Genomic DNA, 41,737 nt, shown 5'->3' on the forward strand with positions numbered 1-41,737 from the left:
TCGGTAAGATCCCGGAAGGCGAAGCCTGAGGAAGCTTACCCCATGCCCACGGAAAGCGGAATCGTCCCCCGCAGGACCTAATTCTAACAAAAGTCTCGAAACTGAGTCTTCCAGTAATGGGAGCTTTTCTTTAACATGCAGCCCGGAGATTTAACAGAACCTATTCAATAAATTTAAGGAGGGATTTTTATGAGTACTCAGAAGACATGGTCAGAAGTTGATGACTATTTTAATAGCAAGCTAATCCCGGAACAGGATGCTATGAACGCAGTATTAGAATCTAATTCAGAAGCAGGTCTTCCTTCCATTGATGTTTCACCCGCTCAAGGGAAGATGCTTCATGTGCTGGCTAAAATCAGAGGAGCTAAGCGGATTCTCGAGGTTGGAACTCTAGGTGGATACAGCAGCATATGGCTTGCAAGTGCTCTTCCGGAAAATGGCCGACTTATAACATTAGAAGCCAGTGAGAAGCATGCTCAAGCAGCAAAAGGGAATATTGAAAATGCTGGACTTAAGGACAAAGTTGAAATCCTGGTAGGTCCCGCAAATGAAACATTCCCTTCACTTGCAGAAAGCGACACTACCCCTTTTGACTTTGTATTCATTGATGCAGATAAAAGAAACAATCCTTCCTATATCAAGTGGGCCATAGATCTGTCTGCGTCAGGCACCTGTATTGTAGTAGATAATGTGGTTCGCAATGGGGAAGTAGTGGTGAAGGATAGCGAAGACCCAGATATAGAGGGTATTCGTGACATGTTTGATATCTTATCGAATGAACCAAATATTGATTCAACAGCGATTCAAACAGTAGGAAGCAAAGGGTATGATGGATTCCTGCTGGCGGTTGTAAAGTAATTCAGCCAGGAATAGACTTCTAGGTCAATCAAAGTCTATTCCTGGCTGTCATATATGGATTCCCCTTCCTGAAATCACTTATGGCATGAGGAAATGAACGAATCAACCACATTGTTAAATCGGTCCGGTTCTTCTAGAAATGGACAATGACAGCTGGACTCAAACACTTCCAGCTTCGAATCTAGGATCTCATTTTTAAGGTGCTCTCCTGCAGCTAAAGGTATTAATTTTTCCTCTCGACCAAAGCATAATAAAGTTGGGATAGTAATCGAAGACAAATAAGGGCGACAGTCAATGACGGATTGGTCAAAAAGAATAGCACTCGCTATAGAAGCTGGAACTTTAGTTGTTTCTTCTATCATCCAGTCTAAGTCTTCCTCCCCTACTTCTTCCTGGAACATTAATGGAATAAATCCTCTCAGCAACTTTTCCTGATTCGTTTGGATCTCACGCATCATTCCTGTCAGTGCAGGGAGGTCAAAAGCTCCTATCTCAAAATCATCCCATTTAAAATCAGAAGCCAGTTCATCCACAATTACACTGGCATTCACCTTCTCCTCACCAAATTGATGAAGATATTCCCAAATGACAAATGCTCCCATCGACCATCCAAGTAAGGTAACATCCTCAAGCTTCAGTAAGTCTATAACTTCAGCTGTATCTTTCGCATATTGGGCTACTGTATGACCTGATTCTGTTTTAGATAATGACCATGACCTCGAAGATCCAAGTTTATGACTCTGTACTTTTGTTTTAAAAAAGGAACCTGTTCCTTAAAGAAACGGCTGCTCATCCAAACTCCATGAATCATTATTATCGGCTTGCCAGACCCCTCATCCTGATAATACAACTCCGTTCCATCCTTAAGCTGCAAAAATGGCATTTATTGTCCTCCCAACTATTTTTTCTATTTCAGTTTATGTTGTAATGTATCATTCAGAATTAGAGGAGTTAAAAGTAAGATGTACAGCTGTCCTGTCGTCAATCGATATCGACAGGTTCCTAAGTTCTTTTGTCAGCTCGTTGATATAGGGGGTTAAACCGATTTCTTTTATCTGCTTATAGGAATTAATAAGGTCGTATTCAGGGTGGAATAACCCATCTGTAACGAGAAGTACATCATTTAGATCCTCACTGGGTATCCTTCCTTTTTGAAGATACAGATTCGTTTCTTTCATTCCATTTGCCACCGTATAACCCTCAAGCTGATTCGCCATCGAACGATTATAGCGCAGTTGATTTAATTTATTTTCATAGTACCTTTCATCCAACACATCGATTCCATTAGCACGGTCAGTTTCTCGTTTTAATATGGCTCTTGAACTAATCCCTTTAACGGTATCCTTCGTGAGTAATTCAGCTGACTTGTCTTTATACCCTGCCACGATCATCGAATCGCCTAATTGTACGTAATTGATATGCGTTTCCTCTAACTGGACAATCGCTACACAGGTAGACCAGCGTTTGTAGCCTTTAGACACATCCACCCCATAGGCGAGCATTTGATGGTATAACTTTAAATTAGCCTCTCTGACTTCTTCAGTGAGATCAGTTCCAGCTCCAAGACTTTCAAAGTGTTCTTTAAATATTTGAGCAGCTAAATAAGCTCCGTTATGACCTTTTTCATCTTTAAATTCCTCTAATGGAGTTGCTCCATCAAGGACTCCGTAAATGTCTGCTTCCTGGTTTATAATCCAGGCATCTTCACTTTCTTTTTTGTCAGGGCTTGTATAATTTACATGCTCGACGTTCAGCTTACGCCCTCCCATTGATATCACCTCAAATTTAACAAGTAAGGGATTTAATGATTTATATCAGGCATCCATTCTTTCGCAAGCATTCCATAGATTACGTGGTTGACATAGCTCCCGTACATGTTCGCAGCACCCCTGACCACACCTTCTTGAACAAACCCTAATCGTTCAGGTATGGCCCGGCTTTTCAAATTTTCTTCTGCGGCCCTTATTTCAATCCGATTCAGCCCGAGGTCTTCAAAAGCATAGGTGAACAAGTGACGGCAGGCTTTGGTCAGCAAGCCGCGACCCGTGTATTCAGCCCCCATCCAGTAGCCGATACTTGTTTTTTTATGATTCCAATTTATTTCATGCAAATCAACGACTCCAGCGATTTTCCCTTCTGAAAGAATACATACCGTCAATCCATTGTTACGAGCATACCTTTCCAGGCTAGCCTGGATGAATTTTTTAGTATCTTCGGCTGAATGGGTAAAGTCAATCCAGGGAAGCCATACGCGGAGGTGGTCTCTGGACAGATCTGATAGGGCAAAAAGTTCCTCAGCATCTTTATGTTCGATTAACTTTAACGAAACTTCTTCATCGACTTTATATGTAAACATTAAACAGCTCCTCTTAATAAACACTAATTTTCTTATCTGGACTGATGTTTCCATTTCGATCTTTATCTACAAAAATCCTTCATGGCCATACTTTCTTTTTCAAAAGGGTAGGTTCGATTAACAACGGCCATGTCGTGCAGCAATAAGTCTTACACAATCAGGAGCTTATTTTCTTACGTCAGCGTGTATATTTAACGGATCCTTTTCATTTAAAACCCCGCAGGAGATGATCTCCAGCGGGGTTATTTACAAGTATTTTCTTAAGGTTTTAGTACGAGCTTACCTTTCGTTTTTCTAGCTTGGAGAATCTCGTGGACATGTGCGGCTTCATCAAGGTCGTAAATTCCTCCAACCGTCAGCTTCAATTCTCCTGTATTCACAAGTTTTAATAATTCTTTCAGACTGTTTTCAAATAAGACAGGTTTATTCATAATTTGAGGGAGAAAAAAACCAATAACGGAAAGATTTCTGTTCATTAATCCGGATGGATACATTTGAGCAGGGTTTCCGCTTGCCACTCCATAAACAACTAAGCGTCCAAACGATCTCATACACTTAACGGTTTCATGAAAAATATCTCCGCCAGCCATCTCGAGTGCAATATCAACGCCTCTTCCACCTGTCGCTTCCATAACCTCATCCCGCCAGTTCGGATTGGTATAGTTCACCGCATGATCGGCCCCTAGTTCTTTGGCGAGGTTCAGCTTTTCCTCAGAGCTGGCCGTTGCAACGACTTCAGCTCCATAGTGTTTCGCCAGCTGGACCGCGAGAGAGCCAACTCCTCCGGCTGCGGCGTGGACAAGTACCGTTTCTCCTTTTTCCAACCGACCCATAGTTGTTAACAAATGATAAGCTGTCAGTCCCTGAAGCGGTATCGCTACAGCATTTTCATCATCAAGGTCTTTAGGTACGGGGATAAGGTTACTTTCCTTCGTTACTACATATTCCGCATAGCCTCCTGAACCTATCAGGGTTACAACGCGGTCTCCCTTTTGGAAATGGTCCGCACCTTTCCCGGTTTGTTCCACGATACCGGCTACTTCAGCGCCTGGAATAAAAGGCAAAGGTGTTGGAACTACATAAGCTCCTTCTCTACGGGCCGTATCGGCATAGTTAACACCAATAGCGGTGACTTTTATTTTTACATCGCCTTCCCCTAATTCGGGCTCTTCCACTTGAACGGATTCCAACACTTCCGGTCCACCGTACTCTTTAAATTGAATAGCTTTCATAAATGCTGCCTCCTATCGGCCAGTAAAAGCTGGCTTTCGTTTATCTTTAAATGCCTGTACTCCTTCTTTATGATCCTCGGTTGTCACCATCATCGTCTGAGTAATGCGTTCCTGTTCAAGAACAGCAGCCAAGTCCTGGTTTTCAGCTTGATCCACCATCTTTTTCATCATGCCCATGGCACGTCCTGGACCTTTAGCAAGACGCAGAGCGTACTCCATCGCCGACTCCTCTAATTCTGCTAAAGGGTAGACACGATTGACCAGTCCCCATTCTGAAGCCGTTTCAACTGGAATCGGTTCTGCGCGGAACAATAGCTCTTTTGTACGGTATGGTCCTAAAATTTTGGCTAAGAAATAGTGGCCGCCTCCATCTGATACTAATCCGACCTGTGCGAAACTAAGAACGAATTTACTTTCTTCCCCAGCTAAAATCTGGTCACAGGCAAGAACTAAATTGAACCCGGCTCCTGCCGCGTATCCATGTACAACTGCAATCACTGGTTTAGAAAGGTCTTTTATCATAAGAATCAGCTCATTAAGCTTTCCGATATGATCGTAAACTTCCTGGGAAGAACCGGAGCCCATACTCTTAACATCGCCGCCTGCCGAGAAAGACCTGCCGGCTCCTGATAAAACGACAACTTTAATGTCCTCATTCTGTTCAGCTTCTTTGATTGCTTCTTTTAACCCGGATATCATATCGTCTGAAAAAGCATTCAAAGCATCAGGACGATTTAAAACACATGAAAGCACCGGTCCATTAAGATCCACACTCAAATGATCATTACCTAAGTTCATACGATCCATCTCCCTTTTATGAAATGTATTGTTTTTCTTCCATCATCACTTCAGCAATCGCGCGATTACGGTCCACCGAGTCTTCCCATAAATATTCACTTAAAAGAACGGAGACATTTCTAATAGTCCTTATTCGTTCTTCTCCTGTCATCAAGTTCGAAAATAGGAAGTTACAGGCATGCTGTATTTCTTGGGCGGATTGCTCTACTACTGTGTAAGCAAGCTTCGTTTTGAGCTCGGCTTCCTGATCAGAGCTGCGGATAGCTTTCAATGTCCTAAGCACAGCTGATTCGCTTGAATATAAAGCGATCGCTACATTAGCAAGTTTCATCATGATTTCCTGTTCATGCTGAATCGTTTCACCGTGGACTTTAAATGCCGTGCCCGCAGCAACGATATATAGATTCCGAAACAACGCTACCGCTTCCTGAAGTTTATCTAAAGGACCTTCCACTTGCTTAAACAGATTGTTTTTCAGAGAATGCTCGGCTTTCTCCAATACAGTACGAGCATCAAACTCCCCTTTGCCCAGCTTTTTGAAAAAGACTCCCGGAATTAGCAGCCGATTAATTTCATTAGTTCCTTCGAAGATACGATTGATACGTGAATCCCGGTAAGCTTGCTCGATTGCGTATTCTTTAATAAAGCCGGCTCCACCGTGAAGCTGCAGGGATTCATCCGCGATTTCATCTAATGTCTCAGAACCCTTAATCTTACATATAGCAGATTCAAGCGCATGCTCATTCATCGCCTTGGCCACAGCTTTAGGATTTTCACTATCATAATAATCAGCAAGAGCTGATTCTACATGACCCGCGGTTCTGTAAAGGAGAGATTCCGTTTCATAAATACGAGCAGCCATTCGGGCTATTTTTTCTTTAGTAGCACTGAAATCGGCAATAAAACGACCGAATTGCTTTCTCTCTGTTGTATGGTCCAAAGCTAATTTAAAACAATGTTTAGCTGCCCCATTTGTGGCAAACCCTAGATTAAATCGTCCCAGGTTTAAAACATTCAATGCAATCAAATGGCCCTTTCCTACTTCTCCAAGTCTGTTCTCCACCGGTACCTTGCAATCTTCCATAATAACTGAACATGTGGAAGACCCTTTAATTCCCATTTTATTTTCCTCAGGTCCGATCGACAGCCCTTCAAAGTCTTTCTCTACAATAAAGGCTGTAAAATCCTCCCCGTCCACTTTTGCATAAACGATAAACGTATGGGAAAAAGCTGCATTCGTTATATAGATCTTCGTTCCATTCAGCAAATAGTGGGTACCTTCTTCGTTCATTACGGCTGTCGTCTTGGCAGAAAGAGCATCCGATCCTGCGTCAGGCTCCGTGAGACAATAAGCTCCTATATACTCACCAGAGGCCAATTTAGGCAGATACTTACTCCTCTGTTCCTCTGTGCCAAAATAGGTAATAGGCAGTGTCGCAATACATGTATGATTCGAATGCGCAACACTATATCCGCCCCCGCTTCCGAGAGCTTCGCCTACAATTCCTTTGCTGATTTTATCAAGTCCGAGCCCACCGTATTTTTGTGGAATACTGTGACTCAAGAGCCCCAGGTCCCCTGCAATTTTCATCTTTTCTGAAACAAATTTATAATTCTCTGCTTCCAGCTCTTTTCGGTTCGGGTGTATTTCCCGGGAAATAAATTGTCGAGCCGTGGAAGCAATCATTTTATGTTCCTCGCTGCGGTCTTCAGGTGTGAAAACTGCCTCCGGACGGCTCTCTGTAATTAAAAATTCTCCCCCACGGATGTAATGTTTAACGGGATTCATGGTCCCCCTCCTTTAATTGCCCTGAGATCGGGTCATAAGTTGGTATGGTATGAAATAATCCTTCACTCGCAGCGAACTCAATCTCTTTACGATCCAGTCCTGCTTTAAGGAGAATCCGGCCAATTTTCGACTCACTTAGCAGACCCGATTGGCTTAGATGATTTCCTTTATAAAACAGCCAAGCGGTTAAAGCTGCATCTGATAAATTCCACTGCCCCTGTTCCTGTAAGTAATGAATGAGACTTCCAGCTCCATAGAAATCTTCCAATGTATAATGTCCGCTTGAGCCTGAACATACAAGCATAATCGTTTCGTTCCCGTGGCGATGGGATAAAAAAGTAGCCATCGCTGGATTGTTAAGTAATGAAGAAGCGTACAAATGATCAGCCTGACTGGAACGCTGTAAGGCCACCGTTCCGTTAGTGGTGCTTAATATGACGTGCTTCCCTTTGACAATCGGTTGCAAATGAGTCCGTAAAGGATGATGAAATCCTTCGATAACCTGCCCCTGATCTTCTCCAGCTAGAAGGTAAGGTTCAGAAAAGCTTTTCGCTCTCTCTTCAGCGTGAGCGGCATCATAGACTGGAATGACCGAAGAAGCTCCATCCGCAAGAGCCGCTGTAATCGTCGTAGTTGCGAATAAAACGTCAAATACAACCGCTACTTTTCCAACCATAAGGTCTTCTTGAATATCTTCTTTTTTGAAAATGACGTGAATATCTCCCATCCTCAAATACCAGCCGTCTCTTCTGCATGCTTAATGAGGTTGTTTACAAAAACATTCATATTCGCAAATCTAGGATCATTCGTCTGTCCCTGCTTATACCTGTAATAAATCTGCTGAATGATTCCAGCCAGTTTAAAGTAGGCAAATGTGAGATACACATGAATATCATCTAAACTCCGCCCGCTTTTTTCAGCATATCTTTCAATAAATTCTTGCCTCGTATAAAATCCTTCCGTTACTGTAACCGGCGGCTTTCCTAACCCTGTTTTCAATAGTTCAGGATCGTCAGCTTCGATCCAGTAACTGAGAGCAGCCCCCACATCGGCCAGAGGATCTCCAACTGTGGTCATTTCCCAGTCAAAAAGGCCAACCATTTTTGCGGGGTCCTCCGGATCAAACATTGCATTATTTAACTTATAGTCATAGTGAATAACAGCGGCTTCATTAGAATTCGGAATATGGGCTATCAACCACTTTTTCAATCGCTCTCCACTTACAACATCATCTGTTTCAGCTTTTTCATATCGCTTGATCCACCCATGGATCTGCCGCTCCATAAATCCCTCTGGCTTTACCATCTCCTTTAACGCGGTCTCCTTATAATCAATAGAATGAAGTTCCACGAGACGGTCTACCATGGATTCCGATATTCTACGCCCCAGTTCTGGGCTAGGCTCTACTTCCTTAGGAAACTCTTTATCAAGTACCAAACCGTCTCTTCGTTCCATAATGAAAAAAGGGGCCCCCAATACTTCTCCCGAGTCAAACAGATAAGGTTTCGGTGCCAATGGAAATACGGGATGTAAAGCCTCTAAAATTTTATATTCACGCTCCATGTCATGAGCTTTCGGAGCCACAGGGCCAAGCGGCGGCCTGCGCAGTACAGCTCGCCAATTATCCACTACAAGCTCGTAGGTTAAATTAGAATGGCCGGCGCCGAACTGACGGACCTGCAAATCGCCCTCCGGAATGGATAGGTTTCTACGTAAGAATTGGTCAATTGCTTGAACATCAATCTCTTCACCCTGGCGCACGGTTCTTGTATCATTTGTATCCTGCATTCTGGAGCTCCTTTCTAATTCGCTGTTAACTGATAAGAAGAAAGCTTAGTTTTCATATCCTCCGATAATGGAGAGCTCTTATGATTTTTGAAATCAAACTGCACGATTACCGAGTAGCCCCTGGCTGTCACCTCGCCGCTCTCTTTCTCATATAAACCCTGCTCTAAGTGAAAGCTTGAATTCCCTATTTTTGTGACACTGGTTTTTATAGTTAGCGCTTGATTGAAATAAACCTGCTTTAAGAAATTACATTTGATCGACGCGAGGATGAAATTCCAGTCTTCTCCTACAAGTCCCAGATCCTCGAAAAACCTGATCCGTGAATCTTCCATATACACAAAAAAATTATTGTTGTTTACGTGCCCTAGTAAGTCCGTTTCACAGAACCGCACCGTAATTTCATGCTCATGCACCTGCTTTTCCCCCTTAGCTCCTGACTTTGTTATCGTACGTATAAAATCCTTTTCCAGTCTTGCGGCCAAGCTCCCCAGCTTCTACTTTTTCAATTAACGTTTTTGATGGCTTGTCTTTTGGATCTTTTGTTTCTTCATACTGTTGCTGCATGACGTAATAGCCGACATCAATACCAGATAAATCCATCAACTCAAAAGGACCGATGGGATGATGCAGCGCTTTTTTAGTGATTTTATCGATGTCCTTAAAGTCTGCGTATCCACCTTCATAAAGACTCATTGCTTCTTTTTGAATAGCAAAGAGAATCCGATTCGCAATAAAACCTGAGATTTCCTTCTGCAGCAGTACGGCCGTCCGGTTCATACGTTCACAAACCTCCATAGCTATAGCTGCCGTTTCTTCTGATGTATGATCCCCTTTAACGACTTCCACACAATCCATAACCAGAGGCGGAAAGAAGAAATGCATATTGCATACGTTTTCAGGCCTTGAAGTTGCGTCTGCTATCAGTGAGCTTACAATGGTCGATGAATTCGTTGCCAGGATCGAATGGGATGGAACGATCTCATCAAGCTTGCTGAACACTTCCCGCTTCACGGCAAGTTTCTCCACCACTGCTTCAATAACAAGATCAGCTTCGCTTGCTGCCTCTCTTAAATCAGTCGTAAAAGTAAGACGGCTGAAGGCTTCATTTCGATCAGCTTCTGTAATTTTTTCTTTCGTCACCCATTTGTCCATAATGTCACCCAGTTTATCTTTTGCCTGGGCTAACGAGTCGTTACTAATGTCTTGTAAATTTGTCCGGAATCCCGCTAATGCACCCAGCATAGCGATCTGATGCCCCATGGATCCTGACCCAATAACAGCTATCTGTTCTACTTTCATATTGATTCCTCCTTAATTATTAAGATCGTGCGTTACACTCCGGGTCGTCTTTTTAATCTAGCACGAGGCATGCATTCCTCCGTCCACCACTAAAACGTCACCGGTGACATAGTCAGAAGCTTTAGAAGCTAAAAATAGAGCTGCTCCCTTTAAATCTTCATCTGTTCCAAATCTCCCCATAGGGGTACGATCGAGGATAAGATCGCCGCCCTGATCAAGTAAGCCTTGAGACATTTTAGTAGGGAAAAATCCTGGAGCCAGAGCATTTACCTGAATATTATTTGCTCCCCACTTTACAGCCAAATCTTTTGTAAAAGTGATAACGGCCCCTTTACTTGCGTTATAGCCGATGGTTTCCATAAACCGTGGATCTGCTCCGCCAAGTCCTGCGACTGAAGCGATATTAATGATTTTTCCGGACTGCTGTTTAACCATGACCTCTCCCACTTTTTGTGCCATTAAAAAAGTGCCGGTAACATTTACATTCATGACCTTCTGAAATGCCTCAAGCGGCATTTCCAGGGTTGGTGCTCCCCACGTTGCTCCGCTATTGTTAACGAGAATGTCGATTTGGCCAAAGCGTTCAAGGGTCTGACCTACGACATTCTCAATGTGAGATGGATTGGTAACATCACATTCTAAAGCAAGGGCATCTACACCAAGCTCGCTTTCTAATTTGGATGCCATCTGCTCGCAGGCTTCTACTTTTCTTGAACATAAAACAACATTTGCTCCTGCTTCTGCTAACCCCTCAGCAATCTGTGCACCCAAACCTCGACCGCCCCCAGTTATAATGGCTGTCTTGCCGGTCAGGTTAAATAATTCGTTTACATGCATCTATCTCACTCCTCATATTTGGATAATTCCAGTTTAGCGATTTGTCTACGGTGCACCTCATCAGGTCCATCAGCAAGCCGCAGCGTACGCGCGCCGGCCCACTGAGCAGCAAGCGTAAAGTCCTCACTTACCCCTGCCGCCCCATGAGCCTGAATGGCTCTGTCAATGACTCTAAGCGCCATATTCGGAGCGACAACTTTAATCATGGCAATTTCCGTTTTAGCTTGTTTATTTCCAACGGTATCCATCATATGGGCAGCTTTTAATGTAAGCAGCCGGGCTTGTTCCAGTTCAATCCTGGAATCTGCAATCCACTCCCGGATCACTCCCTGCTCAGCAAGCGGCCGATGAAAAGCTGTTCTATTCTGGACACGCTTACATAATTCTTCAAGCGCACGCTCAGCCGCACCAATCAGTCTCATGCAGTGATGGATTCTTCCCGGTCCCAGGCGCCCCTGGGCAATTGCAAAGCCTTTTCCTTCTCCCCAGATTATGTTGCTGGACGGAACACGTACGTTTTCGAAAGTAATTTCCGCATGCCCATGAGGCGCGTGGTCATATCCAAACACAGGCAGCATCCGTTCAATTTTGACCTCTTCTGAGTCCAAAGGAACTAGAATCATAGACTGTTGATCATATTTGGGGGCATTTGGATCGGTTTTCCCCATAAATATAGCAATTTTACAACGGGGATCTCCGGCTCCAGAAGACCACCATTTTCGACCGTTTATGACGTATTCGTCTCCATCTCGTTCAATCCGCGCTTCAATATTTGCAGCATCTGAAGACGCCACGTCTGGTTCTGTCATAGAAAAACAAGACCTTATTTCCCCATCTAATAAAGGCTCAAGCCATTCTTTCTTTTGATCTTCACTTCCGTAACGTGCAAGAACCTCCATGTTACCGGTGTCCGGCGCGTTACAGTTAAATACTTCAGGCCCTATAAGAGATCGTCCCATCATTTCACAAAGTGGAGCATATTCCAGGTTTGAAAGTCCTGCTCCATATGTAGAATCCGGTAAAAATAAATTCCACAGCCCCGCCTCTTTTGCTTTTAATTTTAAGTCCTCCATTACTGGCGGTACGGATGACCACCGTGTCTCTTGCTGGTTCAGCTGCTCTTCATATACATGTTCATTTGGATACACTTCATCTTCCATAAAGCTCCGGATCTGCTGCTGATATCTTTTTACGTTCTCCGAGTAATCAAAATTCAACGATTTGCCCCTTCCCCGGATGCATACTGTCCGGTTAGTATATAATATCCATTTTATACCGATAATTCTGAAAATTCAACAGAAATGAGTGAGTATTCATTTTTATCTGTCATAATTTCCGTCTTTACCCATAGGTATGAGATGTAGGACATTTTACAGGAGGGATGCAAACATGCGTGACCATCACAATGAGAACTCCACAAATGATAGAAAGTCCTCAAACGAGCAGAAAGACGGTTTGATTAAGAATGTGAGTAAAGAAGCCAATCAAGTCGTTCACAACACGGTAGATACCTCAGGGAAAATTATTAAGTCGATCACAGGTGAAGGAGGCCTTCTCGGTAAAACGATTGATTCTTCCGGGAATATTATTAAAAAAGTAGCTGATAAGGGTAATGAAGCTATTGATAAGACCACCGATACTTCTTCTAAAGCCTGGAAAACTATAAAAGATAAAACCGTTAATCGAAAAAAATAAGACCAATGAAAAAAGCTGTCAGATTTTACTGGCAGCTTTTTTCATTGGTCTTATTAGATATTGACCTAACAGTAAAGCTCCCGTTTCTTTAAGACTCAGTTTCGAGATAACTCGGGTCCATTGCCAGAAAAAGGAGGGGGCGGCTACGGAAACAACTCGCTTTCCAGCGGGGGAACTGGCAAGCCTCCTCAGTCGTTAACACTCCTTGTGGGGTCTCGCCTCGCTCCTTCTCCCGCGGGAATCTCGTCGTTTCCTCCGCCACCCCAACGATATCTAATGAATGGACCCTGCTATAGAAGACAGGAGCCAAGCTTTATCTGCCTCAAATGCTTCTATAACAGGATTTCTATACGTAAAAAATCAAGGTGGATTATAGATGATCCTGGTTCATGGGATGGTGTTTATGCAGAGAATTTTGAGCTCTCAATGATCGCAAAGGGGCGGAAGGGAACGGCGAAGACTCCTGCGGGATGAACATGATCGGTGAGATCCCGGAAGGCGAAGCCTGAGGAAGCTCACCACATGCCCGCGGAAAGCGAGTCGTTCCCTGGAGCCCCTTTATCCATATAATATCTCGAAACTGAGTCTTAAAGTAAACGGCCCTATTATTTAACAAGCATAAAAAAGCTGAGTCTTATTTATGGCGGATAATAGGTGCAAGACTCTATTTTAACTAACTGTGACCTTTCTCAGTTTCAATTAACGCAAGTTTATGTATTACTCTCTTCAATTTCTAAGGAATAAAAAAAGACGCAAGTGTACGGCTTGCGTCTAAACGTAGGGAAAATATCATAGTGTGGTAAACCATGAATCTATAACCATTGTTTATAGATATCTCATTATATGATCCCTTTTTCCCTTTGGTCTTGGTAAATGCCCTATATAATATAGAAACTTTAAAATTTTGTTGATCTTATAGAAAATAGACAGATGTACAGGCGCAAATCTTTCTCTTACATAGAATGATAAGGAATGATCAATATGAAAAGGAGAGATATTTTAATGTCATATCATTCAAACAAAGGGAACTGCGTACGCGACATTCTTAAGAAAATTCTAGCTGCTCAAGCAGAGGTGGCTATGGCTGACGAATGTGACGTTAGCTGTGAACGGTCCATTCGTGATCTAGTAGGTCCTGCTACAGGCGGGAACGGGGATACCACAATTCCTTTCATTCTTTACTGTGAAGATTGCAAACCTTTCTTTGCCAGCGGTGTTAAAAAGATTAACGACACGTTCTACTGCGTAGAGACTCCTATCTTCAAAGCTATTAAATTCACAGACGAAAAGAAAAACTGTATCAAACTTGAGCTGCTTAAACCTCACAACAATAGCATGAGCTTAAACAGCCATTGCAGCAAAAGAGATGTATGTGACTTGGTAAACGGGGTTACGGAATTCAAATCTACAGGAATCTGTATGACGTTTGACCTTAACTGCATCTGCGGAATCACTTGTCTTGATACAACTACCCCAGTCCCTGTAACAGAAGCTGACTTTGCTCCTATGCATGTACGCGAAGATTAATAGGAATAAGCCAGGGAAGGATCCCTGGTTTATTTTCAAATAATAAGTGGACAACCTGTTCTTAAACCAGCTTTAGCAGAAAATATATCCGGTCCGCAAAGTCTCTTAACCTCTAACCACCGGTGAAAGACTCCAAGTGCCGAATCGTTTGCGTATATGAACGACCTGACCGATATGATAGGCATTGTGGATAAAAAGGTGAGACAGGGTAGCCCCCCATTTCTCTAGCTTTTCGTCACTGCATCGCTTAATTTCTTTACGAAATTCGGATAAAACGACGCTGTTGCTGGCAGCTACCTGTCTCCATGACAGAGTGCCATGATCCTGAAACGTATCGTAGTATCTGGGAAGTTCATCTATTTCCTCTCCCCTGAAGCGGCATAAATAACGGTAGTTGTAAAAGTAGAGATGATTGAGGAGTTCTGCAATAGAGTGGGTTTGTTCGTCATCCGGGCTTTCGTGAACTTGGTAATCTTCTAAATCCTGAATAGACATTTCATAGCAGACAAACCAGTTGTTTTCGTCATAAATGGCGGCTAGTTGCTCTAATAATACTTCTCTCATTGTCATGCTTTTCGCCTCCACATCTTAAATTAATATTATATTCGACATATCTTTTACAAACCCTCTTTCTTTTATAAGAATTATAACTAAATTTACCGATAATTCTCCATTCACTTTTGAAATGTATTATAATGGCTCCATAAGGTTTCCTTGTTTTTCCACACAAGAGAAAAGATGACAGCTTAGCGGTATGAGAGGAGTAATAGGATGCAAAGAAATAGAGAACTGCACGATTTTTTGTTGCATAAAGCCGAAGATTTAACTGAACAATGGTACGAGTCCCTGGATAAAAGCGACCCTAGAGGGGTTTACGCCTCTAAAGATCCTAAGGTGATTGAAACTCTAAAAGGGCAAAATTTTGAATTCCATCAGCATTTATGCAAGGTTTTTATTCAGCCAATGGATCAGTTCCTTGAAGAATTTGACGATTGGGTTATAAAAATAGCCAGTGACCCGGAACATTTGAGTACACCTACCTATCTTATTATGAGAGAATTCTTACGGGTTCGTGATCAATATTTGTATTTTATCAAGGAGTTTATTGCCGTTTCCGAGCAGTCTTTTACCCAGGAACAGATCGATAGATGGAAAGAAGTCGTTATTAAAGCTTTTGATATCGTAACTATGCGTGTAGTAGAAGAAAAATCCAATCAACTTGATACTCGTATAGACAAACAGCAAAAAACGATAAATGAACTTAGCTCCCCCCTCATTGACCTTTCGAATGGACGGGCCTTGCTTCCCCTGGTTGGAGACATTGATTCTTCTCGGGCCAGTGCCATTATGGATAATACTTTAAAAGGATGCACGGATAAAGGAATTGATCAGCTATTTATTGATCTATCAGGCGTCTACTTAGTTGATACTATGGTAGCTCATCAAATCTTTCAACTGATCAGCGGGCTGCAGCTGATCGGAGTTTCTACCACCCTTTCAGGTATTCGTCCTGAAATCGCTCACACCGCTGTTCAGCTAGGCATTGACTTCGGTCAAATATCGATAACCCCCACTCTTGCTCAAGCTATTGACCGTGATCCCATCTATTCTTCTAAACCCTCTTCTTAATAGAGGGTTTTTATATTATTTAGTATAAATCCTGAGTTGACTAGCTTATCTCCATGAAAAACATGTCCTTATAATCAGTTCTTCTCCACCCCATTTCAATCAAAAAAGGAACCCCTGCCAGGGGTTCCTTTCTCACCTTACATTTCGTTTTCATCTAATTTGACCCGAGCCTTTCATGAGGAACTTCACAGTTGTAAGGGCTGGAAGTCCCATTGGACCGCGGGCATGTAATTTTTGTGTGGAAATTCCGATCTCTGCTCCGAATCCGAGAGCACCTCCATCGGTAAAGCGAGTGGAAGCATTGTGGTAGATCGCTGCTGCGTCTACAATAGCCAAGAATTTATCAGCGGCTTCCTGATTTTCTGTGACAATCGCTTCGGAGTGTTTCGTACCGTAAGTCTCAATGTGTGAGATAGCATCTATTACATCATCGACCGCTTTTACAGCGATATCTGTGCTTAGATATTCGTTCTTCCAGTCATCTTCGCCAGCTGGCACCGCGTCTGGAATAAGATCAACGATATACTCATCACCATGGACATTAATATTTTCCTTTTTCAAGGCAGCAATTAAATCATCGCTATATTGCGCAAGCCATTCTTTGTGCACAATCAGTGTTTCAGCTGCATTACAGACTGCTGGACGATCTGTTTTTGCATTCACAAGAATGCTGATCGCTTTTTCCACATCGGCATCTTTATCAATATAAATGTGGCAGTTTCCTACCCCTGTTTCAAGCACTGGCACCGTTGCATTTTCCACAACTGCCTGAATCAACTTGCCTCCTCCGCGCGGAATGAGCACATCAACATGTTCTTTCATGGTGAATAGCTGGTTCGTGGCAGCACGGTCTGTGGACGCTATAAACTGCACGGCTTCTTGAGGTATTTTTGTTTCCGCAAGTGCTTTGTGGATGACTTCTACGATGGCCTGGTTCGAATTAATAGCTGAAGATCCGCCTTTTAACACGATCGCATTACCGGACTTAAGAGCAAGACCAGTTGCATCTACGGTCACGTTTGGACGAGCTTCATAGATCATGCCAATTACACCAAGAGGCACGGTAACCTTTTCAACTTGCAGTCCGTTTTCAAGCGTCCAGTCTGAGAGCTTCTTACCAGTTGGATCTTCAAGTTCAGCTACATCGCGTAAGCCTTGTGCAAAGTCACGAATTCGCTCTTGTGATAAAGAAAGTCGATCCATAAATGCTTCCGTAAAACCTTGTTCTCTTCCGTTTCGTAAATCTTTCTCATTTGCTGCAAGAATCGTTTCGAAATCACGTTCCAGAACATCTGCGATATGGTGAAGAGCATCATTTTTTTCCTTATCTGAAAGAATCATTAAACTCTTGGATGCTTTCTTCGCTTCAATCGCTTGTGCTTCAACGTTCACATTATCTTTTGTTAGTGTCATCAAAGACCTCCTTGATTATTTTAAACGCCTGCAGGCAGGGCTACGTCTAAATGGCAGACAAAATCTTTACGTTCAATCGCTGCTTTTTCATAAGATTCAAGTTCAGGTTCTGTTAGAGTAATCATTTCTTTCATTTGCTCTGAAGAGTAATTAACTACTCCAAGACCGATTTCTTCGCCTTCTAAATCATGAATACGCACAACAGCACCTTTTTTGAAACGTCCATTTACGTGGTGCAAATTCATAGGAAGCAAGCTTCTCTTCATTTCTACAATGGATTCTTTAGCGCGATGGTCAATAACGACTTCGCCTTCAGGACCGGAGTTAAAAGCAATCCACTGTTTCTTTTGGTCAAGATTTTCCGTTTCCGGTGCGGTTTCGAAATAGGTCCCTCTTGCATTGTGGTAGACAGCATCATAAACAACGTTGTCAGTACCTGCTTTTCCTAAGAAGGATGATATTCCGGATGCCATAGAAATCTTAAAGGCATCTATCTTCGATTTCATGCCACCTGTACCGACGGCGCTTCCGGGGTCGCCAGCTGCTGCTTCAATCTCTGGGGTAATTTCGTGGACTTTATTGAGAAGTTCAGCATCCTCATTTTTTCTTGGATCTGCATCATATAAACCATCGATATCCGATAAGATTACTAATTGATCTGCATCGACAAGTCCAGCTACTTTAGCGGACAAAGTATCGTTATCACCGAATTTCAGTCGGTCGATGGTGATTGTGTCATTTTCGTTTACGATAGGGATAATTCCGCGTTCAAGCAATACGTTAATGGTATTACGAGCGTTGTTGTAACGATCTTCATCAGAAAAATCACTGCGTGTAATTAATATTTGGGATCCAATATACCCATTAGAAAGGAAAAGATCGGAATAGGATTCCATCAATAATCCCTGACCAATGGATGCTGCGGCTTGTTTTTCAGGTAATGTGCTTGGGCGTTCCAGACAGCCGAGTTTGCGGTAGCCTGCCGCGACAGCACCAGAGGAGACAAGAAGTACTTCGTGGCCATCGTCCTTCAAACGGACAACTTCATCTACTAGTTTTTCAAGTTTGCGACGGCTGATTTCACCGTGCAGACTGGTTAATGAACTGCTTCCTATTTTAATAACTACCCTTTTTTTATCTTTAGTCAACATATCACTCCTATTTAACGTATTGCGTCGAGTTGTTTTATTTACTGCCTACTAACAGGCCTTCTATTTCTTTACTGAGTTCTTTTGAGCGTCCGGCTGCACCTTTAATTGCTGCTGAGATCGCTTCTCCGCCGCCGCTTTGTTCTAGTGCGTCAAGACCAGCCGCTGTCGTTCCGTTTGGAGAGGTAACGTTTTTACGAAGCTCCGCTGGGGTTTCTTCACGTTCAAGCATCATTTTTGCTGCACCGAGTAAGGTCTGGGCTCCTATTTCCCTTAGAGTTTTAGGGTCCATGCCTTCAGCGCGGCCAGTTTCTTCGATGTGCTCCATTAAATAGTAGAAATAAGCAGGACCGCTTCCGGCAATCCCGGTAAAGACATCCATTTTATCCTCTGGAATAATGAAGACTTCGCCGATAGACTGCAATAGAGCTTTAGCTACCAGCACATTTTCCATATCTGTATATTGTCCTGGGCACATCGCTGTTGCCGATTCACGAAGCATACTGGATGTGTTTGGCATTACTCGAATTACTTCCTGACCATCATTGAGACGGTCTTCCATATAAGAAGTAGAAATTCCAGCGAGCACGGATACAAGTACTTGATTAGGTTCTAATTTATAACGTAAATCTTCAAGTACAGCATCAATATCTTTTGGTTTCATAGCCAAAATGAACTGATCCACTTCTGTGAAATCTAAATCGTCTTTTAATATTGTACGTACACCGTATTTATTATTAATCTCATTTAATCGATCTTGATTACTTCGATTGGTTACAATGATCTGATCTGCTGAAATGTTCCCGGATTCAACCATACCTGAAATCATAGCTTCAGCCATAGAGCCTGCACCTAGAAAAGCAATCGTTTGTTTGATCATTTGAGTTAATCTCTCCCGTTCGTATTTTTTGTTCGCTTTCTTTATGACGTTTTTCATCATAACACTGGCAAAAATTGAATCAAGGGGTATTTACCAAATGATGTCTATAAGAGCCAATTAGTTAGTGTAAACGGTTTCAGCGCGAGATATTTTCGTCTCATCGCTTCTCATCGCAAATAATGGCTTCTCACAGCTGTATTTGCGATCTGATTTTTTAAGAATTCCCATATAAAACCCAATAATATGAATTCATGAAATATTCTAAAAACTTATCATGGCAAGGGTTATAGCTTTTCCAATAACTCGGTTAAATCTCCTTATTGCTTGTTCCAGATAAGCTCCCATTACTTGAAGACTCAGTTTCGAGATAAATGAGGACCGTTACTATATTAGGAAGAGGGCTGGTGGGGAAATAACTCGCTTTCCTATGGGGGAACGGTGAGCTTCCTCGCTCATTTCACTCCCTGCGGGATCTCACCTAGTTCCTTCTCCCATGTGAGTCTCGCCATTTCCCCACCACCCAGCCACAGGAGAATAACGGACCCTGCCAGAAGAGAGTGTGCTTTTTTTCTTAACTGGTCTTAAATGCTTCTATGACAGGCTATTCCTCATCTTTATAGCATGAAAAAGCCTCACGCTCCCATGCTCATTTTGTGCATCAAGAAGATATCTTAAGTGGTTTCGAGTTTCTGATCTGGCAAGGGCCGGAGGGGGACCTTCCTCATAACCCATAGCTCGAAACTGAGTCTTACTAACCGGCCCTTTAGTGGAATAACTCGCGCATGAAAATCCACAACAACTTTTAATAAAGCTTTTCAAAGGGGCATACCTCCCTATCTTCCTAAGTCCAAGACAACGATACTTTGAACCACATAAAAAAACTCACGAGCTTTTTTAGCGATCGTGAGTTCTTGTTTCCTATTTAATTTTCATTAATAAAATGATTATACTTCACAAGCTGCTGATTCAGTTCTCCAAGTGGTACAAAGCGTGCCTTTCTGAACAATTCCTTTCCTTCAGAGAAAACAAGGACCGCTGGCACAGAAAAGACAGAAAACTGTCCCGCTGCTTCGGGTACTTCGCTTGCATCTACGTGAATAGAGGATATGCCAGGGTATTCCTCCAGCAGCTCCTCCACCTGGGGTTTTAACGAGTGGCAGACAGAACAATTCGGCTGCGATATATAAACAAGAGACAATCGCTCACGGTCAATAAACGATTGAATTGATTCTAATGAATGTAATGAATTCAAATAACTCACCTCTAATTAAACTTGTGTCTATTATATCAAGATTCAACCAGAGTTTCTTATATTCTGCCTATGTGATATCACCGACTCACTGCAGGCGGTCTGGAATATCTGCCTGATTCTTTTTCGTTTCCACTTCTTGAAAAATGTTCGCTGATTGTGTTGTCTGAGGAGCTTGATAAGCCTTGTTTGAACCTAACATGTTTTTTAAAGCGATTAATTCCTTCCTCACATTTTCTACATCCTGTTTGGTAGCTGGTTTATAATCTTCCTTCAGTTCTAAACCGAGTTGACCATTAGGCTCAAGAGTCGCGGATTTTACGTCTTGAATCGAGGTAACGCTTTGCTGTCTCAATTTCATTTCTAACTGATCAACGGTCAGCCGCATTTTCTTTAAGTTCTGCTCATTTAATTGACCATTCACGATAACTGGCTTAGATTTTCCTGTTAGAAATTTTTCCATAAAGTCGAATTTCACTTGCATAACTTCCATAGCAATTAATGTTAGTACAAGCACTCCACCTACACCGAAGGTAACCCACACATTTTTCCCGGCCACCGGCTGAATCAACAGAGAGCCGATTGCAATCATAATGACGGTCTGGGACAGCGTCATTTGAGATATCGATTTGCGTCCTGCAATTCTAAGGATGATCGTGCCTACGATGATAATCAATATGGCTTTCCATATCCAGTCCATAACACACACCTCATTTCCCTGATATTTTTCCCATGCCATCCATTGTTATTCCATAATTATCTTGCAAATCAATCCTCCATCCGCTATACTTTTCTAAAATTATTTAAATTCCAGGAAAAAAGAGAGTAGCTTATGTGAGAGGTCAAGCGATTCAGGGATGGTGCGAGCCTGAACCTAGCTCCGTAAGTGAACCGGACTTTTGAGAAGCCTGCCTGAATGAAGTAGGGATGGGCCGGGGCCGCCCCCCGTTAACAACATCGAGTGGCTGTATAGCTATAAGAGTGGTACCGCGAGTTTATACCTCGTCTCTTTCAGGAGACGAGGTTTTTTTAATTGAAGGAGGAATTATCAATGGAAAAACACATTTTTGCTTTACAAGTATCCCACCTTCTCGGTGAACAGTTTTCGAGAGCGTGGGTGTACGACAAAATTGAAATACCCAAAAAGCCCCATCTAGGCGATTTAGCTTTTCCCTGTTTTTCACTGGCACCTTTCCTTAGAAAAAAACCCGAGGAGATCGCTTCTCAGCTGGCAACGCAGCTCAAACATGACTTATTCGCAAAAGTTCAAACAGCAGGCGGGTATATTAACATTTTTCTAGACCAGGCTTTTGTGACAGAGCAAACCATTAAGCAAGTACTTACCGATCTATCCTCTTATGGAAGCCACTCCTTCGGCACAGGGAAGACAATCGTACTGGATATGTCTGCACCAAATATCGCCAAACCTTTTTCTATGGGACACCTTCGTTCCACGGTTATTGGAAATGCTCTCTCGAATCTCGCTGAAAAATGCGGCTATACAACCGTTAAAATTAATTACATAGGTGACTATGGGACACAGTTTGGGAAGCTTCTTGCTGCGTATCAGCATTGGGGAAGTGAAGAAAAGGTAAGAGAGGATCCTTTAAAGGAACTCACGAAAATTTATGTTCAGTTTCATCACGCTTCAAAGGACGATCCATCCTTAATTGATGAAGGACGTGAATGGTTTAAAAAATTGGAGAATCAGGACGAGGAAGCGCTAAAGCTCTGGAAATGGTTTAAGAATGTATCCCTGAAAGAATTTGATAAAATTTATCAACTGCTTGGTATTGAGTTCGATCTCACTCGAGGAGAAGCTTACTACAATGACAAAATGGACAATTCAGTGGCGTTGCTAAAAGAAAACCAATTGCTTGAAGAATCCGAGGGCGCCCAAGTGGTCCGTCTTGATGAAGAGGAGCTTCCGCCCTGCATGATCCAGAAAAGTAATGGAACTTCCATTTATGCTACTCGAGACTTAACAGCTGCCATTGACCGCTATCAAACCTATGATTTTGATCAGGCTCTTTATGTCGTGGGACACGAACAATCGTTACATTTTGAACAAGTGAAGCATGTATTACACAAACTTAGCTTTGACTGGGCAGATCAGCTGAAGCATATTTCATTCGGTATGATGCTTACGGGTGGAAAGAAAATGTCTACACGTCAGGGAAAAACGATTTTGCTTGAAGAAGTATTGAATGAAGCTATTCAACAAGCTGCCTCTAATATTGAGAAGAAAAATCCAGAATTACAAAACAAGCAGGAAATTGCGAAACAAGTAGGTGTCGGAGCTGTTATTTTCCACGACCTAAAGCATGACCGCCGCAATGATGTGGAGTTCTCACTTGAAGATATGCTGACTTTTGAAGGAAACACTGCTCCTTACCTGCAGTATGCTCATGTGAGAGGACGCTCTCTCCTTGAAAAAGGAGAATTTCATATAGAAAAAGCAGACGTTTCTCTCATGGAAGAAGCTGCCTGGCCGCTTGTAAAATGGATCCGCCATTACCCAGAAATTGTTCTCAAAGCCAATACGAATTATGACCCATCCCTAATCGCCAAATACCTGCTTGAGCTAACTAAGGCTTTTAACAAGTATTATGCGGACACCAAAATTTTACAAAAAGACCAGCAGAATGCCCGCTTAACCCTTATTTACGTCTTTACCGTTGTTCTAAAAGACGGGCTAAATCTGCTTGGTATTGAGGCTCCTGAACATATGTAGGCGTAAAGTACTTTTACTATCGCTCCCTCATTTCTTCCTTTATAATAATAGGTTGTGACTGTTAATAAAGGAGGCTTACTGTGGACGATAAAACTAAGTATGAGTTTTTAGCTGATGACCCTGAGTTTAATGTAAAACCCGTTATGATTTCACTGATTATTGGAGCGTTCTTTGCTATTTTAAATGAAACGCTTTTGAATATTGCTTTGACGACATTAATGGAACAATTTAATATTACCGCCCCTGTGGTGCAGTGGATGGTTACCGGCTTTATGCTAGTAATGGGAATACTAATCCCCGTCTCCGCCCTGCTGCTTCAAACGTTTACTACGAGACAAATGTTTCTTGGCACAATGACTATCTTTACGATCGGGACTTTGATCTGTGCCGCTGCTCCTTCGTTTGGTGTTCTGCTTGCTGGCAGACTGCTGCAGGCGGTTGGAACAGGATTATTAATTCCGATTATATTTAATACTTTCCTGCTGCTATTTCCACCTGAACGTCGAGGGGCGATTATGGGTATGATTGGACTTGTCATAATGTTTGCGCCTGCGATTGGTCCAACATTATCAGGAATTATCGTAGAGTATTTAGGATGGAGATATTTGTTCATTACCGTTATTCCATTTGCTCTATTCTCGATTGCATTCGCCTATAAGTTCTTAAAAAATGTAGGAGAAGTTACAAAGCCCAAAGTCGATATTCTTTCCATTGTACTTTCTACTGTTGGATTTGGCGGGATCGTACTTGGATTTAGTTCGGCTGGAGAAGGAGAAGCTAGTTTCCTTGATCCCCAGGTGCTGGCTATGATTATCGCGGGGGCTGTATCCCTCGTCTTCTTTTCAATTCGCCAGCTGAAACTGGAAGAACCGCTTCTTGACGTACGTGTATTCCAATATCCGATGTTCACCATTGGCCTTGTGTTATTCATCATTGTTATGGTTTCTATGTTTTCCTCTGAAATCATTCTGCCCATGTATATGCAGGGACCACTCGCTATACCTGCTGCAACAGCTGGACTTATTCTGTTACCTGGAGCTTTGTTGAATGGACTCATGTCTCCAGTAATGGGAAAACTTTTTGATAAGTTTGGTCCCAGACTGTTGATTATTCCAGCGACGGCTATCCTAATGGGAACCTTGTTTTCCTTGAGCCAGGTAAGTATGGATACACCGATTTGGCGGATCGTACTTAGCTACCTATTGCTCATGCTTTCCATCTCGGCCGTTATGATGCCTGCTCAGACGAACGGATTGAACCAGCTGCCGAAACGCCTCTACCCTCACGGTACGGCGATTATGAATACTTTGCAGCCCGTATCCGGAGCTGTAGGGGTGGCGGTATTTATCAGTTTAATGACCACCAGAGAAGAAAGCTATTTAAATAATGCGCAAAATCCAGAATCTGAAGCGGTCATGAGTCAAGCACTTGTAGCTGGTGTTGAACTGGTCTACTTTATTGCCTTTTCTTTAGCTGCTATCGGATTTCTCGTTTCCCTTTTCGTTAAACGGGCAAAACAGACAGATCATGAAACATCCAGCGAGAAAAAGACCGTTGTAGAACATTAACATTAAGGTCCGCAATGATCCCCCTAGCCGTCAGACGGGTGGGGGGATCGTTATTTGGCTATGGTAAGCCTATCTGCTGCTCATGCCTCTACCTCAAAAAAACAATAACCAGGATAAGCAAAGGAACGAATCTGATTCTTTAGATTTAACAAAGGCGTTCTCGGGAATAATTTTACCATCATGAAAGGTAAAAAAATGCATTGTTATTTTAAAGAAACCTTCATTAAAGCATACTGGAAAGCATGTATGTTTCGCGGCAAACCTCAACATAATTTATAATATAAGTAAGTATGAATGATAGGAGCGGATATCTATGTACCCGATTTATTATACAGTGGTGATCGTCGTTTCCATCATAGCCCTTGTCAGCACAATTGTTATCGCTAAAGAAATGACAAAACAGGAAAAGGAAAGCTCCTCCAAAAATGAAACGGAGAGCCTGAAAAACGAAACTAAAAATTCGAGCATACCTATGCTTACTGTGATTTATTCCATTACTTTTGTCCTCACTATCATTCTCGTCTGGATTTTCATATTATAGTTCAGTAGAAAAGGAACTTTTCCTCATAAAGGAAGGTTCCTGTTTTTATGGAGGTTATTTGAACCTATTCGGTATTAACTCAAGATCTAGTAATAAACATGGACGCTGTAAGGAAAGAGTGATTCAAATGTTAAAAACCAAATTGATCATTGGAGCGGTTACGCTTGCTGCTTCAGTCGCTGCCATAACTCTACTACTCCAGAACCACAGTTTCAGCAGGAGCGCTTCTTCCGTAGAGTGTCCAGCAGAAGGGGATCGATTCTGCACCTTCACGGAGTTATCTGACGTATACGAAGAAGGCGAAGATTGGGAAATAGAACAACGCGAATCTCCAGACAGCCGTGTATTAGTAAGTGCCATACACGGTGGAGGAATTGAGCAGGCCACTTCTCAGCTCGCAGACGCTCTTGCCGGCGAAGAATACAGCTATTATACATTTAAAGGTAAAATGAGTTCGGGAAATTTTAATAATTTACATATAACCTCTGTAAATTTTGATGAACCTCAGGCTCTTACTATGGCGCAAAAAGCCTCGATTCATATTTCTTTCCATGGGGCTGTGGGGGAAGAGAAAAAAACACTATTAGGAGGTTTAAACGAGAATTTAAGAGGCTTAATTTCCAAGCATTTAAAGTCAAGTGGATTCCATGTGAAAGAAGCTCCCGAGCATCTAGACGGCGACCATCCAAATAATATCGTGAATAAAACCAAAACCGGAGAGGGTGTTCAGTTGGAATTAACAAGAGCGCAAAGAAAAGCTTTTTTTGAAAATGGAAATATTAGCTACCGCTCTAGAAATGAAGTTTCCAATCAAACAGAAGCCTTTAACGAATATACGGAAGCTATCCGTGCAGCAATAAAAGAATATAAAGAGAGAAACCTCTAACCAAACAGAGATGTGATTGCATCCTCCTGTCATTTAATGCAAATGGAGACATACAATGTACTAGCACCCTGCTGTCCATCGGCAGCGAGATGAACAACATAGAATAAAGGAGATCATCACATGAGACTGCTTGGTTTGAAGTTAATTAATTTAGCGAGTTTTATTTATCTGCTTACAGCTTCCTTCTTCTTGTCGCGAAATTTCATGCAGCCCTCCACCGCTAATGTGTACGTGATGCCAGCCCCGTTTGCCTTTTCCATTTGGATCGTTATTTACCTTCTGCTTTTTTTCTTTATTATGAAATCCTTCTTTGCTAACGAAGAGCTCGATCTTGTCGTCAATCGAATAGGTCTCTGGTTTCCTTTAAGTATGATCCTATCAGGAACCACCGTTATTGTAGAAACCACCCCTTCCCTTCTGTTCATTTCTTTATCATTGCTTACCCTATGTGTGGTTTATTCGATCATTCAAGGACTGAACCTCTCCACCAAAAAGTACAGAACTCCATTTTCGATTTATCTTGCCTGGACGTCTATCGCCACCATTGTTAATACCTTTGTCGTGTTGAAAGCAAACGGTGTACAAGAGTTATTTGCTATTGGAGAACTGGGCTGGTCCGCTTTCATTCTTGCAGTAGGAGGACTTATCGCGATTGCCTTCTATTTTATTCAGAAAGACACGTGGTTTCCTCTCGTTTTTATATGGGGCTACGGAGCCATCTTTGCCTATCAGGACGACTCCCTCATAAAATTTGTTACAGGTGCTTTTGTCATAATCCTGCTATTTATAATTATCTTTAGCTTGTTTCAAAAGAATCGTGTCTCTTAAAGATTAGGGCTATTAACATCTATTTAGCCCCTGGCATTTACTAATCTTCATTAAATTCTTACATATTTTTATAATAAAGGAGGGATACTCCCGTTATATCCGTGATAAAGTGAAATTACTTCGGCACCTTTCCTGAATCTGCATTCGAGTAAGAGCTGATGAATATCTTAAAACAAGGAAGGCAGCACTTCATATCCTTGCTTAATTGAACTACCCCCACTTACTCGCTGACGCTCCTTGAAGTAGGGGGATTCCTAAGAGCACAAACCTAACGGTTCGTTCAAATGATTAGGCTAGCCCCGTCGCACCGACGGTTGGAAGGATCCTTTGAATCTCCTTCAATATATTGAAGCTCGCATTTAGATCGCGGTTGTGGTGGCTGCCACAATTCAGGCAATCCCACGTTCGAACAGCGAGATTCTTCACCTCACCGTTTTGGTATCCACAATAGGAACACAGTTGCGAACTCGCAAAAATTTTCGATACGGGTATCAATTGTTTTCCGTACCATTCTGCTTTGTATTCGAGCATAGTAGTGAACATCGACCAACTCGCATCACTAATCGATTTGGATAGTTTTCGGTTTTTGAGCATATTGGAAATTTGGAGATTTTCTACCCCGATTACATCGTGGTTTTTGATGATTTCGGTAGAAATCTTATGCAGATAATCTTTGCGAGAGTTCGTAATCTTTTCGTGGAGTCTGGCTACTTTAATCCGTTGCTTATGCCAATTCGAAGATCCCTTTTCCCTTCGGGAAAGGATACGTTGAGCTTTTGCTAGTTTCTTTTCGGTCTTACGTAGGTATCGTGGGTTTTCATAGGTGGGGCCATTCGAGAGAACAGCGAAGTCTTTCAATCCGAGATCAATACCAACAGAGGAGTTGGTTTTAGGAAGTCTCTCGACTTTTGTATCAATAAGAATAGAAACAAAATGTTTACCTGAAGGATTCCGACTAACAGTTGCGCTTAAAATACGCCCTTCTACTTCACGACTCTTAGCAAACAGCACCCAGCCTACCTTTGGTAGCTTCACTTTATTACCGACGATTCGGATATTACCTTTGTTGTATTGAGCGGTATAAGATTGCTTTCTATTCTTTTTAGACTTGAACTTCGGTCTATTGTTAAGTTTCTTAAAAAAACGATCGAAAGAAGCTGCAAGATTCCTCAACGAATTTTGCAGAGCTGTACTATCAACTTCTTTTAACCATTGGAAATCTTGTTTGATTTGTGTAAGTTGTTTATTGCATTTTGCATAAGACAAACCTTTACCAGAACGTTTGTAGGCATTGTTCCACTCGGCGAGGAAATGATTAAACACAAAACGTGAACATCCGATGGATTTAGCAATTAACGTTGTTTGTTCTTTACTAGGATAAATGCGAAATTTATAAGCTTTGTGCGTCACCATTTCCACCTCCATATAGGAACATATGTTCTCGTTTTAGTATAGCATATAGCCTTAAGAATAGAAAACGAAAACCTTCGCCTGACGACGGCATTTATCTCCCCCTTACCACCGGTCTTCGACACAGTGCTTGAAGAGGGAGGCTTCTGCCGATAAATGCTAAAAAAGGGGTGACTGAGATGGAAAAGAAGCATATGTTCCAAAACATAACCCACAAAAAGATGGACTTTGATCAAGTATTTAATCATATTCTGACCTTTATGAATAAGGAACCGCTCGGAAACTACCGCTTAATGCTTGGTACTGATTCTCAAATCCACCCTTCTCACACCATTTTTATTACTGGAATCGTCATTCAGCGTGTAGGAAAAGGAGCCTGGGCTTGTTTCTGCAAGGAGCTTATTAGACGTAAAATGACTACGCTGCATGAACGCATCTCTTATGAAACATCACTTACCGAACGAGTCGCTGCTTTGTTTACAGAAGAAAAGAAAACGGAAATGATTGATATTATTCTGCCTCATATTTATAAAGGCGCTACGTTTACCATGGAAGGGCATATCGACATTGGTTCAGGAGAGCGGAACCGGACAAGAGTGTATGTAAATGAAATGGTAGCGCGGATTGAATCACTCGGAATCGAACCAAAAATTAAGCCAGATTCGATTGTAGCCAGCAGTTACGCTAACAAATACACAAAATAACCCGCTACTCACTTTATAAGGCTCTGCTAAATCTCCGAGTTACTTATTAGAGATAAGCTCCCCTTACTGGAAGACTCAGTTTCGAGATAAATGGGGACCGTTACTCTATTTGGAAGAGGGCTGGTGGGGAAATAACTCGCTTTCCTATGGGGGAACGGTGAGCTTCCTCGCTCGTTTCACTCCCTGCGGGATCTCACCTAGTTCTTTCTCCCATGGGAGTCTCGCCATTTCCCCACCAACCCAGCCATTTCTTGTGAACGGACCCTGCTATAGGAGATAGAAGCCATGCCACATCTGCTTCCAATGCTTATATAACAGGGTTTCTATAGCTAAACACACGTAAAGACCAGTGTGAATCATAGATGATCCTTGTTCATTGGAAGGCGTTTATGCAGACAATTTTGAGCTCTCAATGATCGCAAAGGGGCGGAAGGGAACGGCGAAGACTCCTGCGGGATGAACATGATCGGTGAGATCCCGGAAGGCGAAGCCTGAGGAAGCTCACCACATGCCCGCGGAAAGCGAGTCGTTCCCTGGAGCCCCTTTCTCTACAAAATATCTCGAAACTGAGTCTTCAACTATACGGCCCTTTAGTGTAATAACTTGCTTATGTAAAATCAACGATGCCTTTTCATAAGATTTAAAAAAGCACAATCTCGACTCAACTGAGATTGTGCTTTTTGATTATACTCGCACTTTCTTTAATTGCTCCAGTACTTCTGAAGGCTCTGCGCGATCTTTGTAATCTTCTTTCGTATATTCATAAACAATCGTTCCGTCCTGATCAATCACATAAGTTGCAGAAACAGGAAGTGTCCACGTTTCATCACCGTTATGCTCGTCTACTCTCAGTCCTTTATCCTTGTACACTTCAACAAGGTAATCCGGCAGCTGATAAACGAGATTATACTGATTGGCTGTTTCATTTCCGACATCACTTACGACATGGAACTGTAGATCATTTTTCTCGGTCGTGGATAAAGAATGATCAGGTGATTCCGGACTGATAGCAATTAATTCGCCACCGTTTTCGTGAATATCACCCAGGATTTCCTGATAAGACCGGAGTTCCATATTGCAATAAGGACACCAGCCTCCCCGGTAAAACGTCAGAATAACAGGTCCTTGTTCCAGCTGTTTGTATAATTCTATAGAATTTCCCTTCGCATCAGGAAGGTTGAAGTTGGGAGCTTTTTCGCCTTCAGCGAGACCCTTCCCGTCAGAAGACTGCTCCAATTCTTGAATGGCCTGCTTCATTTTCTTTTGCACATCTTCAGGAGCCGTCGCTTTGAATTTTTCAATGTATTCGTTGTAGCGCTCTTTCATTTCTGTCTTCACAAGAAAAAACTCCTTTATGGTTTGATTCACGTCGATTATAACCTAGTTGTTTACTTGGTTAAAGGGATTTGCTCAGTTCCCCTTGTTAAAAATAAAGCTATACATACAGCAAGTCCTCCTGCGGTCAGCTTTCCAGTTATCACTGGAACGATCATATCTTTTTCAACTCCTGCTACAAAAGCAAAGTGGCTGCCCAGCACAAAAGCACCGCTTACGGCAAAAGCTGAATTAACAACTTTCCCGCGGCGATCCATGTGTTTCATCATAGCAAGCATCGGTAAGTGATGGGCAAGAGAAGCGAGCAGGCCGGTCATAGCTGAAGCATTTAAACCGATCTTATTGCTCAACCGATTCCATAACTTTTCTCCTTTTTGATTCAAAAAAGCAATCAAAGGATAAGCACCGGCAAGGGTAACTGTAATTCTACCTACAATAGAGACTCCTTCAGAAAGAGGAGCCAATCCTGAGATAAGGGTGAATTCGGTGAGCGTTTCAATCGTAATGGCGACAAGTCCCGTAATAATTAGGATTTCAACCCCTTTTCCAAACCAGGCAAATACACGTATCGCCCCATTTGTGAACAGCCATAAACCCACTCCGATAAAGACGGAGAGAAACAGCGCCGGCATTAGATTCTGCAGCATCCACAACCATTCATATCCTGCGATCGCACCTCCTGCCAGGCAGCCCACAGGGATTGTTACAATTCCGATTAAAATTCCTTTTGCGAAGTAAGGCCGGTCTTCTTTTTGAATGATGGTAAGGGCGACCGGTATAGTGAAGACGAGGGTCGGTCCCATCATGGTTCCTAAAAATGCCCAGGAAAATACAGCCGCTTCATCTGTTAAGGCTAAAGCTTCTGAGAGGGAATAGGCTCCCATATCAATCGCTAAAATCATAGAAGCAAACATGGAGGGATCAGCGCCCATATCTCTAAAGACTGGACTAATGACAGGTGCAGTGATCTCTGATAAGACGGGGGCGAGCGAAATGATCCCTACCATGGATAGGGCTAGCGGCCCCATCATCATAAAGGCATCATAGAAATGCTTCCCTAACGATAATCGCTGATTAAGTACATAGTAATCCAAAGCCCCTGCCACCATAAAAATACACATGATGATTACTATCGATTCATTGATCCATAGCAAATCTGCTCCCCCCTTCATGAAATCTTCCTCTTACTCTCTCTTTTCGTTCCGTTCACTGTTTTCCCTTCCAAGTCCCGCGCCTAACTTTTCGTTCATAAAAAAACACTCAGAGTAAACACTCTGAGCGCCTGCTAAGGAAAGATTTATTTAGCCGATTCCGCATGCTACCGAACCATTTTTCTGTAAATACTTCTGGTGATGCTCTTCCGCTTCATAGAAAGTGGTGGACTGAACGACCTCAGTAACGATCGGACGCTTGAATGTACCTTTTTCATCCCACTCTTTAATCTTTTCTTCTGCAATATACTTTTGACTGGCATCGTTGTAAAAAATCGCAGAGCGGTATTGGTGACCGATATCGGCACCCTGACGGTTTTTAGACGTTGGATCATGGGTTTCAAAAAAGATATTTACGAGTTCAGAATAAGTAATTACAGTCGGGTCGTATTCTACTTTCACCGCTTCAGCGTGACCCGTTTTCCCCGTTTTAACCTGTTCATAGGAAGGATTATCCAAGTCCCCGCCAATATAACCTACACGTGTGGATGTGATGCCTTCAAACTTTTCAAAGAATGCTTCTACTCCCCAGAAACACCCTGCTCCAAAAATTGCCTTTGCCATTTCTCATCTGTCCTTTCCTTTTAACGCAACTTCTATCGAGAGCCTTTACGGGTATATGACAACGAAAAGACCCCTTTTCTTATCCAAGAAAAGGGGTCGTATAATAGTCCGTACGATCCTCTCATCTCTTAGGATGTCACCATCCTACAGGAATTGGCACCGTTCTCGTCAATCCTTAGATTGATTCGATGGTTGCCGGGCATCAAAGGGCCAGTCCCTCCGCCTCTCTGGATAAGAAGTTTCCGTTATTTATTTTTAAGTTATTTCATATCTTACAATGTTTTAGCAGTGAAGTAAAGGATGAAGCTTGAATTTTTTTGGAAAAAACATATTCAGCTCTCGTTTTGTTATCCTATTCAGATTCCCTTTAAAAAATGCCCGTCTATTTTTAAGGTTTTTCTCATTCGACAAACCCTTATTTGCCGCGATCTCCTGAAGTGCTGACTTCTTCAAACGGCTGGACGATGACAAAGCCATCACCATTGAATTCCATTTGGATCGATTCTCCACTTCCCCGGCCAATGATGGTTTTAAAACTGATATCTGTTCGAAATTCTGGCTGCAGATGCCCCGACCAGGCTACCGTCGCATTCGGATCAGTGATCACTGGCTGCCCTGGACGCACCATGATCGTGAGCGGTTCGTAGTGAGAAGTGATCGCTACTTTTCCTCTTCCCTGCAGTTTGACGTTGAACAGCCCGCCAGACATCATTCCAGCCACTTTTTTCATCAGTTGAATATCCCAATCCACGCCTGGCTCAAAGGCTAGAAGATCATTGCCGTTTACGGTGATTTCTTCATTATCCAGTTCTAGAATGGTAATTTTTTTACCTTGATCGGCTAAATAAAGGCTGCCGCGTCCGGTAGCTTTCATAAGGGAACTACCCTCCCCGCTCATCGCTTTCTTCATAAAGCGGCCTACGCCGTGCTCAAGAAACCCTTCTCTTTCGAACTTGATTTGCCCGTTGTAGGAGATCATAGAGCCCGCTTTCGCCCATACCTGATCCGTTAAGTTTACTTCCAGAATCCGCGGTGTTTCCAACTCAAAGTATTCATTTTCGGCATCGTCCTGCTTTGTTTCTCTTATAAATTGTTCAATGGAGTATTTGCTCATTCTTTCCTCTCCCTTTTTAATCAAAATTGATTCCTATGCAGGATATTCGCTCTACTCCTATGGTACTCCTTCTTCACCCAGGGGAATTTTGCTGGACTGAGGATTAAAGAGAGTCTGGAAGCTATGAGTTCTTGTACTACCTTAAATCTCTGTCGATTATTACAGATACGTTCCCGTTTGTGGAAGACTCAGTTTCGAGATATCTAGTGAGAGAATTAGGTCCTGCGGGGAACGAACTCGCTTTCCGGCCCTGCACGACGCAGGGTCGTTCGACGTTGCCACACGACGTAGCGTTCTTAGTCGAACCTCTTCTGTGCTGAGCCTCCTCAGGCTTCGACTTCCGGGGTCTCAACGATCATGTTTACCCCACAGGAGTCTCCCCGTTCCCCTCCGGACCTGGCCAAATCAGAAACTCGAAACTTGTTCGTTTTTCATCCGCTTGAGAAGTAAAAACCACATGGGCGTATATACTTTTTTTCATGTTGGAACTATGCGAGATAGCCTGTTATATAAGCATTTCAGTCAGGGTAATGAGGAAAGGATACTCTCTTTAGAATGGTGTCGTTTGCCCTAATAAAGTTGGATTGGCGGGGAAATGTGGAATCACCCTGAAAGACACGACCAACATAAGCTGACCATCAAAAAGATTGCGGTTTTTCAATCCGTTGATGAGCGGCTTATGTCTCGAGTGTCTAGGTGATGGAACAAGAGGTGTTATTTCCCCACCAGCCCCCTCCCTTATATCGTAAAGGATCCCAATTTATCTCGGTCCAGAGCCTTACACAATCCGGCCCTTTTGTTTATTAATTCGTTTTGGTCAACCTAAGAATAAGGCGCCGTAGATGAGAGATCCAAGGATTACAAAGGCAGGATGCAGCTTTACTTTTTCCAGTAGTAAGAAGCTCGCAACGATAAGGATCGCCGTTTGCAGGAAACCTGTTGATTCATAGGAATTCCAGAAAAACTGATAGGCCATAATCCCAAGAAGCACGGCAATTGCCGGGCGGATTAAGTTAGTCATCCGCTTGACCCTAGGAGAATCCTTGAATTTATATAGGAAACTCAATAGGACAATCATTAAAATAAGCGATGGAGCAACTGTGGCAAAGACACCGACCACTGCCCCCAGGACACCCGCCTGCTGATAGCCGATAAAACCAGCCATTTTCGTTGCAATCGGCCCTGGCAGCGCATTCGCCATAGCAAGCATTTCGCTGAACTCCGTCACACTCATCCATTCAAATCGCCCCACAACCTCATTTTCTACCAGAGGGATGGAAGCAGGACCTCCACCATAACCGACTATTCCAGGTATAAAAAAAGCAACAAATAGTTTCCATAAGATCATGACGACTGCTCCTGACTTTTTAAATTAGACTTATCTTTAACAGGCTTAAGTAAAGCGTACATTAATAGCGCAAAGATAAGCAGGCCAGGGTGCAGGCCTATCCATTCAATCAGTAAAAGAGAGCCCACCCCAAGAGATAGTGAGACCACCCAGCCCAGACTCCCCTGAGCTTTTTTCAGAAAATCATAAGTCAGCTTGGCAAGCATAACTCCTACAACCGGGACAACAGCTTGTGTCATGCCATTGACCCAGGGCTGATCACGCAAACTATTTAAGGAAATAATTAGGACGATCATAATCACAATCGTAGGAAGAATGGTCGCTAATACTGCATTTAACATTCCTATGATTCCGGAAACACGATAACCTATGTACCCGGCCATTTTCGTAGCAATAGGACCTGGCAGCGAGTTACCTAATGCCAGCACATCGCCAAATTCATCGTCTGAGAGCCATTTATATTTTTCAACCACTTCTTTATGGACCAGCGGAATGGAAGCAGGACCTCCTCCATAACCGAGCATTCCCACACGAAAAAAGGCTATAAAGAGATTCCATTGCTGCATTTCTTCTCCTCTCCTTCCAATCCGACTCTCCTCTTTCCTTCAGTAAGCGGAGATCGTGCCATCTGTTCTTGATTCAGTGCCGCCATATAAAACTCCCGTTTCTGGATCACGCCATATGAGCTGGCCTCTCCCGAAAGCACCTGTTTCCAGCTGCACGCTGATGTCATGTCCACGGCGCGCGAGAGCTTCGGCAACATGTTTAGGAAAGTTCGGCTCTACCCACACTGTCTTGTCTTTCATCCACTGCCAGCGGGGAGCATCAAGCGCGGCCTGTGGGTTTAAATGAAAATCAACCGTATTCATGACGACCTGCACATGCCCTTGGGGCTGCATAAATCCGCCCATGACACCAAATGGTCCGACGGGCTGGTCTCCTTTCGTTAAAAAACCGGGGATAATGGTATGATAAGATCTTTTGTTTCCTTCAAGTGAGTTCGCGTGCCCTGGTTCCATAGTAAAATTATGCCCCCGGTTTTGCAGAGCAACACCAGTGCCAGGCACCACTAATCCAGATCCGAATCCCATGTAATTGCTCTGAATAAACGATACCATATTCCCTTCCCCGTCCGCGGCAGCCAGATACACGGTTCCACCTTTCGGGGGTACGCCCGCTTCCGGCACTTCAGCTTCTTCTGTAATAGAAGATCTGCGTTCAGCTGAATAATCATCATTTAATAAATCATCGATGCCTACTTCCATAGAAGAGGCATCAGCGATGTATTTTTCTCCGTCTGCAAAAGCGAGCTTCATGGCTTCTATCTGCTTATGATATGTAGAATCACTTTCTTTTTCAAGTATGTCAAAACCTTTCAGCATGTTCAAAGCTGAAAGTGCCACAAGACCCTGGCCGTTCGGCGGTATTTCCCACACGTCATAGCCACGGTAGTTCACGGAAATAGGATCTACCCATTCCGGTTGATAGCTGGCCAAATTTTCTTTAGAAATAAAACCGCCGTATTGTTTAGAAAATGCATCGATTCGATCTGCAGTTTCTCCATTATAAAAGTCTTCCGCATGGGTTTCAGCTATTTTTCTCAGTGTATGGGCATGGCCTTCCGATTTCCAGACCTCACCGATTTCAGGAGCTTTGCCATCTGGGGCAAAGGTATCGAACCAGTGGGTGAACTCTTCTCCTTTTAATGTTTCACGGAATTTTGCTGCAGCCATGTGCCAGAACTTCCCGAGTACAGGAGAGATTGGATATCCTTCTTCCGCGTATTGAATAGCTGGAGCGAATAAATCTTTAAATGGAAGCTTTCCAAAACGGCGTGATAATTCTGCCCAGGCCCCGGGTGCTCCTGGAACAGTAACGGGCTCAAAGCCAAATTTCGGAATCTCTTCGTACCCTCGGTTTTTTATTTCTTCAGTAGAAATCGAGGCAGGTGAATGACCACTCCCATTCAGTCCATAAAGTTTATTTTCTGTCCATACGAGAGCAAAGGCGTCTGAACCAATTCCGTTGGAAGTAGGTTCAACAACCGTTAGAGCGGCGGCGGTTGCTATGGCTGCATCTATCGCATTTCCTCCTTTTTGTAAAATGGACAATCCAGCCTGAGAAGCAAGCGGCTGGGAAGTTGCAACCATTCCGTTTTTCGCAATGGTAGAATTTCTTGCGGTCTCATAGGGATGATAGAGATAGTCTAAGTGCTGCATTTAATCGTGCTCCTTTCACTTGTAAGAAAAGAAGAAAAGTAAATTTTTTCAATCTTCTCATCATTTTACTATGTCTCCTATTAAAAGAAAAACCGTTTACATATTCAATCAAGGAAAATTAGGTGCTACATATGGTAAACTCGAAATATCCTATACTTGGAAAGGATGTTTACAAGATGTACGGAATAGATGAAAAAAGAAATGAATTACTAGCTTTTGTTGAAGAGGTATCTGACGAGCAAGCACGCACAAAACCGGACGAAAAATCCTGGTCTATTTTAGAAGTCTTAGAGCATTTGTACTTAATGGAACAAATGATTGTGCATCAGATGAATCAGGCGATCAAACAGGGGGATGAGCAGCAGGTAAATGAAAAGCCCCTGCACAAAACTACCAATCGCGACTATAAAGTGGAAGCACCTGAAACACTGAAACCAAAAGGGGAATTTAATACGTTAGAAGAAGCAAAGAAAGGGTTGGAACATACTCGTGAAGCTACTTATTTTCTGATTCATAATAAGGATCAGGAAACGCTGCAGAATCGCGCTTTCCCTCATCCCTCTTTCGGAGACCTGGATCTCGAGCAGTGGGTAGAATTTATCGGCTGGCACGAGCTTCGTCATTTAGATCAGATGAAAGAAGTAAAAGCTCATATTCAATAAAAAAATCCTCCCTGCGGCAAGCCGCCCAGGGAGGATTTTCTGTTACGAACGTTTTGTTGGTTTAACTTCTTCTCCATTTTTTCCACTATAGCGTAGTCCCCAGCCTGTCATAGCTGCAATAAACATAACGATGAGCAGCCCCCAGCCTTGAAACACATACGGGAAAACTTCTGTCGGACCAACGACCGGAAGGAAGTCATACTCTTCCGCAGCTCCCTGGATCGTTGCCCAAGCGAGAAGCACCCCGCCGCTCCACGGGAAAATGTAACCTAATGATGAAGTCACCGTATCAAGGAAGTTGGCTCGGCGATATGGGTGAATATTCATCTCTATTCCGAGCTTTCTGACAAAGGGTGCTGCAGCAATTTCTGCGGCTGTGTTTATTGTAATAAACACATTTAAAAAGGCTACGATTCCAAATATCGAAAGTTCTGCCCGTCGAACCACATTATTAATAATTCTAAGGAAGAAACTTTTAATAACATCCATCGTACCTGCTACCTCAAGTAAATGGGCGGCAGCTAAGATTAATAGAATAAGAATAGCCATATTAAAGTAACCGCCAATTCCACTCATTAAGGCGCCCTCCACAACAGCCTCTCCTGAATCATTTTTATAAATATGAAGGACTTTTGTTAAAGAGACACCTGAAAGAGCAATGAGTCCGATAGAAGTGACGATTCCCCATGTCAGTGAGGTAAGCAAGTGATGTCCACTCAATGCCAGATAGAGTACAAGAATAAATGGCAGCAGCATAATCAAACCATCTGGAGCTACTTGCGCCTGCAACTGGTTAATTACTTCTGTACTTCCTTGTTCTCCGCCGCCTCCAAAGATAATAAATAGAATAAGAGCCGGAATCGCAGCAGTTATGGAGTATTTAAACCTTGAGCGAACTACACCAGGAACATCTGCTTCCTGGGTAGTCGCGGATACGATGGTGGTATCAGATACAGGAGCCAGATTGTCTCCAAACACCGCACCACTTAAAATAGCGGCAAGCAATATCACGGGATCCGCCCCTAAAATGACCCCAGCCGGATACATCAGGACACCGAACGTCGCTACTGTACCATAGCCTGTTCCTACAGCCGTTGCGAACAGAGCCGCCAATAAGAAAGTAATAGCCACAAAAGCTCCACCTTCCAAGCCGGTCTGAAATCCAAACCAGATCAGGCCATCAACAAGCCCGCCGGCCGATAATAACTTCGCAAACATCCCAGCCCAAAACCACGCAATAACGGCAATTACGCCTACGGGCTGAGCCATTCCTGAGAATAAGCTTTGAGCATAATCTGCCCATTGAGATTTACAGAAAAACAAACCAATGGCGATGCCGATAACCATTCCCAGCACCAGGGATTGCTCTGTCACCAATTCAGTGACACTCAGGGCAATCGCCCAAATAATGAAAAACACAAGAGGAATCGTTGCAGCAAATACTCCGCCTCGAAATTCCAGTCGTTTAATGTCTTTCTCTCCTAATGCTTCATCTATGACTTCATTGTTTTCCTGGTCAGCCACTAAGCTCCCTCCTCACTTCATTCTTAAAACTCCTAATCTACTGTATCATTGAACAGCTCGTTTAAGAAACTAAAAAATTTTGCCACTTTAAAGCGAAAGGGCTTAAGTTCCGTAACTGCTTTAAAGTAGTCATTGTTATATGTCATACAATGGTGTATGATATACACTATAAAGAGAGCGAGGTGGCTCATTGAGTAAATTGTTAAATTCCTTAATTACTGAAATGAGAAGAGGGTCTCTGACGCTTGCTGTGCTCAGTCAATTAAAGTCTCCTCAATATGGATACTCGCTTGTTCAGCGTTTGGAAACCTCAGGTATTGTTATTGACCAAAGTACCCTTTACCCTTTGCTCAGACGACTGGAGAAGCAGGAATTAGTAACCAGCACGTGGGATACATCCGAAAGCCGGCCCAGAAAATATTACGTCTTGAGTGATTATGGCGAGGAGATCTTTAGTGAGCTGAAAACAGAATGGGAAAGAACTTCTTTACAACTTCATAATTTATTACAAGGAGAGGAAATGGATGGACTTAATTAAACGGTATGTTTATGAGGTCACGCGAAGACTCCCGGAGAAGATGCAAGAAGATGTTGCTCTTGAGCTTCAATCAACCATAGAGGATATGCTGCCTGATCATCCATCAGAAAAAGATATCAGACTCGTGCTGACCAATCTTGGCGACCCGGCTGTACTTGCCCGGCGATATAGTGATCGGCCTTCCTATTTAATTGGCCCTGCATTATATGAGCAATATTTAAACGTTTTAAAGCTCGTTCTTCCTATTATTATAATAATTGCAATCATTTCCGTAGTGGCCGGCGAAATTCTTTCTTTTTCTGGAGATACAAGCATGCTTACCATTGTCTTATCTATTATGATTCAAGCCTCGTTCACAGCAGTGGGAGCCGGCATTCAAGCTGTCTTCTGGATTACACTCATTTTTGTAGTAATCGAACGGACCACAAACTCAGAAGAAGTACCGTTTGGAAAAGCCTGGACCCCGGATCAGTTGAAAAATAAGCCCGCTATTCCAAAAAATCGATTGATATCAAATTGGGAACTGGCAGGAGGCCTGCTCTGGACAGCCATTGCCGTTACCGTTTACCTGAATTCCTCAAGCCTTATCGCAATATATAAACAGGAAAATGGTGAAGATCCGAATAAGGTATCCCCCATCTTCAACGAAAGCCTTCTGACTTCCTTTTGGCCTTATATTTCTCTACTAGTGGGAAGTGCTCTCGCATTAATCATTTATAAGTGGTTTTTAAAACAATGGACAATGAAACTGGCTGTTATTAATACGCTGTATAATGTGCTTTGGGTTGTTCTTGTAAGTCTGATGATCAGTCATCCTGAACTGTTTAATCCAGCCGCTGTCACAGAGCTTGAAGCAACTCTCCAGACCGATTTATCAAACGTGACACAGTGGGCTCGATTAACTGTTATAATCACAGCTGTGGTTTTTTCAGGGATAGACATCTTTGAAGGATTTAGAAAGGCAAGAAAAGGATGGAAATATAAAAAGCTAGAGGTGAAACAAGTTGATTGAATTACAGAATTTTTCAAACGAAGATTTTGACCAGCTGATTGATTGGATTCCTTCAGCAGACTTCTTGATGAAATGGGGAGGCCCTATTTTTGAATTCCCTCTGGACCACAAGCAGCTTGATTCCTATACCAGCCAGCCGGACCGCTTGGTGTATAAAGCATGGGATCCTGAATTCAATGAAGTCGTCGGACACATCTCCTTAGGGAGGATCGATAAGAAAAATGAATCCGCCCGAATCGGTAAGGTACTGGTAAGTCCAGAGCACCAAAACCGTGGTATTGGCGAACAGATGATTCAAGAGATGACAGCTATTGCTTTTCAGGAGCTAAAGCTTCATAAGGTTGCCCTTGGGGTATTCGATTTTAACCAACCGGCGATTCGCTGCTACGAAAAAGCCGGTTTTCAAAAAGATGGTCTGCTTAGAGACCATCGAAAAGTGAACGGATCGTTTTGGAACCTAATGGAAATGAGTCTATTACGAACGGAGTGGGATCCATCCCCCTCCAACCAAAAAAGGGAAGCTTCCACATACTAGGAAGCTTCCCTTTTTATTAGTTTGGCTTTGTTAAACTTCAGTGTTGATTTTGAGGTTAAGCTCCCGTTACTGGAAGACTCAGTTTCGAGATTTTTGTGAGAATTAGGTCCTGCGGGGGACGATTTCGCTTTCCGCGGGCATGTGCTGAACCTCCTCAGTCTTCGACTTCCGGGGTCTCACCGACCATGTTTATCCCACAGGAGTCTACATCGTCCCTCTCCGGACCTGGCCGAAACAGCAACTCGAAACCACTTAACACACCGTTTGCTTTGGGAAAAAAGCATAGGATAAAGCGTTTATTTTCATGCTAGCACGGTGTGGAAAAACTTGTCATAGAAGCATTTAGGTCCTATTTAGAAGGAGAGCAATCTCTTTTGGAAGGGTCCGTTATTCTCCCGTGGCTGGGTTGGTGGGGAAATGGCGAGACTCCCATGGGAGAAGGAACTAGGTGAGATCCCGCAGGGAGTGAAACGAGCGAGGAAGCTCACCGTTCCCCCATAGGAAAG

The 41,737-nt window shown here is 42.9% G+C and carries 41 protein-coding genes, 1 pseudogene, 1 riboswitch and 1 other annotated feature; of the genes and pseudogenes, 14 read left to right on the forward strand and 28 right to left on the reverse strand.

What is annotated here, in order from left to right; genetic code table 11:
* The first annotated feature begins 189 nt into the window (after window positions 1–189).
* Window positions 190–858, forward strand: coding sequence for an O-methyltransferase (locus tag ACTWPM_RS18560; protein ID WP_443134473.1), 669 nt, complete (start codon window positions 190–192; stop codon window positions 856–858).
* A 74-nt stretch (window positions 859–932) separates the two neighbouring features.
* Here the strand turns inward: ACTWPM_RS18560 and ACTWPM_RS18565 are convergent.
* The 13 genes and pseudogenes from ACTWPM_RS18565 to ACTWPM_RS18625 form a co-directional block, all read right to left on the reverse strand.
* Window positions 933–1,514, reverse strand: a pseudogene (locus tag ACTWPM_RS18565) (alpha/beta fold hydrolase); the annotation flags it as partial.
* A gap of 20 nt (window positions 1,515–1,534) precedes the next feature.
* On the reverse strand, window positions 1,535–1,741 hold the full coding sequence (locus tag ACTWPM_RS18570; RefSeq protein WP_443134474.1) for an alpha/beta fold hydrolase: 207 nt from the start codon (window positions 1,739–1,741) through the stop codon (window positions 1,535–1,537).
* A gap of 49 nt (window positions 1,742–1,790) precedes the next feature.
* Complete coding sequence (locus ACTWPM_RS18575) at window positions 1,791–2,627, reverse strand: PP2C family serine/threonine-protein phosphatase (protein ID WP_443134475.1); 837 nt, start codon at window positions 2,625–2,627, stop codon at window positions 1,791–1,793.
* 32 nt (window positions 2,628–2,659) lie between these two features.
* On the reverse strand, window positions 2,660–3,214 hold the full coding sequence (locus ACTWPM_RS18580) for a GNAT family N-acetyltransferase (RefSeq protein WP_443134476.1): 555 nt from the start codon (window positions 3,212–3,214) through the stop codon (window positions 2,660–2,662).
* A gap of 260 nt (window positions 3,215–3,474) precedes the next feature.
* Window positions 3,475–4,446: a quinone oxidoreductase family protein gene (locus ACTWPM_RS18585; protein WP_443134477.1), complete on the reverse strand. Its 972-nt coding sequence runs from the start codon at window positions 4,444–4,446 to the stop codon at window positions 3,475–3,477.
* Between the two features lie 12 nt (window positions 4,447–4,458).
* A complete protein-coding gene (locus tag ACTWPM_RS18590) occupies window positions 4,459–5,244 on the reverse strand; it encodes an enoyl-CoA hydratase/isomerase family protein (RefSeq protein WP_443134478.1) in 786 nt (261 codons plus the stop codon).
* 16 nt (window positions 5,245–5,260) lie between these two features.
* Window positions 5,261–7,033 carry an acyl-CoA dehydrogenase family protein gene (locus ACTWPM_RS18595; RefSeq protein WP_443134479.1) on the reverse strand — a complete coding sequence of 591 codons (1,773 nt, stop codon included), beginning with the start codon at window positions 7,031–7,033 and terminating at the stop codon, window positions 5,261–5,263.
* Window positions 7,020–7,760 carry a 2-phosphosulfolactate phosphatase gene (locus ACTWPM_RS18600; RefSeq protein WP_443134480.1) on the reverse strand — a complete coding sequence of 247 codons (741 nt, stop codon included), beginning with the start codon at window positions 7,758–7,760 and terminating at the stop codon, window positions 7,020–7,022. The genes ACTWPM_RS18595 and ACTWPM_RS18600 overlap by 14 nt, the downstream gene beginning before the upstream one ends.
* A gap of 2 nt (window positions 7,761–7,762) precedes the next feature.
* Window positions 7,763–8,821 carry a phosphotransferase family protein gene (locus ACTWPM_RS18605; RefSeq protein ID WP_443134481.1) on the reverse strand — a complete coding sequence of 353 codons (1,059 nt, stop codon included), beginning with the start codon at window positions 8,819–8,821 and terminating at the stop codon, window positions 7,763–7,765.
* A gap of 14 nt (window positions 8,822–8,835) precedes the next feature.
* Window positions 8,836–9,234 (reverse strand): acyl-CoA thioesterase, encoded by a 399-nt coding sequence (locus ACTWPM_RS18610; protein ID WP_443134482.1) that lies wholly within the window; start codon window positions 9,232–9,234, stop codon window positions 8,836–8,838.
* A gap of 13 nt (window positions 9,235–9,247) precedes the next feature.
* Window positions 9,248–10,120 carry a 3-hydroxyacyl-CoA dehydrogenase family protein gene (locus ACTWPM_RS18615; RefSeq protein ID WP_443134483.1) on the reverse strand — a complete coding sequence of 291 codons (873 nt, stop codon included), beginning with the start codon at window positions 10,118–10,120 and terminating at the stop codon, window positions 9,248–9,250.
* Between the two features lie 57 nt (window positions 10,121–10,177).
* Window positions 10,178–10,957 carry an SDR family oxidoreductase gene (locus ACTWPM_RS18620; protein WP_443134484.1) on the reverse strand — a complete coding sequence of 260 codons (780 nt, stop codon included), beginning with the start codon at window positions 10,955–10,957 and terminating at the stop codon, window positions 10,178–10,180.
* Window positions 10,958–10,962: 5 nt separating this feature from the next.
* Window positions 10,963–12,174 (reverse strand): acyl-CoA dehydrogenase, encoded by a 1,212-nt coding sequence (locus ACTWPM_RS18625; RefSeq protein ID WP_443134485.1) that lies wholly within the window; start codon window positions 12,172–12,174, stop codon window positions 10,963–10,965.
* A gap of 172 nt (window positions 12,175–12,346) precedes the next feature.
* On the opposite strand from ACTWPM_RS18625, the gene ACTWPM_RS18630 reads away from it, so the two are divergent.
* Both ACTWPM_RS18630 and ACTWPM_RS18635 read left to right on the forward strand, forming a co-directional pair.
* Window positions 12,347–12,652 carry a hypothetical protein gene (locus ACTWPM_RS18630; protein ID WP_443134486.1) on the forward strand — a complete coding sequence of 102 codons (306 nt, stop codon included), beginning with the start codon at window positions 12,347–12,349 and terminating at the stop codon, window positions 12,650–12,652.
* A gap of 1,002 nt (window positions 12,653–13,654) precedes the next feature.
* Window positions 13,655–14,179, forward strand: a complete 525-nt coding sequence (locus ACTWPM_RS18635) for a CotY/CotZ family spore coat protein (protein ID WP_443134487.1) — start codon at window positions 13,655–13,657, stop codon at window positions 14,177–14,179.
* 105 nt (window positions 14,180–14,284) lie between these two features.
* Here the strand turns inward: ACTWPM_RS18635 and ACTWPM_RS18640 are convergent, their stop codons facing one another.
* Complete coding sequence (locus ACTWPM_RS18640; protein WP_443134488.1) at window positions 14,285–14,749, reverse strand: DinB family protein; 465 nt, start codon at window positions 14,747–14,749, stop codon at window positions 14,285–14,287.
* Between the two features lie 201 nt (window positions 14,750–14,950).
* Between ACTWPM_RS18640 and ACTWPM_RS18645 the strand changes: the two genes are divergently transcribed.
* Window positions 14,951–15,808 (forward strand): STAS domain-containing protein, encoded by an 858-nt coding sequence (locus tag ACTWPM_RS18645; protein ID WP_443134489.1) that lies wholly within the window; start codon window positions 14,951–14,953, stop codon window positions 15,806–15,808.
* Window positions 15,809–15,958: 150 nt separating this feature from the next.
* On the opposite strand, the gene ACTWPM_RS18650 is transcribed toward ACTWPM_RS18645, so the two are convergent.
* From ACTWPM_RS18650 to ACTWPM_RS18670, 5 genes are all read right to left on the reverse strand, one after another.
* Window positions 15,959–17,221: a glutamate-5-semialdehyde dehydrogenase gene (locus ACTWPM_RS18650; RefSeq protein ID WP_443134490.1), complete on the reverse strand. Its 1,263-nt coding sequence runs from the start codon at window positions 17,219–17,221 to the stop codon at window positions 15,959–15,961.
* A gap of 20 nt (window positions 17,222–17,241) precedes the next feature.
* A complete protein-coding gene (gene proB / locus ACTWPM_RS18655) occupies window positions 17,242–18,369 on the reverse strand; it encodes a glutamate 5-kinase (protein WP_443134491.1) in 1,128 nt (375 codons plus the stop codon).
* Between the two features lie 37 nt (window positions 18,370–18,406).
* Entirely contained in the window at window positions 18,407–19,249 is an 843-nt protein-coding gene (gene proC / locus ACTWPM_RS18660; RefSeq protein ID WP_443134492.1) for a pyrroline-5-carboxylate reductase, read from the reverse strand.
* 922 nt (window positions 19,250–20,171) lie between these two features.
* Window positions 20,172–20,501 carry a thioredoxin family protein gene (locus ACTWPM_RS18665; protein WP_443134493.1) on the reverse strand — a complete coding sequence of 110 codons (330 nt, stop codon included), beginning with the start codon at window positions 20,499–20,501 and terminating at the stop codon, window positions 20,172–20,174.
* Window positions 20,502–20,586: 85 nt separating this feature from the next.
* On the reverse strand, window positions 20,587–21,198 hold the full coding sequence (locus ACTWPM_RS18670; RefSeq protein WP_443134494.1) for a DUF421 domain-containing protein: 612 nt from the start codon (window positions 21,196–21,198) through the stop codon (window positions 20,587–20,589).
* Window positions 21,199–21,301: 103 nt separating this feature from the next.
* Window positions 21,302–21,511 (forward strand) — a binding site (T-box leader).
* Between the two features lie 38 nt (window positions 21,512–21,549).
* On the opposite strand from ACTWPM_RS18670, the gene argS reads away from it, so the two are divergent.
* The 5 genes from argS to ACTWPM_RS18695 all read left to right on the forward strand — a co-directional run bounded on the left by argS (window position 21,550) and on the right by ACTWPM_RS18695 (window position 27,055).
* Window positions 21,550–23,232, forward strand: a complete 1,683-nt coding sequence (gene argS, locus ACTWPM_RS18675; protein ID WP_443134495.1) for an arginine--tRNA ligase — start codon at window positions 21,550–21,552, stop codon at window positions 23,230–23,232.
* A 143-nt stretch (window positions 23,233–23,375) separates the two neighbouring features.
* A complete protein-coding gene (locus ACTWPM_RS18680) occupies window positions 23,376–24,800 on the forward strand; it encodes an MDR family MFS transporter (protein WP_443134513.1) in 1,425 nt (474 codons plus the stop codon).
* 313 nt (window positions 24,801–25,113) lie between these two features.
* Window positions 25,114–25,341, forward strand: a complete 228-nt coding sequence (locus ACTWPM_RS18685) for a hypothetical protein (RefSeq protein ID WP_443134496.1) — start codon at window positions 25,114–25,116, stop codon at window positions 25,339–25,341.
* 127 nt (window positions 25,342–25,468) lie between these two features.
* The gene (locus ACTWPM_RS18690) at window positions 25,469–26,227 is read left to right on the forward strand and encodes a poly-gamma-glutamate hydrolase family protein (RefSeq protein ID WP_443134497.1); all 759 of its coding nucleotides are present in this window, start codon (window positions 25,469–25,471) and stop codon (window positions 26,225–26,227) included.
* Window positions 26,228–26,347: 120 nt separating this feature from the next.
* Entirely contained in the window at window positions 26,348–27,055 is a 708-nt protein-coding gene (locus tag ACTWPM_RS18695) for a TspO/MBR family protein (RefSeq protein WP_443134498.1), read from the forward strand.
* Between the two features lie 288 nt (window positions 27,056–27,343).
* Here ACTWPM_RS18695 and tnpB read toward each other — a convergent pair whose 3' ends face one another.
* Complete coding sequence (gene tnpB, locus ACTWPM_RS18700; protein WP_443134499.1) at window positions 27,344–28,468, reverse strand: IS200/IS605 family element RNA-guided endonuclease TnpB; 1,125 nt, start codon at window positions 28,466–28,468, stop codon at window positions 27,344–27,346.
* Between the two features lie 176 nt (window positions 28,469–28,644).
* Between tnpB and ACTWPM_RS18705 the strand changes: the two genes are divergently transcribed.
* Window positions 28,645–29,169: a ribonuclease H-like YkuK family protein gene (locus ACTWPM_RS18705; protein WP_443134500.1), complete on the forward strand. Its 525-nt coding sequence runs from the start codon at window positions 28,645–28,647 to the stop codon at window positions 29,167–29,169.
* A 684-nt stretch (window positions 29,170–29,853) separates the two neighbouring features.
* Here the strand turns inward: ACTWPM_RS18705 and ACTWPM_RS18710 are convergent.
* From ACTWPM_RS18710 to ACTWPM_RS18740, 7 genes are all read right to left on the reverse strand, one after another.
* Entirely contained in the window at window positions 29,854–30,507 is a 654-nt protein-coding gene (locus tag ACTWPM_RS18710) for a peroxiredoxin-like family protein (protein ID WP_443134501.1), read from the reverse strand.
* A gap of 50 nt (window positions 30,508–30,557) precedes the next feature.
* On the reverse strand, window positions 30,558–31,676 hold the full coding sequence (eutH, locus tag ACTWPM_RS18715) for an ethanolamine utilization protein EutH (protein ID WP_443134502.1): 1,119 nt from the start codon (window positions 31,674–31,676) through the stop codon (window positions 30,558–30,560).
* Window positions 31,677–31,805: 129 nt separating this feature from the next.
* Window positions 31,806–32,279 carry a peptide-methionine (S)-S-oxide reductase MsrA gene (gene msrA / locus ACTWPM_RS18720; protein WP_443134503.1) on the reverse strand — a complete coding sequence of 158 codons (474 nt, stop codon included), beginning with the start codon at window positions 32,277–32,279 and terminating at the stop codon, window positions 31,806–31,808.
* Window positions 32,280–32,397: 118 nt separating this feature from the next.
* Window positions 32,398–32,517, reverse strand: a riboswitch (SAM riboswitch).
* Between the two features lie 177 nt (window positions 32,518–32,694).
* Window positions 32,695–33,393 (reverse strand): AIM24 family protein, encoded by a 699-nt coding sequence (locus ACTWPM_RS18725; RefSeq protein WP_443134504.1) that lies wholly within the window; start codon window positions 33,391–33,393, stop codon window positions 32,695–32,697.
* A gap of 817 nt (window positions 33,394–34,210) precedes the next feature.
* Entirely contained in the window at window positions 34,211–34,741 is a 531-nt protein-coding gene (locus ACTWPM_RS18730; RefSeq protein ID WP_443134505.1) for a chromate transporter, read from the reverse strand.
* Window positions 34,738–35,307 (reverse strand): chromate transporter, encoded by a 570-nt coding sequence (locus ACTWPM_RS18735; protein WP_443134506.1) that lies wholly within the window; start codon window positions 35,305–35,307, stop codon window positions 34,738–34,740. Before ACTWPM_RS18735 ends, ACTWPM_RS18730 begins: the two co-directional genes overlap by 4 nt.
* Before the next feature lie 39 nt (window positions 35,308–35,346).
* The gene (locus ACTWPM_RS18740) at window positions 35,347–36,960 is read right to left on the reverse strand and encodes a gamma-glutamyltransferase family protein (protein ID WP_443134507.1); all 1,614 of its coding nucleotides are present in this window, start codon (window positions 36,958–36,960) and stop codon (window positions 35,347–35,349) included.
* Window positions 36,961–37,136: 176 nt separating this feature from the next.
* Between ACTWPM_RS18740 and ACTWPM_RS18745 the strand changes: the two genes are divergently transcribed.
* Complete coding sequence (locus ACTWPM_RS18745; protein ID WP_443134508.1) at window positions 37,137–37,622, forward strand: DinB family protein; 486 nt, start codon at window positions 37,137–37,139, stop codon at window positions 37,620–37,622.
* A 42-nt stretch (window positions 37,623–37,664) separates the two neighbouring features.
* Here ACTWPM_RS18745 and ACTWPM_RS18750 read toward each other — a convergent pair whose 3' ends face one another.
* The gene (locus ACTWPM_RS18750; RefSeq protein ID WP_443134509.1) at window positions 37,665–39,146 is read right to left on the reverse strand and encodes a Na+/H+ antiporter NhaC family protein; all 1,482 of its coding nucleotides are present in this window, start codon (window positions 39,144–39,146) and stop codon (window positions 37,665–37,667) included.
* A 190-nt stretch (window positions 39,147–39,336) separates the two neighbouring features.
* Between ACTWPM_RS18750 and ACTWPM_RS18755 the strand changes: the two genes are divergently transcribed.
* Genes ACTWPM_RS18755 through ACTWPM_RS18765 form a run of 3 tightly spaced genes read left to right on the forward strand, consistent with a single transcriptional unit; the run spans window position 39,337 to window position 41,231 of the window.
* Window positions 39,337–39,684, forward strand: coding sequence for a PadR family transcriptional regulator (locus ACTWPM_RS18755; protein WP_443134510.1), 348 nt, complete (start codon window positions 39,337–39,339; stop codon window positions 39,682–39,684).
* Complete coding sequence (locus tag ACTWPM_RS18760; protein WP_443134511.1) at window positions 39,671–40,696, forward strand: HAAS signaling domain-containing protein; 1,026 nt, start codon at window positions 39,671–39,673, stop codon at window positions 40,694–40,696. Before ACTWPM_RS18755 ends, ACTWPM_RS18760 begins: the two co-directional genes overlap by 14 nt.
* Entirely contained in the window at window positions 40,689–41,231 is a 543-nt protein-coding gene (locus ACTWPM_RS18765; RefSeq protein WP_443134512.1) for a GNAT family N-acetyltransferase, read from the forward strand. Before ACTWPM_RS18760 ends, ACTWPM_RS18765 begins: the two co-directional genes overlap by 8 nt.
* The last annotated feature ends 506 nt before the right edge of the window (window positions 41,232–41,737 follow it).

The organism is Halobacillus sp. K22, assembly GCF_052246795.1.
Lineage (GTDB): Bacteria > Bacillota > Bacilli > Bacillales > Halobacillaceae > Halobacillus.

What these genes read in the sequence shown, in the direction of transcription:
- ACTWPM_RS18560 (WP_443134473.1), top strand. Translation starts at nt 190, where the DNA reads ATGAGTACTCAGAAGACATGGTCAGAAGTTGATGACTATTTTAATAGC.
- ACTWPM_RS18570 (WP_443134474.1), bottom strand. Translation starts at nt 1,741, where the DNA reads ATGCCATTTTTGCAGCTTAAGGATGGAACGGAGTTGTATTATCAGGAT.
- ACTWPM_RS18575 (WP_443134475.1), bottom strand. Translation starts at nt 2,627, where the DNA reads ATGGGAGGGCGTAAGCTGAACGTCGAGCATGTAAATTATACAAGCCCT.
- ACTWPM_RS18580 (WP_443134476.1), bottom strand. Translation starts at nt 3,214, where the DNA reads ATGTTTACATATAAAGTCGATGAAGAAGTTTCGTTAAAGTTAATCGAA.
- ACTWPM_RS18585 (WP_443134477.1), bottom strand. Translation starts at nt 4,446, where the DNA reads ATGAAAGCTATTCAATTTAAAGAGTACGGTGGACCGGAAGTGTTGGAA.
- ACTWPM_RS18590 (WP_443134478.1), bottom strand. Translation starts at nt 5,244, where the DNA reads ATGAACTTAGGTAATGATCATTTGAGTGTGGATCTTAATGGACCGGTG.
- ACTWPM_RS18595 (WP_443134479.1), bottom strand. Translation starts at nt 7,033, where the DNA reads ATGAATCCCGTTAAACATTACATCCGTGGGGGAGAATTTTTAATTACA.
- ACTWPM_RS18600 (WP_443134480.1), bottom strand. Translation starts at nt 7,760, where the DNA reads ATGGGAGATATTCACGTCATTTTCAAAAAAGAAGATATTCAAGAAGAC.
- ACTWPM_RS18605 (WP_443134481.1), bottom strand. Translation starts at nt 8,821, where the DNA reads ATGCAGGATACAAATGATACAAGAACCGTGCGCCAGGGTGAAGAGATT.
- ACTWPM_RS18615 (WP_443134483.1), bottom strand. Translation starts at nt 10,120, where the DNA reads ATGAAAGTAGAACAGATAGCTGTTATTGGGTCAGGATCCATGGGGCAT.
- ACTWPM_RS18620 (WP_443134484.1), bottom strand. Translation starts at nt 10,957, where the DNA reads ATGCATGTAAACGAATTATTTAACCTGACCGGCAAGACAGCCATTATA.
- ACTWPM_RS18630 (WP_443134486.1), top strand. Translation starts at nt 12,347, where the DNA reads ATGCGTGACCATCACAATGAGAACTCCACAAATGATAGAAAGTCCTCA.
- ACTWPM_RS18635 (WP_443134487.1), top strand. Translation starts at nt 13,655, where the DNA reads ATGTCATATCATTCAAACAAAGGGAACTGCGTACGCGACATTCTTAAG.
- ACTWPM_RS18640 (WP_443134488.1), bottom strand. Translation starts at nt 14,749, where the DNA reads ATGACAATGAGAGAAGTATTATTAGAGCAACTAGCCGCCATTTATGAC.
- ACTWPM_RS18645 (WP_443134489.1), top strand. Translation starts at nt 14,951, where the DNA reads ATGCAAAGAAATAGAGAACTGCACGATTTTTTGTTGCATAAAGCCGAA.
- ACTWPM_RS18650 (WP_443134490.1), bottom strand. Translation starts at nt 17,221, where the DNA reads ATGACACTAACAAAAGATAATGTGAACGTTGAAGCACAAGCGATTGAA.
- proC (WP_443134492.1), bottom strand. Translation starts at nt 19,249, where the DNA reads ATGATCAAACAAACGATTGCTTTTCTAGGTGCAGGCTCTATGGCTGAA.
- ACTWPM_RS18670 (WP_443134494.1), bottom strand. Translation starts at nt 21,198, where the DNA reads ATGGACTGGATATGGAAAGCCATATTGATTATCATCGTAGGCACGATC.
- argS (WP_443134495.1), top strand. Translation starts at nt 21,550, where the DNA reads ATGGAAAAACACATTTTTGCTTTACAAGTATCCCACCTTCTCGGTGAA.
- ACTWPM_RS18680 (WP_443134513.1), top strand. Translation starts at nt 23,376, where the DNA reads ATGATTTCACTGATTATTGGAGCGTTCTTTGCTATTTTAAATGAAACG.
- ACTWPM_RS18685 (WP_443134496.1), top strand. Translation starts at nt 25,114, where the DNA reads ATGTACCCGATTTATTATACAGTGGTGATCGTCGTTTCCATCATAGCC.
- ACTWPM_RS18690 (WP_443134497.1), top strand. Translation starts at nt 25,469, where the DNA reads ATGTTAAAAACCAAATTGATCATTGGAGCGGTTACGCTTGCTGCTTCA.
- ACTWPM_RS18695 (WP_443134498.1), top strand. Translation starts at nt 26,348, where the DNA reads ATGAGACTGCTTGGTTTGAAGTTAATTAATTTAGCGAGTTTTATTTAT.
- tnpB (WP_443134499.1), bottom strand. Translation starts at nt 28,468, where the DNA reads ATGGTGACGCACAAAGCTTATAAATTTCGCATTTATCCTAGTAAAGAA.
- ACTWPM_RS18705 (WP_443134500.1), top strand. Translation starts at nt 28,645, where the DNA reads ATGGAAAAGAAGCATATGTTCCAAAACATAACCCACAAAAAGATGGAC.
- eutH (WP_443134502.1), bottom strand. Translation starts at nt 31,676, where the DNA reads ATGAAGGGGGGAGCAGATTTGCTATGGATCAATGAATCGATAGTAATC.
- msrA (WP_443134503.1), bottom strand. Translation starts at nt 32,279, where the DNA reads ATGGCAAAGGCAATTTTTGGAGCAGGGTGTTTCTGGGGAGTAGAAGCA.
- ACTWPM_RS18725 (WP_443134504.1), bottom strand. Translation starts at nt 33,393, where the DNA reads ATGAGCAAATACTCCATTGAACAATTTATAAGAGAAACAAAGCAGGAC.
- ACTWPM_RS18730 (WP_443134505.1), bottom strand. Translation starts at nt 34,741, where the DNA reads ATGATCTTATGGAAACTATTTGTTGCTTTTTTTATACCTGGAATAGTC.
- ACTWPM_RS18735 (WP_443134506.1), bottom strand. Translation starts at nt 35,307, where the DNA reads ATGCAGCAATGGAATCTCTTTATAGCCTTTTTTCGTGTGGGAATGCTC.
- ACTWPM_RS18740 (WP_443134507.1), bottom strand. Translation starts at nt 36,960, where the DNA reads ATGCAGCACTTAGACTATCTCTATCATCCCTATGAGACCGCAAGAAAT.
- ACTWPM_RS18745 (WP_443134508.1), top strand. Translation starts at nt 37,137, where the DNA reads ATGTACGGAATAGATGAAAAAAGAAATGAATTACTAGCTTTTGTTGAA.
- ACTWPM_RS18760 (WP_443134511.1), top strand. Translation starts at nt 39,671, where the DNA reads ATGGACTTAATTAAACGGTATGTTTATGAGGTCACGCGAAGACTCCCG.